Here is a 57,671-nt window from a genome sequence, read left to right on the forward strand (position 1 = left end):
TCATGTCCGGATCCCGACGCGAGTTCCCGTTGATCACTCCTTCGGCCTAAGCACCCATCCGCACCGTGTTGGCCGTTGTCGTACGGTGTGTTGGCCGTTATGGACGGTGTGTTGGCCGAGTGGCGTACCAGTTCGGCCAAGACTGGGTACGACAACGGCCAACACGCCGGCGAGGGGTGGGGTGGTTCAGCCGACTGGGCGGCTGCTGATTCGGAATCCGCCGGCGAGCACTCGCTGTTCCGGTGCGGGCGCCAGGCACTTGGGGAGCTTGTCGGCGTCAACCGGGCCGGTGGTCCAGCCGCGGGCGGGTTCGCCGCCACCGCCGCTGTGCAGGCTGAAGCCGATCCGCTTGCCGCGCCAGTCCGCGATCTGCTGGTGGGTGTCCGACACGATCACCGACACGGTCGCCGACCGGCCGCCCGCGGAGGCGCAGTCCACCTCGCCGAGCGCCCACAGGGTGATGTTCTCCTTGGCGAAGTAGTGCGAGAGCCGCACGGTGCCCCAGGCCCGTTCCGGCTCCGGCTGGCCCAGCACCCGCAGTGCGTGCGCATCCAGCTTGATCCGCACGTCGTCGGCCTTGGTGAAGTACTCCAGCCGGGCGTTCCCGGTCACGCTGACCTCCCGCTTCGGCAGCTCCGGCGACGCGGCCTGCGCCGAACCCGCGGTGAGCGCGAGCGCCGTCACCGCGATCGAGACTCCCAGCACCCGTGTTGACCTGTGCACAACAACCTCCCCAGGCAGGTGGGCCGGTTCGCCCACACCAGGACGATCTCCGGTCCGGCCCGGGGTCGCCTCCCACCCGCGGGGGACCGGTGGCGCCGGGCGGGGGAGCCTGGCTCCACCGCGGGTGGGAGGGCTCAGCCGGGCAGCCGGGTCCAGGCGCAGGCCAGCTCGGGCAGGTACACCACCGACGGGGTGGCCCTGGCCTCGGCGGCCAGCCGGTCGTTGAGCGTGGCCGGGTCGATCTCGCCGGGCGCCAGGATGCCGACCCGTTCGGCGAAGGGGAGCACGCTGATCAGGGTGTCTCCCAACAGGATCGCGGCCTGCTCGGCCGCCTCGGAGGTGGCCGGGACACGCACCGCGACCCGTGGATCGGGCAGCCCGGCCTGACCGAACAGGCTGAACAACTGCTCGCCGATGTCCGGGACGCGGCCCATGGTGCGCAGGCTCTCGATGATCAGCCCGATGCTGCGGTTGAGCAGCGGCAGCGCGGGCACGGACCGGGCGCGGGTGGTGTTGAAGTCCTGGAAGGACACGATCCCGCCCGGCCGCACCAGCGCCGCACTGGCCTTGATCGCGGCGACCGGATCGGGCACGTGCAACAGGATCAGCCGCCCGACCGCGGCGTCAAACCGTTGTGCCAGGCCGAGATCCGGCAGCTCGGCCTGCTGGAAGGCGACATTGGCCAGGCCCAGCGCACCCGCCCGTTCCCGGGCCGCAGCCAGCACGCCAGCGTCCGCGTCCACCCCGGTCACCGAGCCGGTGGGGCCGACGATCCGGGCCAGCTGGAAGGTCACATCGCCCGCGCCGCACCCGACATCGAGCACGTGCATGCCCTCGGCGATCCCGGCCGCGCGCAGCAGCTGATCGGTGAACTCGGCGTAGAAGCGGGCCTGGGTGGCCAGGCGGCGGGTCTCCTCGGCGGAGTGCGCCAGGACGTAGGTCTGCTCGCTCATCGTCATGTCTCCTAGTCCGCGATCCGCAGTGAAACCGGGCCGAGCAGGGTGGTCTGGCAGGCCAGGCGGCAGTCGGCCGATTCGGCCAGGATGTCCAGCACCGCCTGCTCATCGGGTGCGATCGGACTCAGATTCTCGGCCCCGTCCAGGATCTGGACCAGGCAGGCGCCGCATTGTGCCGCGCGGCAACCGAACACCACCGGGGTGTCCTGGCTGTCGCAGAGTTCCTGCATGCTCGTGCCGGGCCGCACCGCGAAGCGGGTCCCGGCGATCTCCACCGCGATCACGGCCGCACCCCGCGACTGGCCGCGGCGGCCGGGCTGTCCGGCACCGCGGCGGCGGCGAGGTCACCGGCCGCGGCCGTGTCCACCACCAGCGCCGCCATCTCGGCCATGAACTGCTCGTAGTTCTTCTCCGCGCTGCCGAACACCCGGCCGGTGGTGGTGCCGCCCTTGATGGCCTGCCCGCCCAGGTGCCGGTGCATCTGGCGGAACAGCCCGAACAGGTCCACACAGGACCGGTATGCCTTGTCCAGCGCGGCATCCCCGGATTCACGCACCCAGGTCTTGAACACCGGCTGGTGGTCGTAGATCATCCGGAAGAACGCCTGCCAGTCCGCGGGCACGAAGCGCAGGTTGTTGGCGCGGGCGGCGATCACGTCCGGATGGCTGAAGTTGACGTGGAAGAGCGCGTCCAGCATGAGCAGGAACGGCAACTGGTAACCCGAGGCCACCCCGGTCACCTCGTCCTCGATCCAGCCGCAGGTGACCTGGATCCGCCGGAACTCGTCCGGATCGATCAGCGGGATCAACCGCTTGGTGACCATGAAGACGTTGCGCAGCGCGGCCTGCACCATGCGCAACGCCTCGGTGGCCCCGGCCCGGTCGTCCACCTTCGCGCACTCCAGCGCGTGACAACCCCAGCCGTAGATCGGCGCCCCGAACGCCTCCACCGCGAAGAACGCCCGGTAGAGGTCCAGTTCGCTCTGGTTGCCGTGGTTGAGCCAGAACGCGGGCCGCATCCGGTCCAGCGCGGTGATGTCCTGGTAGGTCAACGTTTCGCCGCCGGCGACGCCGTCGAGTTCCCAGGCCAGCATGGTCATCACGATCTGGTTGAACCGCGGGATCGTGCCGGCCGTGTTAGAGGTCGAGACCACTAATTCGGCCAGCGGTGCGGGCATCGTGCTCGGGCCGGTGGCGGGTTCGTCCTCGGGACTGCCCTGCCGCCACAGGTGGTTGAGGTAGATCAACGGCACCAGGAGCAGTTCGGCCCGCGCCACGGGCAGTTCGGCCGCCTGGCCCAACAGGGTTTCCGCCGAGGGCAGGGCAGCGGCTTGCGCGCTGAGCCAGTCGCGGAAGGCGGTGGCGTCCCGTCGCTGGTACTCGGCCGCCGCCGTCCGGCACAGTTCCGGGATCGCCTGCAACGGGCCGGGGAACCGGAAATCCGGTGCCCGGTCGGTCAGGAATCCGGTTTGGGTGCAGGCCAGGGCGCCCAGCGATCGCAACGGTCCCAACAGGTGGAAGTCCGCCGGTGGCTGGTTGCTGAAGGTCGAGGCGCGCCGGGTGCCCGGGACGTCGAACAACGGCACAGCGGTAGGTGTAGCCAACATGATCTCCCCCAGAGATTGTCAGAAGCTACCGGTAGATCCGCGCTGCCGGGATCCTGCATGCCGGATGTGCCTGCCGTGGCGTTTGCGCCGAATGGGCGTCCGGCCGTGGCCGAATTGTTGCCTGGGAAAGCGGTGGAACCGTTTGGGTCACCGGTCCGACTACTGGGGGAAGTCCCTTCCACCGCTAAGGAAGCCGGATGACCGCGAACCAGCTCACCGCGACGACCCCCGCGCCGCCCGCGAGTCAGTCGCGCACGCTGCGCCCCCTGTTGCTACGCCTGCACTTCTACGCCGGTGTCCTCATTGGACCCTTCCTGTTGATCGCCGCTTTCACCGGCCTGCTCTACGTGTTCACTCCGCAACTGGAACGCGTTGTGCACAGCCAGGAACTCTTCGTCACCCCCGCCGGAGCCGCACAACCCCTGTCCCAGCAGATCGCCGCAGCCAAAGCGGCCCTGCCGGACGCGACCCTGGTCCGGGTTCGTCCCGGCGCGACCGAGACGGACAGCACCCAGATCATCTTCAGTCGGGCCGGCCTGGCGCCCAGCCACTGGCTCACCGCCTACGTCGACCCCTACACCGCCCAGGTCCGCGGCACCCTGGAAACCTACGGCTCCAGCCAGGCGACCCCGATCCGCACCTGGCTGGACGAGTTGCACCGCAGCCTGCACCTGGGCGATGCCGGCCGCGTGTACAGCGAACTGGCCGCGAGCTGGCTCTGGCTGGTGGTACTGGGCGGCCTGATCCTGTGGTGGCAACGCCAACGAGCCCGCCGTCGGCGCCTGCTGCTGGTGGACCGCAAGCTCCGCGGCCGCCGCGGCCTGCTGTCCTGGCACGCCGTGCTGGGCACCTGGATCGCGCTGCCGCTGCTGTTCCTGTCCGTCACCGGCCTGACCTGGTCCGAGTACGGCGGCGAGAGCATCGCCGACCTCCGCAAAGCCCTGTCCTGGCAAACCCCCACGCTGTCTGCCAGCCTGTCCGAACACTCCGCGCACGGCTCGCACCAGCAACCCACCGGCACCACCGGCCCGGACGCGGGACCGGACCGCATCCTGGCCACCGCCCGCCAGTCCGGCCTGGACGGCCCGGTCGAGATCACCCTGCCCTCGGGGGCCGGAAAGGCATACCTGGTCAAGCAGATCAAGGGCAGCTGGCCGCAGAAACAGGACGCCGTGGCCCTGGACCCCGCCACCGCCCAACCCCTGGAAACCCTGCGCTTCCAGGACTTCCCACTGGGCGCCAAACTCGCCCGCTGGGGCATCGACGGCCACATGGGCGTCCTGTTCGGCCTGCCCAATCAGCTACTGCTCGCCGCGGTCTGCCTGACCCTGATCGCGATGATCCTCTGGGGCTACCGGATGTGGTGGCACCGCCGCCCGACCAGAGATCGTTTCTCGCTGGGCAAGCCGTTCCCACGCGGCGGCTGGCGGGCCGTGCATCCGGTGGCGCTGGCCGGTTTGGCGGTGGCGGCGGTGCTGTTGATGTGGCAGCTGCCGGTGTTCGGGGTCTCGCTGCTGGGATTCCTGGTGGTGGACCTGGTGCTGGCCTGGCGGGCCCGTCGACGGGGCGCGCTGGTTGTGCGGGGTGAGGAACTCCTGCGCAAGTGATGCCGGGTGGCACTGGCCATAGGTCCGGCCGTCGGACCTATGGCCAGGCCGGGGCTGACCCGGCCGCTGTCAGCCGGACTCTTCGGGCCTGATCCCGTTACCCAGCAACAGATACCGCTCGGCGAAGTCCGCGATCTCGCGCAGCAGTGCCTCCCGGTCCGCCGCCACCGGCAGCAACCCGGCGAAGACCTGCCCGAACCGCACCCCTGGCACCACCGCCACCCTGGCCACCAGCTCGTCGAAGTCCTGGGGCAGCACCGCGCCCGCCGGCCGGGGGACCAGTCTGCACAGGTTTTCCAGCGCGTCGCGGGCGGATTCGTGGCCGGTGGTGTGCCAGAGCAGGGTGGCGGCGAGCAGGTGCGCGATGGCGGTGGCGGGTTTGCGGTTGGCGGCGCTCAGGTGGCCGGCCAGGTTGTGGTGGCAGACGGCGATACTGTGCACCTCGGCGCGCTGGTAGACATAGCGCAGCGCGAGTTGTTCCAGGTCGATGGCGCGTTCTGGTCTGCGGCGGGTGCGTTCCAGCTGGGCGCGGGCGCTGAAGACGCGGCCGAGCTGGGTGAGGTCGCCGAAGTCCTGGAAGACCTGCTGGCAGTGCCGGAGCAGGCGTTCGGCCTCCTTGCGGCGGCCCAGCCGGGCCAGCAGGGTGGCCTCGTTGAAGCGGGTGCTGGCCTGTTCGTGCCTGCCCGCGCCGCGTTGCCCTTCGCTGTGCTGGATGCGGCGGTTGAACTCCAGCGCGCCCGCCCAGTCCTCCTGACCGCGGGCGGCCCGGCAGGCGGCGTCCAGGACCAGTTCGAGCACCTGCCAGGGCGGGGCGCCATCCGGTTCGGGTTCGAGGGTGTCCAGGTGGGTCAGGAGGGTGGTGGCGCGGTCCAGGGCCTCCTCGGAACGGCCCAGCAGAGCCAGATTCTGCAGCAGGGTGGCTTCGTGGCTGGCTTCGGTCCAGGATCCGGCGGGGGCGGCGGGCAGGCGGGACTGGGCCAGTTCGACCGCGTCGGTCAGGCGGCCGTGGTCGCGGGCCAGGTCGGCGAGCTTGCCGGCGACGACCGCGGCCATCTCGGACCGGCCCTGGGCGTCGGCCTGGACCAGCACCGCGCGCAGCCGGGTTTCCGCCCCGGCCGGATCGATGGCGGCCAGTGTGATCGCGTGCACCGTCTCGCACAGCAGCCGGTCCGCCGGGTCGAGTTCCTGGGCCAGGCACAGATCCAGGTGGCCGAGCAGCCGCACCGCGGTGCCCGGCGAGCGGTCCCGGCCCAGCACGTGGTGCAGGATCTTGGCCACCTCGCCCCAGCGGGCCAGCCGGACCAGGTAGGGCACCGCGGCCAGGGCGGCGTGCACGACCTCGGTGGTCGAGGTGCCCTGGTTCTCCCGCTCCATCCGGTCCTGGCAGATCGCCCACCACAGCGCGCCGATCAGATCGTCCAATGTGGACTGCTGGGCAGCCGGGACTTCGGACCGGATGGCCTCGGCAACGCCGGGATGCAGGGTGTAGCGGATGATCCGCCGATCCGGGTCCGGGTGCACCAGGGCGGCATCGCGCAGCAGGGCAAGGGGTTCGGCCAGCGGCACGGCCTCGCCGGGTTCCCACAGCCGGGGCCAGAGCGCGGCCACGATCCCGGACTGGCGGTCGTCCTCTTCCAGACAGGCCAGCAACTCCGCCAGCCGCCGGGCCGGCTCGGGCAGGTCGGCCAGGGTGCCGGTGGTCCAGGAGGTCAGCGCGCGCAGGAACTGGCCGGGGTCCAGGTCGCTGGATCCGGTGGCGAAGAAGGAGTCCAGGGGTTCACCGCGGACCGTGGCCGCGGCGTGCGCCATGTCCAGCCGGTCGCGCAGCCGGCCCGGATCGGTCGCGGCGGCATCGGCCAGTTCCAGCAGACCCGGGTGACCCTGCACCACGTTGATCACCTCGCGGACCAGCGTCCGCTGCCCGGAATCCCCGTCCAGCAACGCTTTCAGGTTGGGCAGCTCCCTGGCCAGCAACGCCGATTCGGCCAGCGAGAGCGCGTGCACCGGCAGCACGGCCACCCGCTCGGTGCCCAGCCCGGCCGGGGTGACCCGGCTGGTCAGCACCACTCGGGAGGCGCCGCGGTGCCCGGTGAGCACATCCACCAGGTCCGTCCACTGTGGATCTCGCCAGGAGCCGTTGCGGGACAACAGGGTTTCCAGGTTGTCCAGGACCAGCAACACGACCTCGTCGCGCAGCAGCGCGGCCAGCCGGGGCAGGAACTGCTGGAAGGTCGCGGCACTGCCCAGCGCCTCGGTCATCCGGAACCGGGGGAGTTGCGCTTCCAGGGCGTCGGCGAGCAGCCCCAGCGCCTCGCCCGGTGCGGTCTCCCGCTCCGGCGCCCGCCACCAGGCCAGGCCGCCGAACCCGTTCTCGTGCTGGTAGGCCAGTTCCACCGCGGCCGTGCTCTTGCCCGCCCCGGCCATGCCCAGCAACAGCACCCCGGTCCGGTCGCTACGCGGGGCGAGCGCGGTGCTGGCGTCGATGAGCAACTGGGTTCGTCCGACAAAACGCGTTGGCTCATCAGGGAATCCGGGCATTCGCTGCCGGTACGGATCCAGCTCCGGTTCCCGGTCGGGTGGGTTCAGCCGCAAGCCGATGCCGCCGGAGCCGAACAACGCCGGGGTGCCCACGGACAACGCGGGCCGGTCCGCGCAGACCCGGCCCGCGGCCACCGGCACCGCCAGCCCCAGCGCCCGGTCCACCGGCAGGCCACCGAGCAGCCGCCGGTACAGCTCGCCGGTCAGGGTGATCGCGAACTCGTCCGAGACCGGGTACCGCATGCCCACCGCGGCCACCCCGAACGCCTCCACCAGCCCCACCGCCGGTCCGACCGTGGCCACGCCGTCCCCGGAACGCCGGGAGAACCGCTCGGCCTGTTCGGCCAAGCCCAGGCGCTGCAAGGTTTCCGCCGCGGTGGCCGCGCCGGAGTGACAGGTGCCCAGCACCGCCAGCTTGAGCCGCCGCCGCGCCGGCCGCAGCAGCTCCACCAGATCCGCGGTGTGCACCGGATCAGCGGTGCCGTCGGCATGTTCCAGCAGCACCAGGCCGTGCTCGCCGTGCCCGGCCACGTGCAGCACGTCCCAGCCCGGCGACTCCTCGGCGAAGCCGCGCAACCGTTCCCGGGTGACCCCGTACTGCACCACGCGGATGTGCACCGCCTTGCCGGTCTGCTTGGCCAGCAACCGCACCAGGTGGGCCAGTTCGTGGCGTTCCCGGCGCAGCGCGAGCACGGAGGTCCGCGAGGGCATGGAGAACAGCGCCAGGATCCGCAACTCCGCGCCGACCGGTTCCTTGCGCACCTGGCGTTCCCCCGGCCACCGGTAGACCAGCCGAATGCCGCGCCGGGTCAGGGACTCGCCGTCGACGTGGGCCAGTTCCAAGGGCCGGTCCAGCAGGAACGCGGCCCGCGCGGGCAGGTCCACCAGCACGGTGTCCAGATCGCTGTCCAGGATGGCGTGCCCGATGGCCTGGCCGAGCACCGCGACGCCTAGCCACTCGCCCAGCCAGTCGACGATCTCCGCCTCGGTGGCCACCCGGTCATCGGGCGCGGCGTTGCGCCGCAGGTAGCCGTCGAGGTCGTCGAACGCCTCGTGTTCCGCGCTCGCCGGGTCGAGGTCCACCTCATGGTCGGCGACCAGGTGGCCGTCGGCGTCGGAGAGCAGCCAGCGCCAGCGGAGATGGCTGGAGAGATCGGCGGCGCGCAGCACCCAGGTAGTCACTCCGGGGGTGTCTGTCCTGGGGGCCGGAGCGTTTCGGGTGCGCAGGTCTCAGTTCGGCACACACAGGGTGGTTTTGTGTCCGATCACAACGGAGGCCCGTCAACTCTGGAAAAGTACCCAGCGTGGCCGCCCGGTGTGACCCGCATCATGTGATGTGTTTGTTTCTCCCGGAACCACGGAGGTCTCGATGCGGATGCGTGCCCGAGCGGCGGCGGCCCTGGCGATGACGGCGGCCGCGCTGCTGTCCGGACCGGGCGCGCAGGCGGATGCACCGGAGTACGTGGCGATGGGGGACTCGGCCGCGGCCGGACCGCTGATCCCGCACCAGAACATCAACCTGGCCTGCCTGCGCTCGGACCGGAACTACCCGGCGGTGGCGGCCAAGGCCCTGGGCGCGAGCCTGCGCGACGTGACCTGTTCCGGGGCCACCACGGCCGACTTCGCGGGTCGCCGACTCGGCTTCATCGCCCCGCAGTTCGACGCGCTCAAACCGAGCACCGACCTGGTCTCGGTCACCATCGGCGCCAACGACTCCGGCCTGTTCCAACAGGCCCTGAGCTGCATCAACCTGCTCCCGGAGCCGGTCGGCCTGTCCTGCGCGGACCGGCTGACCGCGGGTGGCCGGGACCAGCTGGCCGCCGCGGTGGACGCCTGGGCGCCCAAGTTCGGCGCGGCCCTGGACGAGATCCGCAAGCGCTCGCCGCAGGCCAGGATCGTGGTGACCGGGTACGGCACCTACATCCGGCCGGAGGGCTGCCACCCGGTCCAGCCGGTGTGGGCGCGGGACGGCCGCTACCTGCAGAGCGTGCTGGACCGGATCAGCGCGGTCGCCCGCGGCCAGGCGCAGCAGCGCGGCGCGCGGTTCGTGGACTTCGCCGCGGTCACCGTCGGGCACGACATCTGCGCCGCGCCCGCCCAGCGTTACCTGGAGGGCCTGATCCCGACCAGCCCGGCGGCCCCGCTGCACCCCAACGCGCAGGGCATGGCCGCCTTCGGCAAGGCGATCGTGGCGGCGGCCCGCGGCTGAGCGGCGGTCAGCGGCGGGTGGCCGCCCGCGCCGCCAGCGCGGCCTTGAGCAGCCCGACGTCCTTGGTGCTGGTGGCATCCAGCCCGGTCAGCTCGGCGATCCGGCGCAGCCGGTAGTCCACCGTGTTCGGGTGCACGTGCAGTTCGGACGCGGCCGCCCGCCGACCGCCCGCGCGCAGGAACACTTCGAGGGTCTGGACCAGTTCTTCGTTGCCGGACAAGGGTTCCAGCACCCCGGCGAGCTGGTCCAGGGCGGGGCTCGGCCGGGACAACTGGTACTCCAGCAGCACATCCCGCAGCCGGTGCACCCCGGGCGGCCGGCCGAACCGCCGGGCCACCGCCAGGACCTCCCCGGCCACCGTGGCGGCCTCGGCCACCCCGGCCGGTTCGGCGGCCACCGCGCCGACGGTGATCTCCGCGCCCGCGGCCCGGCTCAGTCCGGCCACCACCCGGTCCAGCCAGGCCCAGTCCCGCTCGGTCAGCTCGGCCACGGGCGCCGGGCCAGGCAGCAACGCGGTGCCGCCCTCCGCGGTCAGCGTGGAGAGCACCGGATCGCGGATCTGCCGGTCCAGCTCAGCCCGCACCCGGCGCAGCTTGCGCCGCCCGGCGATCACCGGATCCACCCCGTCCCCGGTCTCGTCCGGATGCGCCCCGACCGCGAGCGCCAGCACCAGGTAACACGGCGGCAGCCGCAACCCGGCCTGACCGGCGGCGACCTCGGCCGGGATGCCGCTGAGCAGCGAGGACAGCAGGGTGTGCCGGGCGGAGTGATCGTCGTCGAACATGGTCTGCCGGGCGTCCAGATACCCCGCGCCGACCGCGGGCGCGACCACTTCCAGATAGCGCAGCGCGAGATCGTTGACGGTCATCACGTCCTCGATCTCCTCCGGCCGGGCGTCCGGGCGCAGCGAGTCCCACAGGACCTGGACCCCGATGTGGTACGCGGTGAGCACCACGTCGATCGGCAGCCCCTCCTCGGCCCGGCGCGCCGCCGACTCACGCAGGAACCCCAGTTCGCCGCGGGTGGGCAGGGTCCGGGTGCGCAGGATGTCGATGAAGGAACGCAGGGTCGACTCGATGACCTGGTTGATGTCCCCGGCGAGCGCCTCGGCGGGCAGCTGGCGGTAGGCGGGCACCCGCCGGGTGATCTCCACCAGCACCCGCTCGACCAGCGCGGGCAACTGCCGGGTGAAGCGCTCGTGCAGTGCTTCTCCGCCGACCACCAGGTCCCGCGGTTTGTCATCCGGCACAGCTGGTGGCCCTGCCTTCCACGATCCGACCCAGGTCCGCCGTCGAGTTGGCCCAAGTGGTACGCCCACTTGGCCCAACTATGCGTACCAGTTTGGCCAACTCGGTGTTTGGGTGGTGGGTCAGCCGGGCGAGCGGGTGTCCAGGGCGGCGGCTTCGGCGGGGGTGGGGGCGGTGCCGCCGAGGTGGGCGGGCTGCCACCAGGTCTGGTCCGCGGCCGGGCTGTCCGGGTAGTCGCGCTGGGCCTTGTCCACCAGTTCGGCCATCCGGGCGCGCAGCTCGGCGGTGACCGCGGTGGCGTCCTGTTCGGGGGTGGGGTGCAGGGGCTCGCCGATCAGGATGGTGATCGGCAGGTGCCGGGTGCCCAGGGCGCGCGGGCGGCCCTTGGTCCACATCCGCTGGGTGCCCCACAGTGCCATCGGGATCAGCGGCGCGGCCGCGGCCGCCGCCAGCCGGACCGCGCCGGACTTGATGTCCTTGACCGTGAACGAGCGGCTGATCGTGGCCTCCGGGAACACCCCGATCACCTCGCCGGTGCGCAGCGCGGCCAGGGCCTGCTCGTAGGCGGCCTCGCCGGCCTTGCGGTCCACCGGGATGTGGTGCATGCCGCGCATCAGCGGGCCGGAGATCCGGTTGTCGAAGACCTCCTTCTTGGCCATGAAGCGGGTCAGCCGCTTGGCGGGCAGCGCGCCGAGCCCGGCGAAGATGAAGTCCAGGTAGCTGACGTGGTTGCTGGCTAGCACGGCGCCGCCCTGGCGCGGGATGTGCTCGGCCCCGTCGATCCGGATCCGCATGTCCAGCACCCGGAACATGGTCTTCGCCAGTGCGATGACCGGGGGGTAGACGATCTCAGCCATGGGTGGTTGCCGACCGATCTGCAGCAGGGAAACCGGACATTACCGAAGCTAGGCCGTTCCGGATAACCCGGCAAGGCAACCGCGCCGGAAGCAGTCGATCTCACTCGCGTCCCAGCATCCGGATGATCTCGATCGCCTCGGCCACCCTGGCCGCGTCGGTGCGGTGGCTGAGCACGCACAGCCGGAGCAGGTACTGGCCGTGCAACCGGGTGCTGGACAGGAAAATCCGTTCGGTGGCGTTGATCCGGTCGAGCAGGCGCTGGTTGTCCGCGTCGTCGCCGTGCTTGCGGCGGAACACGTTCACTGTCAGGTCCGGGTGCACTGGAACGTCCACTTCGGACAGTGCGGACAGTTCGCGGTGCACCTCGGCGGCCAGGTCGAGTTTCTCGTCCAGGGCCCGGCGGAACGCGGCCACGCCGTGCAGGTGCAGGGGCAGCCACATCCGCAGGCCGCGGAACTCGCGGGTCAGCTCGGGGCCGAGGTCGCAGAAGTCGGGCGGCCACGGATCCCGGCGCAGGTCCTGGAGATAGCTCGCGTCCACGGTGTGCGCGGCCCGCAGGGTGGCCCGGTCCCGCACCAGCAGCACCCCGGTGCCGTAGGGCAGGAACAGGGTTTTGTGCGGGTCGAAGGTGATCGAGTCGGCCAGTTCGATGCCGCGCAGTTTCGCCCGGCCGCGTTCGGTGAGCTGGAAGCCGCCGCCGTAGGCGCCGTCGACGTGGAACCACAGGCCGTGCCGGGCGGCGATCCCGGCCAGGTCGGTCAGCGGGTCGATGGTGCCGGTGCTGGTGCTGCCCGCCGTGCCGACCAGCAGAAATGGTTCTCTACCGACCGTTCGGTCGGCGGCGATGAGCGCTTCGGCGGCGGCCGGGTCCATTCGGTGCTCGGCGGTCACCGGCACCACCCGCACCTGGTCGGGGCGCAGTCCGGCGATCAGCGCGGCCTTGGCCACGCTGAGGTGGGTGTGCTCGGTGACGTAGAGCGTGCCGCGGTCGTGCCGCGGGCCGAGCCGGTCGTGCCGGGCGGCGACCACCGCGGACAGGGTGGCCAGTGAACCGCCGGTGGTGATCAGCCCGCCCGCGGTGGCGGGTAAGGCGAACTCGCGGCAGAGCCAGTCGAGCACGCTGTCCTCCAGCGCGACCAGGTCCGGCGCGGTGGAGGCGACCCCGGTGAACCGATTGACCACAGTGGACAGGAACTCGCCGATCGAGGCCGAGATCAGCCCACCGGCCGGGAAATAGGCCAGGTAGCCGGGTCCGGCGGTGTCCACCGCGTTGGCCGCCGCCTCCCGGAACACCGCCAGCAGCTCGGCGAACTCACCGGGTTCCTCGGCGGGCGGGTCGAACGGCTTGGCGCCGGTGAGCCGGGAGGCGGGCGCGGCGGGCAGGCCGGCCAGGAAGTCGGCGGTCAGTTCGGTGGTGGCCGTCATCATCGCGGCCAGCTCCGCGCGGCTCGGGTCCAGTGACATGATCGCCACGATAGGAACCGCAGGTCAGCGCGGTCTTGTACGTTATTGCGCCCGCCAGCGCAGGTATCCGCCCGGTGCCACGCCGACCATGCGCCGGAAGTGCCGGGACAGGTGCGCCTGATCGACAAAACCGACCTCGGCGGCGGCCTGCGCCGGGCGGATCCCGCGCTCCAGCAGCTCCCGGGTCCGCTGCACCCGCTCCTGGTTGAGGTAGGCGTGCGGCGGCAGCCCGAACCGCTCCCGGAACCCGCGCAACAGCACGAACCGCCCCAGTCCGACCTCGGCGGCCAGCTCGTCCAGACTCGGCGGCCCGGCCATCCGGGCCAGCAGCAGCTGCCGCGCCAGCTCCAGCCTGCCCGCCCCCGCCCGTACCGGCCGCGGCTCCCGCGCCTGGGTGCCGTGCTGCTGCCAGAGCCGCGCGATCGCCTGGTACAGCAGGGTTTCCGAACTCAGGTGGGCCTGCTGCTCGGCGGCCCGGTGGGCGGCCAGGATCGCCGCCGCCAGCTCCCGGTCATAACTCGGCTCGCCGTGGAAGGCGGGTGTCCCGGCGGGCCCGCCGAGTTCCCGCACCGCCGCCGAGACCAGGTCCAGGCCGGGGTAGAGCACCCGGTAGGCCCAGCCGTCCGCGCCGGTGGCCTGCCCGGTGTGCACCTCGCCCGGGTTGACGCAGGTGATCCCGCCCGCGCCGATCACCCGGGTGTCCGAGCCGACCTGCAGCACCTCGGATCCCTGCTGTACCACGCCGATCGCGTAGGTCTCGTGGCTGTGCCTGCTGAAGGCGTGCCTGCGGAACCGGGCTGTCATCAGGTCCAGTCCGGGCACGCTCGGATGCCGCCAGTACCGCGCGGGTTCGGCCGTCGCCACCCCCACACCGTACGTGTTGGCTCCGGCCAGTCCACTCGATCGGATCATCAAGTCCGCGATCGGCCGGTCGTGCCCAACGCCGCGGTTATGGTCGAGAAGCGTGGCGCCCAAGGAAACCGGAGTGTCCACAAGGGACTGAGAAAGGGCATTCCGTGACTCACCTGGGCACCGCCGCGGCGCTGCGCCTCGGCCTGCGCATCCGCACCGAGTTCGTGCTGGGCCGCCTGCTCGGCGCCTGCGGCGACCAGATCGCCCGGCTGAACTGGCCGCGCTCGCTGGAAGATCCTTACCCGCTCTACGAACGCATTCGCCGCCGGGGCGCGTTGCACAAGCAGCTGAGCGGAGTGTGGGCGACCACGTCTTATACGGTGTCCAGGCAGGTGCTGCGCGACCGCCGGTTCGGCGTGCCGATCGCGCCGGGCAGTCTGCCGGTGACCGCGGTGAACCGGTACTTCCCGCGTTCCATCGTCCAGCTGGACCCACCCGAGCACACCCGGCTGCGGCGAGTGGTCGCCCCCGTGTTCACCCCGTCCCGGATGACCGACTACCGGGCGGGTTTGCAGGCCACGGTGGACGAACTGCTGGACCGGGTGACCGATGCGGACCAGTTCGACCTGATCACCGACCTGGCCATCCCACTCGCGGTGGCCCTGACCGGGGATCTGCTGGGCATCCCGCCGACCGAGCGGTCGGGACTGGCCGAGTACAGCCTGGCGGTCGGATCGAACCTGGGCGGGGTGCGGTCGGTCCGCGACGCGGAGGAACTGCTGACCAGGGGCCAGGAGCTGACCAGCCTGTTCGACCGGTTGCTGGCCGCCTCCCCACCCGCGGCCGAACTGCCCGCCCGGCTCGCGGCGGCCAGGGCGGACGGCACGATGACCACCGCCGAGGCCCAGGCCATCCTGCTGTTGTTGGTGGCCGCGGGAATCGACACCTCGGTCGGCATGATCGGCAACGCCGCGCACGCCCTGCTGCGGCACCCGGACCAGTGGGCGCTGCTGTGCGCCCGACCGGAACTGGCGCCGCGCGCGGTGGAGGAGGCCCTGCGCTACGACCCGGCAGCGCAACTCACCGCGCGCCTGGCCCACGAGGACGTCGAACTCGCCGGCCAGCTGATCAAGGCCGGTCAGGTGGTGTTCGTGCTGATCGCCGCCGCCAACCGGGACCCAGCCGCCTACCCCGACCCGGACCGCTTCGACCTCACCCGCCAGAACGAACCCGACAACCTCGCCTTCGCCAACGGCATCCACTTCTGCCTGGGCGCCAGCCTGGCCCGGCTGGAAGGCGAGGTGCTGTTCCGGGCACTGGCCGAGCGGATGCCGTCACTGCGGCTCGCGGGCAGGCCCCGGCGGCTGATGTCCACCGGGACCCGGGCGTTCGAGGCGTTGCCGGTGACGAATTCCGCCCGTCGCACCGTTGGCGGCCAGTCGGCGGCGGTCGCGGGGCGCGGCCGGTAGGCGAGGGTGACGTACCTGGAGTAACGCACCCGCCTGCGGCCGTGCGGGTGGCGTGCTCCTGCCGGAAGTAGTGCGCGGTTAGCCCGGGTGAGTGGTGTTCACCGGAGCTGTCCGAGGGATGTCCCGACGGAGGACAGACTCGATTCCGTGGACAATCGGCCGGAGGTGCGCAATGTGGCCGGCGGCCCGGGCCCGATCGTGCAAGCCGGGTCCATTGACCACGTCTCGCTTTCCGCCGAACCGCCCGGCAGGCCCCGGATTCCCCGGCAGCTGCCGTTGGCGGTGCGGGACTTCACCGGTCGCGGCGAACACCTGTCCGCCCTCGACGCGCTGCTGACCGGCAGCGCGGACGACGGCCTCGGCGCGGTGATCATCTCCACCGTGGACGGCACGGCAGGCGTCGGCAAGACCGCGTTGGCCGTGCACTGGGCGCACCGCGTCCAGCACCGGTTCCCCGGTGGCACGTTGTACGTGAACCTGCGTGGTTACGACGCCGGGGCGCCCGCCGACCCGCGTGAGGTGCTCGGCGAGTTCCTGAGTGCGCTGGGGGTGCCGCTGGAACAGGTCCCGCCGGGACTGCCTGCGCGGGCCGGGCTGTACCGGTCGGAGCTGGCCGATAGCCGGGTGCTGATCGTGCTGGACAACGCCAACTCCGCCGCGCAGGTGCGGCCGCTGCTGCCCGGCGACCCCGGTTGCCTGGTGGTGGTGACCAGCCGGGCGAGCCTGACCGGACTGGTGGTCGGCGAGGGCGCCAGCCGACTCACGCTGGACCTGCTCACCCCGGAGGAGGCCCAGGGAATGGTGCGGACGATCCTCAGGCCGCGCCGGGCGGAGGCGGAGCCGGACGCGGTGGTCGAGCTGATCGAGACCTGCGCGCGGTTGCCGCTGGCGCTGCGGATCGCCGCCGGGCGGGTGGCGGCACACCCGCACCTCACCCTCGCCGAGCTGGTCGCGGAGTTGCGCAGTGACCTGGGGCGCTGGGACGCGCTGAGCGTGCCCGCCGATGAGCACACCGCGGTGTGGCCGGTGTTCGGCTGGTCCTACCACCTGCTCACCCTCGCCCAGGCCCGGATGTTCCGTCGCCTCGGACTGCACCCCGGCCCGGTGATCAGCCTGTACGCCGCCGCGGCCATAGGCGGGGTCGGGGTGGCCGAGGCCAGGCGGTTGCTCGACGCGCTGGCCGAGGTGCACCTGATCGAGCCGATCGCCCGGGACCGGTATCGCCTGCACGACCTCCTGCGCGCCTATGCCGCCGATCGGGCCGAGCACGACGAGTCCCCGGCAGAGTGTGATCAGGCCCGCCGGACCTACATCGAGTGGTTCGCCCAGCACACCGCCGCCGCCGTGCTGGCGATCGCGCCGATGCTCGCGGAGTGGTACGGCGCCACCGATCCGGCCGCACGGCTCACCCCGGAGATCACCTTCGCGGACGCCGCCGCGGCGTGGGCGTGGGTTGGCTGGGCGGATGCCAACGTGCTCCCGGTGGTCCGCACGGCCGTCCGCCACGGTCTGGACCACTCGACCGTGGCCCTGGCCCGGGTTGCCGCCACGATGCTCTCGCTGCGCGCGTTGTGGGACGAGGCGCTGGAGGTCTGCCGGGCCGGGCTGGCCGCCGCCCGCAGGCTCGGCGACCGCACCGCCGAATGCCGGTTGGCGGAGAACCTGGCTCTGCTGCAGTGGAGTGTCGGCGAGGTGCGGGAGGCCGAGGAGTCCTTGCGGATCGCGCTGACCCTGGCCAGGGAGATCGGCGACCGTTGGCTGATCGCGGAGGTGCTGCACCACCTGGGCTGGCTGCACGTCGACCGGAAGTTGTTCGCCCAGGCCAGGGAGCACCTGCTGGCGGCGCTGCCGCTGTGCCTCGGCGCGCAGGACGGGCGGATGGAATACCTCGTCGAGTGCCATCTCGGTGTGGCCTACGGCGGGCTGGGCGAGCACGACCAGGCCCGCGGGCACCTGGAGCGCAGCCTCGCGCTGCTGGCACGGACCGGTCACGCCGGCGTCGAGTCCTACCTGCTGACCCGGCTGGCCCAGGTTCGGCAGGCCGCGGGCGAACACCGCGAGGCGATCGCCCACTGCGAACAGGCCCTGGCCCGCGAGCAGCGCATCTCCCGGCCACAGGACCACGCCCGCACCCTCGACATCCTGGGCAGTTCGCTGCGGCACCTCGGCGACACCGCCCGCGCGATCGAGTCCTGGCGCGCGGCGCTGGCGATCTTCGAGCGGTTTGGCGACTACCAGGCGGCGGACCTGCGTGCGCGGCTTGGTGATCTGGAGTTGTAGACCGTCCGGCAGGCTGGCCGGAAGCGGCCGGGGACGACGCGATTTTGCTGATCTACTGGCGATCATGGCCAGTCCTGCAACCGATGCCACGGTGTCAGACCTCATCCGGATCCGGGCGGCGGCGTCGCCGGACAAGCTCGCCTACCGGGACGCCACCGAGGCGGTCAGCTACCGCGCACTGGCCGAGCGCACCGCGTGGATCGCCGCGAACCTCGGGGTGGCGCGAGGTGCGCGGGTGGGTGTGGTGCTGGGCAACGGGGTGCCGCAGGTGCTGGTCACCCTGGGCATCACCAGGGCGGCGGCTGTTGGGGTGCCGTTGGATCCGCGGGCTTCGGCCGAGGAGTTGTCGCGCCGGCTGACCGCGTGTGGTGCGACCGTGGTGGTCACGGATCGGGTGAATCGGGCGAAACTGCGGGCTGCGGCGGGGATCTCGGTTGTCGAGGTCGAGGAGTTGTTGCGGCGCAACGATGTGCCGCCGCGGGACGACCTCGGGCTGGACGAGCCCGCGTGGCTGTTTCACACCTCCGGCACCACCGGGGAGCCCGTCGGGGTGGCGTCCAGTCAGCGGTCCTGGCTACTTGTCGCTGATGGCGCGTACCGGGAGGCGCTCGGCTTGTCCGCGGCGGATCACCTGCTGTGGCCGCTGCCGCTGTTCCACGCGTTCGCGCACTCGATGTGCGTGCTCGGGGTGCTCTCGTTGGGGGCGAGCGCGCACCTCATGTCCGCGTTCAGCGTGGCGGAGTGCGCGGAACTGTTGCGGGAACAGGAGTTCACCGTGCTGGGTGGGGTGCCGACCACCTTCCGGCAGCTGCGGGAGGTGGCTGCGCCGATGCCGCCGGTGTGCCTGTCCTCGGGTGCGCCGCTGCCCGCGGAACTGGTTGCCTGGTACCGGAATCGGTTCGGGCGGGTGTTGCGGGACGGGTACGGGAGCACCGAGAACTGCGGGAAGATCGCCATCGACGGGATGCCGATCCCCGGCGTGGCGGTGCGGGTGGTCGAGGGGGAGATCCAGGCCCGGGTGCCCGGCACTGAGCACTGGCAGGCCACTGGTGATCTTGGGCGGCTGGACGACGGGCGGGTGGTGATCACGGGGCGGCGCAAGGAGGTCATCATCCGGGGTGGGCACAACGTGCACCCGGCCGAGGTGGAGCGGGTGCTCGCCGGGTTCCCCGGGGTGCGGGACGCGGCGGTGGCCGGGGTGGCCGATGAGCTGCTCGGCGAGGTGCCGGTGCTCTACGCGGTCGGTGAGGTGGATCTCGACGCCCTGCACGCGCACTGTCGCCGCGAGTTGCCGCCGCACCAGGTGCCCGCCCGGGTGTTGCGGATCCGGGAGGTGCCGCGGACGCCCTCGGGCAAGCCGGTTCGGCGGCGGCTGGCCCACCAGCATGCCCTGGATGTGGTGCGCACCGAGGTCGAGGCGCTGACCGGGCGGTTGCCGGGCCCGGAGGAGACCTTTGCCGAGCAGGGGCTGGACTCGCTGGGCGCAGTGCGGTTGCGGGATCGGGTGGCCGCCGCGCTGGGGGTGGAGCCGGCGCAGACGCTGGTCTTCGACCATCCCACGCCGCGCGCCGTTGCCGACCACTTGGTCGGGAGCGATGTTCGGCCGCGGGTCACCCGGCCGGGGGCGACCGGGCCGATCGCGATCGTGGGCATGGCCTGCCGTTACCCGGGCGGCATCAGCAGCCCGGAGGACCTGTGGCGGGTGCTCGCCGCGGGCATCGACACCACCGGTGACTTCCCGACCGACCGGGGCTGGGACCTCGACGCGCTCTACGACCCCGATCCCGACCGGGTGGGTGGTAGCTACGTCACCCGGGGCGGATTCCTGGCCGACGCGGCCGAGTTCGACGCCGCGTTCTTCCGGATGTCCCCGCGTGAGGCGCTGGCCACCGACCCGCAGCAGCGCCTGTTGCTGGAGACCTCCTGGGAGGCCGTGCAGCGGGCGGGCATCGACCCGGAATCCTTGCGTGGCAGCAAAACCGGGGTGTTCACCGGGGTGATGTACAACGACTACGCCGGCCGTTTCGCCGGGCAGCCGCACGAATTGGAGGCCCAGCTCGCGCTCGGCTCGGCGGGCAGCATCGCCTCCGGCCGGGTCGCCTACACCCTCGACCTGCGTGGCCCCGCGATCACCCTCGACACCGCCTGCTCCTCCTCCCTGGTCGCCCTGCACCTGGCCGCCGAGGCACTGCGCGCCGGGCACTGCGACCTGGCGCTGGCCGGGGGCGCCACGGTGATGGCCACGCCCGCGCCGTTCGTGGCCTTCAGCAGGCAGCGCGGGCTGGCCCCGGACGGCCGGGTGAAACCCTTTGCCGCCAACGCCGACGGCACCGCATGGGCGGAGGGGGCCGGGGTGCTGCTGGTGGAACGCCTCGCCGACGCGGTCCGGCACGGCCACCCGGTGCTCGCGTTGGTCCAGGGCACCGCGACCAACCAGGACGGCGCCTCCAACGGGCTCACCGCGCCCAACGGGCAGGCGCAGCGGGAGGTCATCGAGGCGGCGCTGGCCGATGCCGGGATCACCGGCGCGGAGGTGGACGTGGTCGAGGCGCACGGCACCGGCACCGCGCTCGGCGACCCGATCGAGGCCGCCGCTTTGCTGGCCGCGTATGGGAATGCGCGGGAACAGCCGTTGTTGCTGGGCTCGGTGAAGTCCAATCTGGGGCACACCCAGGCGGCCTCCGGGGTGGCCGGGGTGATCAAGATGGTGCAGGCCATGCGGCACGGCAGCGTGCCGGCCACACTGAACGTCATCGAGCCGACCCCGCACGTGGACTGGTCTTCCGGGGCGCTGCGGTTGGTGACTGAGCACGAGCCGTGGCCGGTGCGGGACCGGCCACGCCGGGCGGCGGTGTCCTCCTACGGCATCTCCGGCACCAACGCGCACGTGGTGCTGGAGTCCTACCCACAGCCCACACTGGTGTTCCTGTTCCCTGGGCAGGGCGCGCAACGGCCGGGCATGGGCCGGGAACTGGCCGCGCGGCACCCGGTGTTCGCCGCCGCCTTCGAGCAGGCGTGCGCGCATCTGGACCCCGAACTGCCCGCCGCGCTGGACACCGAGCTGGTGCACCGCACCGACTTCGCCCAGGCCGCGCTGTTCGCCTTCGAGGTCGCGCTGTACCGGCTCTTCGAGTCCTGGGGCTACTTCCCGGACGCGCTGATCGGCCACTCCGCCGGGGAGATCGCCGCCGCGCACCTGGCCGGGGTGCTCTCGCTCAAGGACGCCGCCCGGCTGGTCACCGCGCGCGGCAGCCTGATGCGCGCGCTGCCCGCGGGCGGCGCGATGGTGGCGATCCGGGCCGCGGAGAGCGAGATCCCGTTGACCCCCAACACTTCCCTGGCCGCGGTGAACGGGCCGCGGTCGGTGGTGGTCTCGGGGGCGGAGGCGGAGGTGCTGGCCATTGCCGCGCGTTTCCCGGACGCCAAGCGTCTGCCGGTCAGCCACGCCTTCCACTCCCCGCTGATGGAACCCATGCTGGCCGAGTTCGCCGAGGTGGTGCGCGGACTGGAGTTCCACCCGCCGCGGCTGCGCGTGGTCGGGGCGCGGCCGGACGATCCCGAGTACTGGGTGCGGCATGTGCGGGAGACCGTGCGGTTCGGCGACAATATCGCGCTGGTGCGCGGCACCCGGCTGGTGGAACTGGGACCCGGCCACACCCTCGCCGCCCTCGACGAGGACATCGTGTCCACAGTGGACCCCGAGCGGGCGGCCGAGATCATCCGGGGCACACATCCGTTCCAGCGCAACCGTTTCTGGCTGGACAACACCGTCGGGCATCCGCTGATCGAGTCGATGGCGGTGCTGCCCGGCTCCGGCGAGGTCCTGTGCACCGCGGTGCTGACCGCGCCGTGGCTGCGCGACCACGTGGTGGGCGGCACGGCGCTGGTGCCGGCGACCGCGTTGGTGGAACTGGTGTTGCAGGCGGGCGCGGAGGCCGGTACGCCGGTCCTGGACGAGCTGGTGCTGCACGCGCCGCTGCCGCTGGCGACCCCGAGCCGGGTGCAGATCGTGGTGCGCCCGGCCGAGGGAGACACCAAGGCGGTCGAGGTGCACGCGGGCGAGGTGCTGCACGCCAGCGGGGTGCTCAGCGACCGCCCCGCACCCGAGTTCGATCTCGGCGACTGGCCGCCGGAAGCCGAGGAGCTGGTGATCGACCACGGCGAGTACGGCCCCGCCTTCCAAGGGCTGAACCGGTTGTGGCGTAAGGGAGACGAGCTGTTCGGCGAGATCCGCGCGGACCTGCCGGAGGCCGGGCGGTACGGCCTGCACCCCGCCCTGTTCGACGCGGCCCTGCACCCGGCCCGGCTGCTCGCCGACGGGATTCCCTTTGCCTGGCGCGGGGTGCACCTGCTCGCCGCGGGCGCCACCGCACTGCGGGTGCGGATCCGGGACGGGGAGATCGCCGTCGCCGACCAGGTGGGCAGGCCGGTCGCACACGTTGCGGCGCTGGAGGTGCGCACCCAGCGCCCTCACCGTGGCGTACTGCACCGCCCGGAGTTCGCGCGCACCGAGATCCAGCCAGCCGGGGAGGTGCTGCAGGTGCCACCGGGCGAACTGCACGAGACCCTGCACCGGGTGCTGGCCGAACTACGCACCCCCCGCGAACACCTGACCGTGCTGACCCAGCCCGGTGACCTGGCCGGGGCCGCGGTCGCCGGACTGGTCCGGGTCGCCCAGGAAGAGCACCCCGGCCGGTACACCCTCGCCCACACCGACGGCGACCGGGTGTTTTCCCTTGCCCCCAAAGTGGAACTGGTGCCGGTGCCGGGCGGGCCCGACTTCCCGTGGCGGGGCACGGTGCTCATCACCGGCGGCGGCGCCCTCGGTGGCGCGGTGGCCGAACACCTGCGCGCCAAGGGAATCCACGTCGTCGTAGCCAGCCGTTCCGGCGAAACCCGCTGTGATGTCACCAATCGCGCCGAACTGGCCGCACTGCTCGACTCGCTCCCCGAGCTACGCGCCGTGGTGCACACCGCCGGGGTGCTCGACGACGGCGTCCTTGATTCGCTCACCCCGGATCGACTCTCCGCCGTGTTGCGCCCCAAGGCCGACGCGGCCTGGCACCTGCACGAACTGACCCTGGACCGGGACCTGGACGCCTTCGTGTTGTTCTCCTCCGCCGCGGGCGTGCTCGGCCACCCCGGCCAGGCGAACTACGCCGCCGCCAACAGCTACCTGGACGAACTCGCCCGCCACCGCAAGACACTGGGCCTGCCCGCGCTGTCCCTGGCCTGGGGACCGTGGACCACCGGCATGATGACCGGCCGCACCGCCGAGGGCTTCCTGCCACTACGCCCGGCAGACGGCCTGGCCCTGCTGGAAGCGGCCCTCACCACCGACGAACCCGTCCTGGTCCCCCTCGCCTTCGACCGCGCCCGCCGCCCAGCCCCGGCCCGCCGCACCCAGCGCACCGCGAACCTGCCCGTGCTCGACCTGGTCCGCGCCGAGATCGCCGCCGTGCTCGGCCACGCCGACATCGACCCGGACACCCCGATCGTCAACCTGGGCTTCGACTCGCTGACCGCCATCGACCTGCGCAACCGCCTGGAACGCGCCACCGGCACCCGCCTCGCCGCCACCGCCGTCTTCGACCACCCCACCCCCAGAGCCCTCGCCCAGCACCTGTCCCCGGCCAAGCCCGGCCCCCTGCGCATCCTCTACCGCGACATCTGCGCGGCAGGCCGGCCCGGCGCGGCCATGCACCTCCTGGTCGCCGCCTCCTGGGCCCTGCCCAGCACCCCGACCCCACAACCCGCCCGCCCCCGGCAGCTGAGCGCGGGCCCCGGCCCCACCGTGGTCTGCTTCCCGAGCCTGGCCTCGGCGCCCGGGGAGTACCGCCGCCTCGCCGAACACCTGCCGAACCTATGGGAACTCCCGCACCCGGGCTACGACGGCGGCCCGGTGCCCGAGGACATCCCCGCCCTCGTCCGCGCCCACGTGGAGTCGATCCGGACTCTGGACGGCCCGGTGGTGCTGCTGGGCCGCTCGACCGGGGGTTTGGTGGCCCAGGCCGTGGCCGCGGAGATCCAGCCAAGGTGTCTAGTGCTGCTAGACACCTTCCCGGTGCTGGACGAAGAGGACCAGCACGAACTGCCCGTGCGCTCGGCACTGGAGATGGACGAGCCTGGCCTGGCGGCACTGGGTGCGTATGTCCGGCTGTTCCTGGGCTGGCAGAACACCCCGGAGGTGCCGACCCTGCACCTGCGACCGGGCCTGGTTCCCGGCGACCACTACTCGATGCTGACCGAACACGCGGACACCACGGCCGCGGCCATTGCCGAGTGGCTTGGCGACGCCGGTGACTGACCGGGTGGGATTCGCTGGGCCGGATCGGGGTTCCGGGGCGCCGATCCGGCCCAGCGAGTGCCGTTTCCGGCCCGCTCGGTGTCGTACCGGGGCGAGGGGGAGACCGAGGGGCGGGTCCGTCCGTGGCTGCGGACGGTGGCGTGCACCTGTCTACCGCGTGCGGGTTGTCTACGGTCGGCGGGCCGGCGCCGCACAAACAACTCGCGCGCACCAATCAACCGGTCGGTCGGCGGACCGACCAGGCTGGAACATCAGAGTATTGCCGCCGTCGCTGCTGCTCCGGGCAGTCCCGCACCGTTCTGATCAGGCCGATTTCCTGATCGCTTTCAGACTGTTGCGGCCCAGGTCCAGGGCACTGGGGCAGGGCGTTGACGGTGTGTGCGGGCGGCGCTGAGCCTCATGTCGAACCCCCTGCGTTTGTGGTTCGGAGAGGACGAAGTTATGGGAAGACTACGTTTGACGGTGGTCGCGCTGACCACCTTGCTCGCGGCGGCCCTGCCCCTGCCCGCCACCGCCGCCCCCGCCCCGCTGGAACCCGCCGTGGTCCAGGCGATGCTGACCGAACGCGCGACCACCACCCCCGCCCTGGCCGCCCAGGGCCGTGCGGCCGAGGTGGATGTGCGGCGGCAAGACGTGACCGGTGGCTGGGTGTTCGGGTCCGCCGTGCTCACCGCGCCCTCGGTCGAGGGCGCGGCGCCGGACTCCTGGCTGTTCCTGGCTCGCCGCACCGCGCGTGGGTGGCTAGTCGCACTAGACACCGGTTCTGGGTTCGCGGGGCTGGCCGCTCGCTCGCCGGAGTCGGTGCTGTCGGCGGGGGAGAAGGCGACCTTCGCGGCCAACGCGCGCAACGCGGCCGCGCCCACCGGGCTCGCGCTGCCGTACCCGGCGGGGGTGGCCTGGACGATGATCGGCGGGCCGCACGGCTGGAGCGGGCAGCCGCGGCCGTGGAGTTCGGTGGACCTCAACGGCGGTGACCGGCGGGTGCTGGCCGGGCAGAGCGGGCGGGCGTACTGGATGTGCCGCAACGGCGGGCACATCCGGATCATCCACGACAACGGCTGGACCACCGAGTACTACCACCTGCTCAACGAGATCAAGCCGGACGGCGCGCCGATCAAACTCGGCGACTACCTCGGGCTGACCAGCACCCGGATCCCGTGCGGCGGGTCGGCTGGCAGCAACCACGTGCACTACGCGGTGAAGAAGGGCACCGCGTGGACCGCGCTGAACGGGCTCACCATCGGCGGCTGGACCTTCCGCGAGGGCACCAGGGCCTACAGCGGATACGCCACCCACCAGACGGTGCGGCGCAACGTCGGTCAGGCACTGAGCAACTACGGTCCGGACGACCCGGGCTGAGTCACCCCGGGCGGCCGCGTCACTCCCATTCCCAGCGGATGCCGTGGCCGCCCGGCCGGGCGTCGGCCTGGGCCAGATGGGTTGCGCCCCAACGGGTCAGCGGCAGTTCGGCGAGATCGGTCCAGGGGGTGCCGATGTCGGGCCGCCAGATCCGGTGGCAGCGTGCGGGCAGCGCGGCCGGGTCGAACTGGATCTGCAACAGGTAGCTGCGGATCGGGAAACGCACCCCCCGGTGATACTCAGTGGCCAGCGGACCGCCCGCGCTGTAGGCCAGTTCGTATTCCAGGACATAGGTTTCGCCTGCCGCCAGCCGCCGCTCGAAGATCAGCTCGACCGCGGTGAGCCCGTTGACCCGGTCCTCCCGCACCCGCCCGATCCGGCACTGCCGGGCCACCCGGATATCAGGCAGCAACGGCGAATCACTGTGGTAGACCGCGACATGCCGGTCCACCCCGTCCCGGCGCGCGGCCAGCACCACCTGCCCCTGGATGGCGCGTTCCTCCCGGTCCGGGCCGAGCACGATCCGGTCATGATGGCTCAACCAGGCCAGGTCCCCGTCCGGCCGGTGCTGGATCCGGTCCAGCAGCGTGGCCACCCCGGCGTGCACCGGGCAGACCCGGTCCAGCGGCAGCGACCCCGGCACGTGATCCAGCCACCGACCGCGCGGTCGGGGCGGACCGAGCAGGGTGAGCAGCGAGTTCCGGGACAGTCCGAGGATGTCCTCCAGGGCCAGCACCGCCCGCAGCGAGACCGGCCGTTCGGGACGGCAGGCCCCGCTCTGCCAATAGCTCAGGGTGGCCACGCTGACCGGGAGGTCGCGGTGGCGCAGGTGGTGCCGCAGCCGTTCCAGGCTCAGGCCGCGCGAGGCGATCGCGGCGCGCAGGGCGTCACTGAAGGCGGACATGCCGGTGTCCTCGGGGTCGGGTGGCCGCCAGCCCAGTGTGCGACAACTCGCCTGCCTACCAACCGGCCGTTCGGGGGAGGCGATGGCGGGTTTGCGTCGATCCCGCGAGCACCCGGCTCCCTCTCATGGGGGAATGTCCTCCCTCATCTGACCGAGGCAGGCGCGCCGGGCCGTGGATATGGTCCTCGTGATCTACCGGGAAATGGGGGAGACCGGGTAGGTCCTGCGACGAATTCGCCTTTCCCAGCGCGGTTTTCCACTGCCCTGGGTCAGTTCGCTGACAAGTCTCCCCGGTGTGCCGACTGGACGCGAGGTCAGAGTGAGTTCGAATCGAAGGTCATCGTTGTTCCGAAGAGCCGTGGTCGTGGTGACCACGGCCGCGTTGAGTCTTTCGGTCGTATCGGTACCGCCGGCCGGCGCGCGGCCGCCCGAGCCCGTCAAGCTGCGCAGTCATGCGGAAATCCCGCGGTTACCCAGCAAGGCGGGCGACGCGGTCACCCCGGTGAACCCGGCCGGGGACTTCTCCCGGCGCGCGGAAGCAGCTCTCCCGACCGCTCGGTCGGCGCCGTTGCCGGCGCCGCCGAAACCGCAGCGCACCGGCTATGTCGAGGGCAAGTCGGAGGTGGTGGAACGCCGTCCGTCCGCGACGATCTACCGGAATCCGGACGGGACCAGGACCGCGAAGGTCTTCCAGGGCGTGGTCAACGCGCCGGAGCAGAACTCCGGGAAACTGGTGCCGGTAGACGCGACCCTGGAGATCAAGAACGGCGTGGTTGCGCCGAAGGTCGCGGCGGTGCCACTGGAACTGCCGGACCGCACCGACCCCGGCGCGGCGATCACCGTGGGCGCGCCCGCGGCCCAGGCCCGCCTGGAGCTGGAGGGCCTGCGGGACCAGGCCGCCGAGGTCAACGGCACCGTGGCCACCTACCGGGAGGTGCAACCCGGCGTCGACCTGCAGCTGGAGACCACCGCCTCGGGGGTGAAGCAGACCTTCGTCCTGCACCGGGCGGTCAAGAGTCCACAGTGGACCTTCCGGCTGCACCTGTCCGCGGGCCAGACGCCCGAGGCGCGGCCGGACGGCAGCGTGCTGATCAAGAACGCCGCCGGTGCGGTGACCTTCACCGTGCCGCACGCGACGATGTGGGACGCCTTGCGGGACAAGGACTCCGGCGAATGGCGCAAGGGGCCGGTGCAGCAGCGGCTCGAACGTGACGGCAAGGGGTGGCGGATCGTGCTCGCCGCCGACGCCGCCTGGGTGAACGCGGCGGAGCGGAAGTTCCCGGTGCACGTGGACCCCGGCACGTTCGACCAGACCTCGCTGGACTCCTATGTGAGCAGCGAGTTCCCGCGCAACAACTACACCGTTGATCACGAGCCGGGCAACGGCTACATCAACAAGGTCGGGTACTGGCCAGGGGCGGGCTGGAACGAGACCTACCTCTGGTTCGACCTCGGCCCGATGCACGGCAAGCAGATCCTGGGCGCCAACCTCGGCGTCTACTGGGTGCATTCCAACCTGCCGACGCCGACGAACTTCCGGGTCCGCCCCATCGACTCCGGCTGGCAGCACAACACCGTCACCTGGAACACCAAGCCGGCACTGGGCCGGCCGGAACTGTGGGCCCAGGGAGTCGGCGGCAGCGGGACGATGGTCGGCGTGACCGACTGGGTGCGCGAGTTCACCGCGGGCCGGTGGGGCTATCACGGGTTCGCCCTGGACGCCCCGGACGGTCAGAACGCGTGGAAGAAGCTGGCGGCCTCGGAGGCCAACCAGCAGGGCGGCGCGCCGGTGCTCTCCATCGACTACAACGACGCACCGCATCAGCCCACGCTGAGCTGGCCCTCGCCCAACGACGGCGCCACCTACCACCAGACCGGGTTCACCTTCGGGGTCGGCGTCGGCGATCCCAACGGAGACGCCCAGCGGGTGGAGTTCTACCTCTCCGAGAGCCAGAACGTCATCGGCAACCCCATTGACGCCGAAGGGATGGACGTGCCCGCCGGTGGCAACCACGCCCATTCCGGGCGGGTCCGGCAACTCCAGTGGAACAAGCAGTACTACTGGCAGACCCGGACCACCGACGGGCATTCGGACTGGGTGAACTCGCCGGTGTGGAGCTTCCGCACGACGAACCAGAAGCCCGGCGTGCCCGGCCTGACCGAACCGGTCGATCGCGCGGTCGTGTCCACCAAACAGCCGGTGCTCAACGCGAATCCGGTCACCGATCCCGATGGTGACGAGGTGCAGTACGAGTTCTCCATCGCCACCGGCGAGGACGGCCGCTCTGGGCTGGTCGCCCTGTCCGGTTGGCTGGGTAGTCCACAGTGGACTGTCCCGGCCGGGGTGCTCAAGGACGGGGTCACCTACACCTGGACCGTGCGTGCCAGGGACGTGGCGTCCAAGGAGGAAACCTTCTACGCCGCCTCGCGCAAGCTGCGGGTGGACATGCGCCTCGGCGCGCAGGCGCCGGTGCCCACGGACAGTTCGGGGCCGGTGACGGTGAACCTGTCCAACGGCAACGTGATCACCAAGCTGACCACGCCGAAGATGAAGACCGTCGGCGGCGACGTCGGCGTGGAGTTCACCTACAACTCCCAGGGCACCGGCGAATCCGGGCTCGTGGGGTCCTACTTCACCGGTGATTCCGTGGACGGGATCAAGGACACCGATGTCCCGGTGCTGGTCCGCACCGACCCCCAGGTGTCCTTCGACTGGGGTTCGGGTTCGCCCTATCCGGCGGTGATCGGCGATGACGGCTACCGGATTCGCTGGCAGGGTTATCTCAAGGTGCCCGACACCGGGAAGTTCTTCCTGGGCGGGGTGCATGACGACGGCATGCGGGTGTGGGTCAACAACCAGCCGCTCTACGACGACTGGAAGAACTGGTATCCGCCGGGCAGCGCGCCCCGGCTCGGCGGGTCCGGGATCCAGCTGGAGGCGGGCAAGTCCTATCCGATCCGGGTGGAGTACCGGGAGTGGAACGGCGGCGCGCACGTGCAGCTGTGGACCCAGCGGGAAGGCGGCCACCTCATCCCGGTGCCCTCCTCCTGGCTGTCCCCGGTGGCACCCGCGCTCCCGCCGGGCTGGTCGATGAGCGCGGACTTCGACGGCGGCGGCAACGGCTACACCAAGGCCGTGCTGACCGAGTCCGGAGTGTCTCTTGTGGACAGTACCGGCGCGTCCCATGCCTACACCAGGCTCTCCGACGGTGGCTACGCGCCGCCCGCCGGTGAGTACGGCACCCTCGCCAGGGACAGCGCGGGCAAGCTCACTCTGCTCGACGGCGATGGCACCACCTACGTCTTCAGCGCCTCGGGCAACCTGGAATCGGTCACCTCGGCCACCGACGCCCGCAAACCGGCCGCGGCCACCATGCAGTGGACCCCGGTCGACGCGGCCAACCCCATCGCGCGGCTGACCAAGATCACCGATCCGGTGTCGAACCGGTCGCTGGGCCTGCACTATTCCGGGGAAGCCGAATGCGCGGACACCCAGGGCTGGGACCCGGTGCCGCCGGGATTCGTCTGCGCGGTCACCTTCCCCGACGGCGGCAAGAGCCGGCTCTACTTCCACAACGGCAAGCTCGCCGGATTTGTCAACCCTGGTGAGGAGTGGATGCACCTGGGCTTCCATGCCGATCACCTGCTGTCCACCGTGCGGACCCCACAGGCGCTGGACTGGATCCGGGCCGACCTGGACAAGCGCAACACCAACGCGGTGGACTACCTGATCGACTACCACCACGACCAGCGGATGGTGAAGGAGGTCCGTTCGCCGGAACCCGGTGGCTTCAACCAGAATCCGCCCCAGCGCACCTCGCGGGGTTACGGCTACTACGGCGCGGACAAGGCCACCGTGGTCTGGCTCAGCGGGCTGCCCGCGGGCCGGTGGAGCCGCCGGGTGACCTATGACAAGGGCGGCCGGATGCTCACCGACACCGACGCCACCGACCGCACCACGCAGTACCAGTGGGGCGAGGATGACAAGGAACTGGCCAAGACCGATCCCGGTGGCCGCCGGACCACCACGATCTATGACGACAAGGGCAACCCGACCCTGAAGTTCGGCCCGGCTCCCGCGCACTGCTACGACGAGAGCCGCTATCCCACCCACCCCGCACCAGCGGGCTGCGACCAGATGCCGTTGCAGGAAACCCATTACGACGGCGGGCACACCGGCCTGTCCAGTGCCTGGTGGGCCAACAGCACGATGACCGGCAAGACGGCCGCCTACTCCACCGCGGCCCCCAACACCGACTGGAGCACCACCCCACCGGCGCCAGGCATCGATCCCAACGGCGCGTTCTCCGGCCGGATGACCGGACTGGTCCGGGTCGCCGACAACGGCCGGTACACCTTCCAGACAACCGAAAACGACGCCACGGACGGCGCCCGGGTCTACATCGACGACAACCTGGTGCTCGATCGTACTTACGCGCCAACGGTGCTGGAGAAGAAGCCGGTCGGCTACTGGCGGCTCGGCGACGGCGACGACATCGCCCGCGACGCCTCCGGCAACGGGCGGGACGGGCGGTATGAGGACAATCCGGGTCGCAACGCCGAGGGCGCGCTGCCGGATGACAGCAACCGCGGGGTCGACTTCACCAACGGCCGGGCGCTCATCGCCGACCACGACGCGCTCGACATCACCGGCCCGCTGACGATCTCGATGTGGGTCAAGCCGTATCGCAATGACGCGGGCGGTGGCTGGCATGAACTGATCAGCAAGTTCCGCGAGAACGACACCACGCCCTACGAACTGGCCATCACTCCGGACGGCAGGCTGCAGTTCCGGCAGGTCGGGATGAGCGGCGGCTGGCAGGCCCGGTTGTCGGACAAGCAGATCGCCAACGAGTCGTGGAATCACGTTGTGGTGACCAGGGATGACCGCAACAAGGTCACCTTCTACCTCAACGGGCAGAAGTCCGGCGAGGCCACCTTCGACCACCCGGCGGCGGCCAACTCGGTGCCACTGGCGATCGGGCGTCGCCCGGTCGGCGGCTCCACCCGGTCCATTGTGGACGAAGTCGCGATCTTCAACACCGCACTGGGCGAGCGCGATATCGCCCGGCAGGTCGGCGCGGCCGGACCGGTGAACGGCGACAAGCGGGCCATTGACCTGTCGCCGGGCCAGCACCGGTTCCGGGTCGACTACCTGCAGCACGCTCTCACCGGCAACCAGACCCGGGCCACCCGCGGGATCAACGTGCGGTGGCAACGGCATGGCGGCGCGCTGGTCGAGGTGCCCGCCGGTGAACTGCGGCCCGACTACGGCCTGGCCACCACGGTGCTGGACTACGAGTCCGACGGCGTTCCCGGCCGGGAAACGCTGACCCACCACGGCGGTGAAGCGGGCGAGATCGACCGGGCCTACGGGCTGGCGCTCGCGAGCACCGCGGATCCCAAGGGGCTCAACCTCGGCACCCGTACCGGGTATGAGAAACCTGGCGAGGGGTTCCTGCGCAAGACCGCCAAGACCATGCCCACCGGGGCGAAAACCACCTACAGCTACTACGGAAACACCGAAACCCGGGACAACCCGTGCACCACGCAGTCCGACCCGGTCAGCCAATCCGGACTGGCCAGGACAACCACCTCGGCCACCCCGGGCACCGGCGAGGCTCGTACCGTCGAAGAGGTCTACGACGTGATGGGCCGGGTCGTCGCGAAGGCGATTTCCGGTGCGTGGCAGTGCTTTTCCTACGACGGTCGGGGCCGGGTCAGTGAACACAAGTTCCCCGCCACCCCGACCGCCGCGGCCCGGACCGTGCGTACCGACCACGCGGTTGGCGGTGACCCGCTGACCACCTCGATCGGCGATGAGTTCGGCGTTATCACCACCACGGTCGACCTGCTGGGCCGGACGGTGGCCTACCTCGATGTGCACGGCATCCGCACCGAGACCGGCTACGACCACGCCGGGCGGGCGGTGTGGGAGAAGGTGATCCCGCCGCACACCGCGGATCCGCCGCAGCTGACCAGCTTCAGCTACGACCACGCCGGTCGGCTGACCGAGTCCAAGCTCGGCGACACCGTCCTGGTCAAGACCGGATTCGACGCGGCGGGCGAGCTGGCCACCGCCACCTACGCCAACGGCACCCAACTCAAGGCCGCGACCAGGGACCGCGGCGGCAGACTCATCGGGCTCACCTGGAAGCTCGCCGACGGCCGGGAGATCGCCGCCACCGTCAAGCGAACCCGCGCGGGCACGGTCATCGACGAGTCACTGGGTGGGGTCGACCCCCGCCCGGACGGCCCGAACTACACCTACGATCCGGCCGGTCGGCTGCAGGAAGCCTGGGTCGCCGGGCACAAGTATCGCTACGACTACACCAGCAGCAGTCACGCCGAATGCCCCACGGGCACCCAGGCCAACGCGGGCCGCAACACCAACCGGATGTGGCTGCACGACCAGACCGGCAGCGGCACCGCGACCACCGCCTACTGCTACGACGCGGCCGATCGCATCACCACCACCATCGGCGCCAACGCCCTGACCGGATTCAGCTACGACAGCCACGGCAACACCACCGGATTCACCAGCGGCCCCGCCACCACCGTGCTCGGCTGGGACGGCGCGGACCGCAACATCTCCGCCCGCACCTCGGGCCCGGACCCGGCGGAGGTCAGCTATGTCCGGGACGCCACCGACCGCATCGTGCAACGCACCGCGGTCAAGGGCGACGAGAACAGCGTTGTCCGCCAAGGCCACACGGCCGACGGGGACACCTCGGAAATCACCCTCGGCCCGGACAAACGACTGATCTCCCGGTCCATCGCGTTGCCAGGGGGTGTGCTGCACACGCTCAAGGGCGGTGCGGCGTCCACCTGGGATCACCCGAGTGTGCGGGGGGATATCGCGCTGACCACCGGGGCGGATGGCAAGCAGGTCGGCGAGTTGCGGACCTACACGCCGTTTGGTGAGCCGGTGAAGGCCGATGGTGTTGTGGCGCCGGACAATGTGCCGGACAACCAGCCGGGGCAGATGGATTATGGCTGGCTTGGGCAGCATCAGCGGCCGTATGAACATGCCGGGGCACTCGCGCTGGTGCAGATGGGCGCGCGGCCGTATCTGCCGGTGCTGGGGCGGTTCCTGTCGGTGGATCCGGTTGAGGGGGGTTCGGCCAACGACTACGACTACACGGCCGCGGACCCGCTCAACAAGCAGGATCTGGACGGGAAGTTCTGGGGGTTCGTCGTCCGGGCGCTGGTCCAGGTGGTGGTGATCGCGGGTCGCATCCTGCGGAAGATCGCCGCCAGCGCGTCCCGGGCGATTGCTCGATACGCGGTGGCCAACTACCTGGCCAAGCATTACGTCCGGGTGTACGCGGTCTACATCTACCGGAGTCTCGTCTACAAGTTCAGCACGGTCGACAAGCAGAAACTGTCCCTGACGGGAGCGAAGAAGCTGTGGGACTACTCCCAGAAACTGTCGAAGTGGTGGGTCTGCGTCAGGACCGGATTGTGCTTGTGATCGGAGTCCAGTAGCCGATGCCGGCCCCGGACACGCGTTGTGTCCGGGGCCAGCAGGTCAGAAGGTCAGCGTGATCTTCCCGTTCCCGCCACCCACCGCGAACCGCTCGTGCGCCGCCCGCACCTCCCGCACCGGGAAGTTCTCCGCCACCCGCAACACCAGCGCCCCCGAGTCGACCAGCCCGCTGAGTTCACGCAACCCAGCGCCGTCCTCGACCACCTGGTTGATCGTCGTGCGCACGCTCCGCGCGGACAGGTCAGGCACCGGCCCCGCCTGACTGGCGATCGAGGCGTACCGACCCCCGTCGACCACCGCATCGGTGACAAACGCGCCAAAGGTGTCGAACACCGCGTCGTAACCGCCGTCAGCCAGGTCAGCCGGATCAGTGGTGGCAAAGTCCGCGCCGAATTCCTTGACCACCGACAGCTGGGCCTCCCGGGAGACCAGCGCGTGCACCTGGGCGCCGCGGGCGCGCGCGAGTTGCACGGCCAGGCCGCCGACCGCGCCCGCCGCGCCCGCGATGAGCAGACGGTCGCCCGCGGAGACGGCCAGCCAGTCCAAGGTTTGCAGGGCGGTCAGACCGGCCAGCGGCAGGGTGGCGGCTTCGGTGAGGCTGACCGTGCTGGGGGCGGGGGCGACCACGTCGGCGGCCAGGACGACCAGGTCGGCCCAGGTGCCGCGGGTGCTGGCCAGCTGGTGGGACATGGCGATGACCCGGTCGCCGGGGCGGAACTCGCTGGTGCCGCCGTCGACGATCACCCCGGCCAGATCCCAGCCCAGGGTGAGGGGCCGGGGTGGGGTGGCGTCGCCGATGGCGCCGGTGCGGGTTTTGTCGTCGACCGGGTTGATGCTGGTGGCAATGGTGCGGATGAGCACCTCGCCGGGTCCGGGGGTCGGCTCGGCGACTTCCTCGACCCGCAGGACCTCGGGTCCGCCGAAGCGGTGGATCCGGACAGCACGCATGAACAGCCCCCTCAGAACGTGATGATCACTGTCCTCTTGCAACAGTGCGGACGGCCCGCTGATTCCCGGAGTGGTCAACCGCAGGGGCGGGGGTTCGCCACGCCGGGCAGGTGCGTTTCGCGTTTGCGGTCGGTCAGCACTCCCCGGGTGGTGGCGCAGACGCGCTGGATCGCCTGCTCGACGTCCAGGTCTAGGAGGTGCACCGCGCCGGAGCCGTCGGCGGTGGCCAGGTGGCGGCCGTCCGGGGTGAAGGCCAGCGCGTAGCCGTCGCCGTTGCCGGTGCTGATCGGTTCGCCCAGCGGGCCCGGGGCCGGGCCGGTGTGCCAGCGCCGGAGGGTGGCGTCGGTGCTGGTGCTGGCCAGGGTGGCGCCGTCGGGGCTGAAGGCGACCGCGGAGACGGATCTGCCGTGCCCGGTCAGGGCCGCGCCGAGCTGTTCGGGGGCGGCGGGGTTGTCGATGCGCCACAGGCGGACGCTCTGGTCGGCGCTGGCGGTGGCCAGGGACCGGCTGTCGGGGCTGAAGGCGACCGCGACCACGGCGCCCTGGTGGCCGGTGATCTTGCCGAGCAGTCGCGGTTCGCGGGGATTGTCGACCTGCCACAGCCGCACCGTGTGATCGCCGCTGGCGGTGGCCAGGATCCGGCCGTCGGGGCTGAACTCGGCGTGCCCGAGGTAGCCCTCGTGACCGGTCAGCCTGGACACCGGGGCCGGGTGCGCGGGATCGCTGATGTCCCACAGCTGCCCGGTTTCCTCGGTGTCGCCGGTGATCAGGGTGCGGCCGTCGGGACTGTAGGCCAGCGCGGCGGTGTGCCGGGTGCCCAGGGTGCGCATCGAGGAGATCGGCCTGGGCCGGGCGGGGTCGGCGACGCCCCACAACTGGAGGATCTTGCCGTGGCTGAGCACCGCCAGGGTGCGGCCGTCGGGGCTGAACCTGGTGTAGGTGCGGCAGGCACTACAGGACTTGAGCACACCGGGCACGGCCGGGATCTCGCCCAGCTGCCGGGGAGTGGCCGGGGTGGCGGTGTCCCACAGGCGGACCGTGTTGTCCTTGGCGCCGGTGGCGGCGAGCCTGCCGTCCCGGCTGAAGGCGACCATGTTGACCGTGGAGCGGTGCCCGATCAGCTGCGCGGCCGGCAGCGACCACAGCCGGACCAGGTGGTCGGAGCTGCCGGTGGCCAGGGTGGCGCCGTCGGGGCTGAAACCGACCGCGAACACATCGCCGCCGCCGGCCAGTGGCGTGCCGAGCGGGGCGGCGGTGCCCGGGTTGGCCACGTTCCACAGCCTGGCCGTGCCGTCGGCGGCGCCGGAGGCCAGGATCGCCGGGTTGACCGGGCTGAACGCGACCGACCAGACCCCGCCGGTGTGCCCGGTCAGCGGTGGGCCCAGCGGGCTGCCGTCGGCGGCGCTCCACAGTCGCACCGTGTTGTCCTGACTGCCGGTGGCCACCGTGCGACTGTCGGGGCTGAACGCCACCGAGTGCACCAGGAAACCGTGCCCGGTCAACGGTTTGCCACGGCGCGCTGGACGGGCCGGATCGCCGATGTCCCACAGCAACGCGGTGGTGTCATCGCCACCGGAGGCCAGCGACCGGCCATCCGGGCTGAACGCCAGTGACCGCACCGGACCGGTGTGCCCGGCCAGTGGCCGCTCCAGCAGCACCGGGCGGGCCGGGTCGGCGACCTGCCACAGCCGGACGGTGCGATTGTCGTTGCCCGCGGCCAGGATCCGGCCGTCCGGGCTGAACGCGACCAGGTAGATCGAGCCTTCGCCGGTGCGCAGCGGCTCGCCCAGCCGGATCGGACGGTCCGGGTTGGCGAGGTCCCACAGCAGCACCGTGCCGTCCTCGCCGGAGCTGGCCAGCACGCGGCCGTCCGGGCTGAACACCGCGGCGCTGAGCCAGCCCTTGTGCCCGCGCAACGGCTGGCCGAGCGGGCGCGGACTGGTCCGGTCCCGCACGTCCCACAGCCGGACCTGGCCGTCCTCGCCCGCGCTGGCCAGCAGCTCGCCGCGGGGACTGAAGGTGGTCAGGTAGACGTTGCCGCCGTGCCCGCTCAGCGCGGTGGCCAGCGCGCTCCGCTGGGTGCCGAGCAGCCGGGTGCGCACCTGTTCCTCGGCCGGGCGCAGCCGGTGCGCGGTCAGCAGCAGCTGCGCGGACAGCGAGGGGTCGCTCTCCCGCAGCCGGTCCGCCTCGGCCACGGTCTGCCGGAACACCGCCTCGTCCCGCTGGGCCAGCGCGGTCGAACGCTGCTGCACGGCCACCACCGCCGCGGTCGCCGCGACCAGCGCGAACCCCACCACCGCGGCCACCAGCCTGCGCAGCCTGCGGTTCTGCCTGCCCGCCCTGGCCGTCTCGTCCTCGTGCACGGCCACGCTGGCGCGCAGGAACCGGGTCTCGCCCTCGGTGAGCATCGGCCGGTGCGCCACGGCGAAATCCCTGGCCAGGGACAGCCGGGTGCCGCGGTAGAGCGCGCCGGGATCGCGCGCCAGGGTCTCCCACTGGGCGGCGGCCTCGGTGAGCTGCCGGTGCAGGCGCAGGCCCTCCCGGTCGGTGGCCAGCCACTCGCGCAGCCGGGGCCAGCAGCGGATCAGCGCCTCGTGGGTGATCTGCACACTGTCGGTGTCCAGCACGATCAGTCGCGCCTCGGCCAGCCGGTCCAGCACCTCGGTCGCGGCCGGATCGGCCAGGTCCAGCTCGGCCCGGCGCACCCGCCGCCCGGTGTCCTCGGCGCCCTCGCCGAGAGCGATCAGCCGCAGGAACAACTGCCGCGCCCACGCCTGCTGCTCCCCGTTGAGTCCGATGTAGACGGTCTCCGCGGTGTGCGCGATGGCATGCGTGATCCCGCCACTGGCCTGGTAACCGGACAGGGTCAGCGCACTGCCCCGCCGTCGCCGCCAGGTCTCCAGCAACGCGTGCGAGACCAGCGGCAGCACCCCCGGCCGCCCGGTCGCCTCGGCGATCACCTGGGACACCAGCGCGGTCTCCGGCACCGCGCCGGCCTCGACCGCGGGCCGGGTGATCACCTCGCGCAGTTCCGCGGTGCTCAGCGGCCCGACCACGAGTTGCGCCGCGCGCAGCACCGGCACCAGCTCCGGATACCGGGTGCAGTGCCCGTAGAAGTCGGCCCGCACGCCCAGCACGATCCGCACCCGGCTGGTCGGCGCCCCGGCCGCGGTGCTCAGCAAGGTCAGGAACCGCGCGCGCTCGGCCTCCTCGGCGCACAGCGTGAACAGCTCCTCGAACTGGTCGGCCACCAGCACGAGTTCGGTCTCCGGCGGCCGGTCCGCGAGCGCCTGTAACACGGTCAGGTGCAGTGTTGCCGGATCCGCGAACTCCCGCAGCAGCTCCGCGGCCGACCGGCCGGTCAGCGCGGCCAGTCGCACCGCGCATTCCTCCACCGGCCGCGGGCCAGGAGTCAGCAACACCGTGGGCAGCCCGGCGGCCCGCACCTGGTGCAGCAGCCCGGCCCGTAACAGCGAGGACTTGCCCGACCCGGACGGCCCGACCACCGCCACGAACCGATGCCGCCGCACCAGCCCGTCCAGTTCCGCGACCAGCTGTGCCCGGCCGAAGAACCGGGCGGCGTCCTCGATCTGGAACGCGCCGAGCCCGAGGTAGGGCTCCGGGCCGGGGGTGGCGGGTGGTGGCGTGTCGGCGAGTTCGGCGGCCACGGCATGCCAGCGTTGTTCCCACCCGGCGACATCACCGGCACAGGCCCGGACGTAGGCCAGGGTGACGACCAGGCTCGGCAGTTTGCGGCCACCGGCGGCCGCGGAGAGCACGGAGGCGGAGACGTGCGCGCGTTTGGCCAGGGTGCGGTAGGGGATGCCGCCCGCTTGTCTGCGTAGTGCGCGCAGGTCGGCGGCGAACCGCGGCAGTGCGCCGTCACCGGACTCCAGCGGCTGCTCCGCGCGTGGCACGGCGCTCCCTCCCGTGCTTGTGGTGACCCTCCGGAGTCAGTTCTACACGCTGTGCCGGTCGCGGTCCGATTCGGCGTTGACAGGTGTGCCACCGTGGATCTCCGTGAATGACGACCACGTCGGCAAACTCCGCGCACTGGCCGGGCTGGCCACCCCGATGGCGCTGCGGGTCGCGGTGACCCTGGGCCTGCCGGACCGCCTGCGCGGCACGCCCGCCACCGCCGAACAGCTGGCCACCGAGCAGCGGCTGTCCCCGATCGCACTCGACCTGCTGCTGGCCCACCTCACCGCCCTCGACGTCCTGGAACGTACCGGCAGCGGCTACCGGACCACCGAGTTCGGCGCGGCCCTGTGCACTGACGCGGACAACGGGCTGGCCAACTTCCTGCACTTCAACCTGGCTGGTGGCCGCGCCGACCTGGCCTTCACCGAACTACTGCACAGCGTCACCACCGGCGAGGCGGCCTACACCCGCAAACACGGGCAGGACTTCTGGGCTGACCTGGCCGAACAACCGCGGCTGCGCGAGTCCTTCGACCGGCAGATGACGCACCGCTTCCGCGAGCAGGTGCCGCGGATCGTGGCCGGTTACGACTGGGGTCGCTTCGACCACCTGGTTGACGTCGGCGGCGGGGTCGGCACCCTGCTCGCCGCGATCCTGACCGCCCATCCTGGCCTGCGTGGCCACCTGGTGGACCTCGAACCCACTGCAGCCGTGGCCGACCGGATCTTCCGCGAGCAAGGGCTCGGCGACCGGGCGGTGGCCAGTGCGGGCAGCTTCTTTGACCCGCTGCCACCTGGGGCGCAGGCGTATTTGCTGTGCGACATTTTGCACGACTGGGACGACGAGCACGCGCACCGCATCCTGGCCCGCTGCGTGGCCGCGGTGCCGGCGGACGGGCGGATCCTGGTCATCGAACCGGTCGGCGGGCGCAAGGCCAACACCGAGTTCGAGCTGGCCATGCTGGTCATCTTCGGCGGCCGGGAGCGCACCCTGGACGAGTTCCGCGCCCTGGGCTCGGCGCACGGGCTGGCGCTGGACGCGGTCACCGACCTGACCGAACAGCGTTGCCTGCTGGAGTTCCGGGTGAACTGACCCTCGCGGTCAAGACCACTTGGGCCAACTGGTACGCCCACTTGGGCCAACTCGGCGTACCAGTTGGGCCAACTCGCCGGACATCGGCTGGGTCCTGTTGGCCAGCCAACACAAATGCACCCGGATCCGCGCTCAGCACGCGCATCCGGTGACAAGACCGCGCCACCCCGTCCGGGCCAGACTGAGCGGGCGACACCAGCCACCCCGGTGGTCACTCCTCCCGGTGACTACCGCACGCGGCGGGCCGGACGGACCCCCAGCCGTTCGGCCGCCACCCGGCCGGTGCGCGGACCTCCCCATCCGGCCCCGGGTCCGCGCACCGGTCGCCGACCTGCGAAGGAGATGGCGGAGCTGTGCGGTTTCGGGTGCTCGGCGCACTGGAGGTACCCCTCGAAGTGCGGCCGGTGCGCGGCGGCAACCAGCGGAGTGTGCTGGCCCTGTTGTTGCTGCGGCACAACTCGGTGGTCGCCACCGGCGAGCTGCTCGGCGCGCTGTGGCCGGGCAACCGCCCGCGCACGGCACGCAAAATGCTGCAGAACGCGGTGTGCGGACTGCGCGGCGCGCTGGCGGCCGAGGTGGCCGGGCCGGATTCGCCGTTGCTGCTGACCCATCCGCCCGGCTACCTGCTCCGGGTGGCCGAGGACGATCTCGACCTGGTCCGGTTCCGCCGCCTGGTTCAGCGCGGCCGGGCGGAACTGGCCGCGGGGGAGGCCCTGACCGCGGCCGGATCGCTGTGGGCGGCGGCCGCGTTGTGGCGCGGACCGGCCCTGGCCGACCTGCCGATGAGCCGGGACTGGCCGGAGGTGGCCGGGTTGCGCCAGGAGTTTCTGTCCACAATGGAGGATTGGGCGGTGGCCGAACTGTGCGCGGGCGGGCACCGGCTGGTGGCCGATGAGCTGGAACCGCTGGTGCGGGCCGAACCGCTGCGGGAACGGTTGTGCGTGTTGCTGATGCGGGCGCTGTACGCGGCCGGACGGCAGGCGGACGCGCTCGCGGCCGGACGACGCAGCCGGATCGTGCTGGCCGACCGGCTGGGCCTGCGCCCGGGACCGGAGTTGCGGGACACCGAACTGGCCATCCTCCGGCACGAACTGCCGCCCCTGTCCGGCCGGTGAGCCGGACAGGGGCGCGCACCACGGCTCAGTCGACCTCGCCGCGCAGCACCACCACCCCGCCGGTGGCGAAGTTGGCCACGTCCTCGGCGGCGGCCAGCCCGGCCGGACTGGCCAGCGCGGCGTCCATCACCTCGGCCGAGTCCGCGGCGATGTCGACCTTGAGGTGGTAGGCGGCCGGGGTGCCGTCCGGCTCGGGCCGGAACCTGGTGATGGTCGCCCCGCGCAGACCGCGATCCAGCACCCGCTGGGCGATGGGGGTGTGCACCCGTGCGAAGTACTCGTCGAAGGCGGCCGGATCGGCCGGCTGACCGTACAGGGCGGTGAGGACGTGCATGAACTACTCCTTGGAACGAGGATTTCCGTTGGGGCACAAAGTAGACAGTCGTCTTTCCCGGGCAAAGGGGTGTTGTTCCACCAGACGGTCATTCGCGCTGGAGGCCGGGTCCGCCGGACCGGTGTACTGGATCACCACAACCGAGACAGGCCAAGGAGATCCGCGGATGCTATTGGTGGAGCGGGACGAACAGCTGGCCCGGCTGGCCGGGTTGCTGGTCGGGTGTGTGCGCGGGCGGGGTGCGGTGGTGCTGCTCGGCGGCCCCGCGACCTGCGGGCGGACCAGCCTGCTGGAGGTCACCACCAGCCGGGCCGCCGACAGCGGATTCCTGGTGCTGAGCGCGAACTGTTCGGCCGCGGAACGCGATTGCGCGCTGGGTGTGGTCAGCCAGTTCGCCCCCGGCGTGCGGGATGCCGACGGGTTGGTGGCGCACGTGCGCGCGGCCGCGGCGGGCCGGCCGGTGCTGCTGCGGATCGACGATGTGCACGAGGCGGACGCGGATTCCTTGCGCTGCCTGCTGTATCTGGTGCGCCGCCTGCGCACCGCACCGGTGCTGGCCGTGTTCACCGAGGTGCCCCGGTCCCGCCCCGACCTGGCCACCTTCCGCACCGAACTCCTGGATCTGCCGCACTGCCACCGGATCCGGCTCGGCCCGCTGAGCCGGGATGGGGTCGAACTGCTGCTGGCGGACCGGCTCGGCCCGATCCGGGCCCGCACCCTGGCGGCAGAGGTCTGGGCGAACACCGGCGGCAACCCGTTGCTGGTGCACGCGGTGGCCGAGGACGACGAGCAGGCGGCCTTCACCCAGGCTGTGCTGCGTTGCGTCCGGCGGGCCGACCGGGCCGCGGTGCGCCTGGCCGGCGTGCTGGCCCTGCTGGGTGCGGAGCTGACCCCGGCCGACCTGTCCGCGTTGACCGGGACCGGAGTGGAGCGGGTGACCGAGGTGCTGACCGCCCTGTCCGCCGCCGGAATCCTGGACGGGCAGCAGTTCCGGCACCCGGCCGCCCGCACCGCGCTGGCCGCCGAACTGTCCATAAAGGACCGTCGCGAACTAGGCGTGCGGGCCGCGCGACTACGTTACGACCAAGGGGCTTCCGCACTGGAGGTGGCCGGGCACCTGCTCGCCGCCGGGCACAGCCGCGGCTCCTGGGGACCGGGGGTGTTGCGCACCGCGGCCGAACAGGCGTTGCTGGACAACAACATCGAGCTGGCCGTGCGCTGCCTGGAACTGGCCCTGCGCTGCTGCCAGGGCGAGCGGGAGCGGCTCGCGATCCAGGTCACCCTGGCCAGGGTGGAGTGGCGGCTCAATCCGGTGGCCGCGGCCCGGCACCTCGATCCGCTGATCACCGCGGCGACCCAGGGCAGGCTCGGTGATCGGGACGGGGTGGAACTGGCCGCGTTGCTGCTCTGGCACGGCAGGCTGGACGCGGCATCCAGGGTGCTGGCGCACAGTCAGGCGCCCGCGGGTGAACTCGGCGCGGAATGGCTGGCCCGGCTGTGCCCGCCACTGGCCGGGGAACTGCACGGCAGCACCCGCCGGGAGTCGGTGACCGAACCGTGGCTGCGCTGGTCGGCCTCGCTGCCGGACGAACTGGGTCGCGGCGGCCGGGACGTCGCGGTGGCGCAGGCCGAACAGATCCTGCGCGGGATCCGGTTGCGGCACACCACCTCCTTCGGCCTGGAACCCCTGCTGCTGGCCCTGCTCACGCTGATCTACGCCGACCGGAACGATCTCGCCCGGCCCTGGTGCGAACGGATGCTGGTCGAGGCCGCGGGCTGGCACTCCCCGACCTGGCTGGCGCTGCTGACCAGCGTGCAGGCTGAAATCGCGCTGCGCCAAGGAGAACTGCTCACCGCCCAGGAACTGGCCGCCTCCGCACTGGACCAGCTCGGCCCCGAGGGCTGGGGTGTGGTGGCCGGATTCCCGCGTAGCTGCCTGGTGCAGGCGGCCACCCAGGCCGGCGACTACGACCTGGCCGCGGAATGCCTGGCCCAGCCGGTGCCGGAGACCATGTTCCAGACCGTGCCCGGCCTGCACTACCTGTACGCGCGTGGCGGCCTGCACCTGGCGATGGGCCGCTGGACAGCGGCGCTGGCCGATTTCCTGGCCTGTGGCGACCGGATGGCTGCCTGGCGGCTGGACCTGCCCGGGGTGCTGCCCTGGCGGGCCGGGGCCGCGCAGGCCCTGCACCACCAGGGCCAGACCGGGGAAGCGGACCGGCTGATCGAGGAACAACTCGCCCTGACCGACGGCGAACACACGAGGAGTCATGCCATGGGACTGCGCCTGCGGGCCCTGCACCTGCCCTTCGCCCAACGACCCCGGCTGCTCACCGAGGCGGTGGCCATCCAGGAGGACCGCGGCGACCGGATCGAACTGGCCCGCACCCTGCTCGACCTGGCCTGCGCCTTCGAGGCCCTCGGCGACACCCGCCGGGCCGCCGGGGTGCGCAGGCAGGCCGGTCAGGTGGCCCGCCAATGCGGCGCGGTGCCGCTCTACCAAGACGATCCAGCGGTCGCCGAGCTGGCCGCGGACCGGCTGCGCGGGCTCAGCGAGGCCGAACGCCGGGTGGCCGCCCTGGCCGTGCTGGGCTACACCAACCAGCAGATCGCGGCCCGGCTGGTGGTCACCAGCAGCACGGTCGAGCAGCACCTGACCCGGGTCTACCGCAAACTGCGGGTACGGAACCGGGCGGCGCTGCCCGCCGTGCTGGTGGGCGTGCCCGCGACCGGGGCACGCCGCCATCGTCAGCTCGGCGGCGGGAAATAGCCGGCGCGCACGAAGAACTCCACGTAGATGCTGAACAACTCCTTGTCGACGCGCGGACAGCGCAGCTCGGGCAGTGCGCTGTCGGTCTCGCCGATGTCGAAGGCGGGCAACGGCGGCCCGCCCGCGCTGGTGCGCGCGTTGAAGACTTCCAGCAGGGGCAGCGCCGCGTTGCCCCGGCTGGCGCGTACGGCCGCCTGCCAGTCCGCTCTGGGCACCGGGTCCAGCCGGTGGCCGAGTGCACGCAGTGCGTCCGCGATCCAGGTCAGGCGGACCGGTTCCGGGTTGTGCAGGTGGAAGGTGCGGCCGAGGGAGTCGGGTCGCCGGGACAGCGCCACGATCGCGGCGCTGACGTAGTCGACCGGGGTGAGGGTGAACTCGGCCTCGGCGTCCTCCGGCAGCATCCCCGCCTGGAGGCAGCCCTTGAGGCTGAGCCAGAGGAAGTCGTTGGGCTGGCAGGCACCCGCGTGCTGGTCGCCGGAGATCACGTCCGGCCGGTACACCACCACCGGCAGCCCGCGCTCGATCGCTTGCCGCACCAGCTGTTCGGCCGCCTGCTTGCTTTGCTGGTACCCACTGGACAGCGCGGCGAGCGGCCCGGTCGGATCCGCCGGCCGCAGTGGGTCAGCGCCCGCTGGTGGTTGGGCGAAGACGCCGAGGGAGGACACGTGGTGCACCGGCACGGTGCGGTGCCGGGCGGCCAGCCGCAACACCTCCTCGGTGCCATTCACGTTGGCGGGGGCCAGTTCGCGGTAGGGGTGCAGCCAGTTCACCGCCGAACCCGCGTGGTAGATCACCTCGATCTGCCGGGCCAGCTGGTCGAATCGGCGGGCGCTGAGGCCCAGCCTGGGGTCGGCCAGGTCGCCGAGCACGATCCGGACCCGGGTCAGGTCGACCTCGGCCAGCAGGCCGTACCACTTGAGCTGGGCCCGCAGCCGTTCGGTCGCGGCGGTCACGTCCCGGCCGCGCACCAGGCAGTGCACGGTCGCCCGGGTTTCCCGGAGCAGATCGCGGAGCAGGAACGCGCCGAGGAAGCCGGTGGCGCCGGTGAGCAGGATCTGGCTGGGTGGCTCGCTCATCGCGATTCGTTCTGTTGCTGGGAGGATGTCCTCGGCCAGCTTCACTTCGACTGGCAGCTGACTGTCCGAAGTAGACTCCTCGCCGCTGAGTCTGCGGTCCAGGTAGTCGGCGAGTTGTTGTGGGGTGGGGTGTTCGGCGACCAGGGAGCCGGGCAGAGTCAGGCCGGTGGCGGCGGCGAGGTGGGTGCGTAGTTCGGCTGCGGTGAGCGAGTCCAGGCCGAGTTCCTTGAAGCTGGTGAGCAGGTTGGGGTCCTCGGTGTGGCCGAGCACGGTGCGGACGGTAGCGCGGACCAGGTCGAGCATGTTGGCCGCGGCCGGGGAGGCAGCACTTGCCACTCGCCGCTGGGGTCTGGTCGGCGCTGGGCGGGGTGTGCGTGGTGGGGGCGGGAGGGTGCCGGGGATGACCAGGTCGGCGGTGAGCACCGGCTGGTCGGCGGGGCAGGTCGCGATGAGCGCGTAGCCGTTTCCGGTGGGGGTCAGGTGGACCCGGAGCGTGGTCGCGGATACCGCGTGCAGGCGGAGGCCGTGCCAGGCGACCGGGGTGCCGATCGCGCGCAGGGCTGCGTTGATCAGGTCGGGGTGCAGGTCGTAGCCCGCGCTGTCCGGCATCGTGACCTCGGTGCAGTCTCCGATTGTTGGCCAGGGGCCGGAGTGGTCGTCCTTGACCAGGATGCCGGTAGCGCAACGGATCCAGTCCGAGTCCGCGGTGCGGATGGACACCGTCACCGGCCATTTGTCCACTTCGGACGGTCCCAGGAGCAGTCGCAGTTCGACTGGTTCGGGTGGCAGCTCGGTCTCGATGGTCAGCTGCTCCACCAGGTCGCAGCCTGCTTCCGCGCCCGCGCGCAGCACCAGTTCGACCAGTGCGGTGGTGGAGGTCCCGGCCGGGAGTGAACCGGTGAGCAGGTGGCCGCCGGGCTGGTCGATTACCGCGTTGAGCAGCGGATGGCCCGCTGCCCGGCCGTCGCCGTGGGTGGGGGCGTCGAGCCAGTAACGCTTGTGCTGGAAGGGATAGGTCGGCAGGTCGGCCCGCGCGACGCCGGGGTGGCTGGGCCAGCGCACCGGCAGGCCGTGCACGTGCAGGGTGGCCAGGGACAGCAGGAATCGTTCCCGGCCGCCCTGGTCGCGGCGCAGCGTGCCGGTGACCACAGCAGGGACAGTGTCCTGAATGGACACGGTCAGCACCGGATGCGGGCTGATCTCGACGAACACCCCGTGCCCCGATTCGGCGAGTGCGCGGGTGGCCTGTTCGAAGCGGACCGGCAGGCGCAGGTTGCGGTACCAGTACTCGGCGGTGAGCGCGGTCCCGTCCACCCAGTCGGCCGCCGCGGTGGAGAAGAACGGCACCCTGGCTGGTTGCGGGGCGGGCCCGCCGAGCTGGTCGAGCACCTGTTCGTGCAGTTCTTCGACGTAGTGACAGTGCGAGGCGACCCCGGCGGCGATCCGGCGCACCTGGATCTCCTCGGCAGCGCAGATCGCGGCGAACTCGGTGAGCGCGTCATCGGCGCCCGCGACCACCACCGATCGCGGCCCGTTCACCGCGGCCACCGCCAGCTCCTTCGCCCAGGGCGCGAGCCGGTCCTGGACCTCGGTCTCGGGCAGGGCCACCGACAGGATGCCGCCGCGACCGACCAGGCTGGTCAGCAACCTGCTGCGGCGCACCACGATCCGGGCCGCGTCGGCCAGGGTGAGCGCACCCGCGATGTGCGCGGCGGCGATCTCACCCTGGGAGTGCCCGACCACGGCATCGGGTCGCACACCGTGCGTCTGCCAGAGCCGGGCCAACGCGACCATGATCGCGAACAGCACTGGTTGCACGACCTCGATCCGGTCCAGCTCACCGCTGCGGAGCACGTCCAGCAGTCGCCAGTCCACGTGCGCCTCGATCGCCTGCGCGCACTCGCCGAGGGCCTCGGCGAACACCGGTTCGGTATCCAGGAGGTCCAGGGCCATGCCCGGCCATTGGGAGCCCTGGCCCGGGAAGACGAACACCACCTTGCCGGGGTTGGTGGCGGTGCCGGTGACCAGGTTGGGTGCGCTGTCGCCAGTGGACACAGTGGACAGTCCGGCGCGCAGCTCGTCCTGGTCGGCGGCGATGAGGACGGCACGGTGCTCGAAGCCGGCGCGGCCCTCGGCCAGGGTGGTGGACAGGGCGGGCAGGTCTGGACTGGGGTGCGCGAGCAGACGTTCGGCCTGGGCGCGCAGGGCTTCCGGGGTGCGTGCGGAGAGCAGGATGGGGACCGGGCCGGGTGAGGGTTCCGCTGCTGGCGCTGGGAGTTCGGGGTGTTCGAGGATGAGGTGTGCGTTGGTGCCGCTGACGCCGAAGGAGGACACCGCGGCCCGGCGGGCGCGGCCGTGTGCGGGCCACGGGGTGGCCGAGGTGAGCAGTTCGACCGCGCCGGAATCCCAGTCCACGTGCGGGCTGGCCTCGTTGATGTGCAGGCTGCGCGGCAGTATCCCGTTTCGCATAGCCATGATCATTTTGATTGTGCCGCCGACACCGGCGGCGGCCTGGGTGTGGCCGAGGTTGGACTTGAGTGAGCCGAGGTACAGGGGTGACTCGCGGTCCTGGCCGTAGGTGGCCAGCAGGGCCTGTGCCTCAATGGGATCGCCGAGCCTCGTGCCGGTGCCGTGTGCTTCGACGGCGTCCACTTCGGACGGTGTGAGCCCGGCGTTGGTCAGAGCCTGGCGGATCACGCGTTGCTGGGCCGGTCCGTTGGGTGCGGTCAGCCCGTTGGAGGCGCCGTCCTGGTTGACCGCTGAGCCGCGGATGATCGCCAGGATCGGGTGCCCGGCGCGCTGGGCGTCGGAGAGGCGGGCCAGCAGCAGCACCCCGACGCCCTCGGCCCAGCCGGTGCCATCGGCGTTGGCGGCGAAGGGTTTGCAGCGGCCGTCCGGGGCGAGTGCGCGCTGTCGGCTGAACTCGACGAAGGTGCCCGGCGTGGCCATCACGGTCACCCCACCAGCCAGTGCCAGCTCGCATTCGCCCTGCCGGAGTGCCTGCGCGGCAAGGTGAATGGCGACCAGTGAGGACGAACACGCGGTGTCCACGGTGATCGCCGGGCCGGTGAGGCCGAGGGTGTAGGCGATCCGGCCGGAGGCGACGCTGCCGGCGCTGCCGGTGCCCAGATAGCCTTCCACCTCTTCGGGAATCCGGCGGTACAGCCGGGAGGCGTAGTCGTTGTACATCACCCCGGTGAACACGCCGATCTGCCGGTCCCGCAAGGTGATCGGGTCGATGCCCGCGCGTTCCACCGCCTCCCAAGAGGTCTCCAGCAGCAGCCGTTGCTGCGGGTCGACGGCCAGGGCCTCGCGCGGGGAGATGCCGAAGAAGCCCGCGTCGAACTCGGCGGCCTCGTGCAGGAACCCGCCCTCGCGGACGTAGCAGGTGCCCGGCCGGGTGGGATCCGGGTCGTAGAGCCGGTCCAGGTCCCAGCCGCGGTCCACCGGGAAGCCGCCGATGGCGTCGGTGCCGGCGGCGACCAGGTCCCACAGGTCTTCGGGGGTGCGGATGCCGCCGGGGAAGCGGCAGCCGATACCGAGCACCGCGATCGGGTCGGTGCTGCGCGCGGTGAGCGACTCGTTCTCCAGCCGCAGCCGCTGGTTCTCCTTGGCTGCCACGCGCAGGGCGGTGACGAGCTGTTCGGGTGTGGTGGTCATGCCGTGTGCACTCCAGTTGTGGTGGCGCCCAGCACGTGCTGGACCAGCCGGTCGGCGTCCATGGCGTCGAAGAGGTCGGGCAGGTCGGGTTCCGGTTCGCTGGGCGCGAGTTCGGCGCGCAGCAGTTCGGCCAGCGCACCGGGGGAGGGGTGGTCGAAGATCACCGTGGCGGGCAGCCGGAGCCCGGTGGCGGTGGTCAGCCGGTTGCGCAGTTCGACCGCGGTGAGGGAGTCGAAGCCGAGGTCTTTGAACGCCCGCCCGGCCACCAGCGCGGCCGGACCGGTGTGCCCGAGCACCTCGGCGATCTCCCGCTGCACCAGGGCCAGCAGCTTCTCCCGCTGGTCGGCGAGCGGCAGTGCGCGCAGCTGGTCGGACCAGGACGCCTCGGCGGCCTCGGTCGCCGCGACCGGCAGGCGGCGACGCACCAGTCCGCGCAACAGCGGCGGAGTTTCGCCACGCAGGTCGGCGGTGGCCAGCCGGAGCGGCACCAGGTGCGCGTCCTCCCCGCGCAGGGCGGCGTCGAAGCAGGCCAGGGCGGTCTCGGTGCTCATCGGCAGGGTGCCGCCGCGGGCCAGCCTGCCGCGGTCGGCGGCGCTGATGTGACCGGTGAGTCCGCTGGCCTCCGCCCACAGTCCCCAGGACAGCGACAGCGCGGGCAGTCCTTCCGCCTGTCGCTGCCGGGCCAGGGCGTCCAGGACCGAGTTGGCGGCGGCGTAGTTGGCCTGGCCGGGGCCGCCGAGCACGCCGGAGGCCGAGGAGAACAGCACAAACGCGGCCAGGTCGAGGTTTTTGGTCAGCTCGTGCAGGTGCTGGGCGGCCGCGGCCTTGGGGCGCAACACGGTGTCCAGGCGGTCCGGGGTGAGCGCGGAGAGCACACCGTCATCCAGGGCGCCCGCCAGGTGCAGCACCGCGGTGAGTGGGTGGATCAGCCCGGAGAAGAGTGCGGCCAGGGCAGCACGGTCGGCGGTGTCGCAGGCGGCCACGGTCACCTCAGCGCCGAGTGTGGTCAGTTCGGCCTGTAGTTCCGCCGCGCCGGGGGCGGCCGGGCCGCGTCTGCTGGTCAGCAGCAGGCGGCGGACGCCGTGCCGGGTGACCAGGTGCCGGGCCAGCAGTCCGCCGAGCACGCCGGTGCCGCCGGTGATCAGCACAGTGCCGTCGGGATCCCAGGTCCGACCGGCCGTTGATGGCCGCACCCGGATCAGCCGGGGCACCCGCAGCTGGCCCGCGTGCAGGGCGAGCTGGGGTTCGTCGGTGGCGAGGGCGGTGGTGAGCAGATCGGGGGTGAGGTCCTCATCGTGGTCCAGCAGCACGAAGCGGCCCGGGTTCTCCGACTGCGCGGACCGGAGCAGGCCCCACACGGCCGCGCTCGCCGGATCGGTGTCCGCGTCGCGGGTGGTGAGCACGAGCTTGCTGGTGCCGTACCGCGGATCCAGCCAGCGCTGGGCCAGGTCGAGGGCCTGGCAGGCAGCCTCCCGGACCTCGCCTGTTGGTGCGGGCAGCACCACGGCTTCGGGCAACGCAGCCCCGGTGGTCAGTGCGGTGGTGAACGCGGTCAGGTCGGGGTACTGGGCGATGGGGATTGTGGTTGTGGGCACCGGGGTTTCGGACCAGGTGATCCGGTAGAGCGATTCCGGTGTGGTGCTGAGCTGATCAGGTGCGATCGGGCGCAGCAGCAAGGAGTCCACCGAGGCGACCGGTGTGCCCGTGGCGTCGGCCAGCAGCAGGGAGATCGCGTCCTGGCCCAGTGGGGTCAGCCGGGCGCGCAGTACGGTGGCTCCGCTCGCGGCGAGGGTGACTCCGTTCCAGGAGAACGGCAATCGGTCGCGTGGGCCGGCGCCGAGTGGGATGGCGTGCAGCACCGAATCGAGCAACGCGGGGTGCAGGCCGAAGCCGTCGGACTCGGTGTCCAGGCGCACCTCGGCGTAGATGTCGGAGTCGTGCCGCCATGCCTGGTGCAGGCCCTGGAAGGGTGGTTCGTACTGGTAGCCGGACTCGGCCAGCTCCGCGTACAGGCCGCCGATCGGCAGCTCCGTGGCGCCGGGTGGCGGCCAGTCTTCCAGACCTGGCAATGGTTTCCCGGTGGTGGGTGCGAGCACACCGGTGGCGTGGCGGATCCAGTCCGGATCGTCATCGCGTTGGGAGTGCACGCTGATCGCTCGCCTGCCCGCGTCGTCCGGCGGGTGCACCCGGACCTGGAGGACACGCGCGCCCTCGGGTGGCAGCAGGAGTGGGGTGGCGATGGTCAGTTCCTCCACCATCGCGCAGCCGGTCTCGGCGGCGGCATGCAGGGCGAGTTCGAGGAAACCTGTGCCCGGCAACAACACCGCGTCCCGCACCGCGTGCCCGGCCAGCCAGGGGTGGGTGGCCAGGGACACCCGGCTGGTGAACAGCACACCGTCGTCCTCGGCCAGCCGGGTCGCCGGGCCGAGCAGCGGATGGCCCTCGATCACGGCCGTGCGCGGGACCTCCAGCCAGTACCGCTGACGCTGGAAAGGGTAGGTGGGCAACGGAATCCGGCGCGCGGGAAGGCCGTCGAACCAGCGCGGCCAGTCCACCGGAGCACCGCAGACGTAAGCCTCGGCCAGTGAGTGCAGGAACCGGTCCCGGCCGCCGTCGGCACGGCGCAGGGTGCTCGCGGTCCGGACGTCCTCGATCCCGGGGACCAGCACCGGATGTGAGCTGACCTCGACGAAGAGGTCCAGGCCAGCCTCGGTCAGCGCCTGTACGGCCCGGTCGAAGCGGACTGGTTCGCGCAGGTTCCGGTACCAGTAGTGGGCATCCAGCCCGAGTGGGTCGAACCGTTCGCCGGTGGTGGCCGAGTAGTAGTCGATGGTCGCCGCCCGGGGCCGGATGTCGGCCAGCGCGGTCAGCAGTTCGTCCCGGATCGCCTCGACGTGGTTGGTGTGCGAGGCGTAGTCCACCGGCAGCAGGGTGGTCCGGATGTCCGCGCTGGCACAGGTTTCGGCGAATTCCCACAGCGCGTGACCGTCCCCGGCGACCACGGTCGCGTCCGGCCCGTTGACCACCGCGACCGCCAGCAGCTCGTGCCACGGCTCGATCAGCTGCTCCACCTCGGCGGCGGGCCGGCGGACCGCGAGCATGCCGCCCCGGCCGGAGAGGGCGCGCAACGCCTTGCTGCGCAGGGTGATCACCTTCGCCGCGTCCGCCAGGGACAGCGCACCGGCGATGTGCGCGGCGGCGATCTCACCCTGCGAGTGCCCGACCACCGCCTCCGGCTGCACGCCGTGTGCCTGCCAGAGCCGGGCCAGCGCGACCATGACCGCGAACAGGGCGGGCTGCACCACGTCCACCCGATCCAGCGTGGGCGCCCGCAGCACGTCCAGCAGCCGCCAGTCCACGTGCGCCTCGATCGCCTCCGCGCAGTCGGTCAGCGCCTGGGCGAACACCGGGGTGCTGTCGAGCAGTTCCAAGGCCATGCCGGGCCACTGCGCGCCCTGGCCAGGGAAGACGAACACGGTGCGCGCTGGCTCGGTGGCGTTGCCGCGCACCAGGTTCTCGGCCAGTAGCACTGCCCGATCCGGGAGTCTGGCGTCGGTGGTGGCCAGGGTGTAGGCGAGATCAAGCCGGTTGGCCTCGGGCAACGCGGCAACACGGGCGTCGAGTGCGGTGGAACCGCGGGCGCTGAGCACGAGTGGCAGCGGGCCGGGATCGAGTTCCGGCCGGGGTTCGGTGGGCAGCGCGGGCGGGGATTCGATGATGAGGTGCGCGTTGGTGCCGCTCATGCCAAAGGCGGAGATCCCGGCCCGGCGTGGGCGGTTGTTCTCCGGCCACGGGGTGGACTCGGTGAGCAGTTCGACCGCGCCGGATTCCCAGTCCACGTGCGGACTCGGCTGGTCGACGTGCAAGCTCCGGGGCAGCATCCCGTGCTGCATAGCCATGATCATCTTGATCGCTCCGCCGACACCCGCGGCGGCCTGGGTGTGGCCGAGGTTGGACTTGAGCGAGCCCAGGTACAGCGGCCGGTCCCGGTGCTGCCCGTAGGTTTTCAGCAGGGCGTGTGCCTCGATCGGATCACCGAGGGTGGTGCCGGTGCCGTGTGCCTCGACGGCGTCCACTTCGGACGGTGTGAGTCCGGCGCTGTCCAGGGCCTGGCGGATCACCCGTTGCTGGGCCGGGCCGTTCGGGGCGGTGAGGCCGTTGGAGGCGCCATCCTGGTTGACCGCCGAGCCGCGGATGATCGCCAGGATCGGGTGCCCGTGGCGTTGCGCGTCGGAGAGTCGTTCCAGCAGCAGTATGCCCGCGCCCTCGGCCCAGCCGGTGCCGTCCGCGCCGGCGGCGAAGGGTTTGCAGCGGCCGTCCGAGGCGAGTGCGCGCTGCCTGCTGAACTCGATGAAGGTGGCCGGGGTGGCCAGCACGGTCGCGCCCCCGGCCAGCGCCAGGGTGCATTCGCCACGTCGGAGTGCTTGGGCGGCAAGGTGAATGGCCACCAGCGAGGAGGAGCAGGCGGTGTCCACGGTCAGCGCGGGGCCGGTGAGCCCGAGGGTGTAGGCGATCCGGCCAGAGGCGACACTGGCCGCGCTGCCGATGCTGAGGTAGCCCTCCACCTCGGCTGGGATCCGATGGTAGAGCCGGGCGCCGTGGTCATGGTGGGCGACCCCGGTGAACACGCTGACCGGTTCACCACGCAGTGCGCCGGGGTTGAGGCCCGCGCGTTCCACTGCCTCCCAAGCGGTTTCCAGCAGCAGCCGTTGCTGCGGGTCCATGGCCAGGGCCTCGCGCGGCGAGATCCCGAAGAAGGCGGCGTCGAAGTCCAGTGCGCCGGTGAGGAAACCGCCGTGCCGCACATAGCTCCGGCCGATGGCCGCCGGGTCGGGGTCGAACAGCTCGTCCAGAGGCCAGCCCCGGTCGGTCGGCAACCCGGTGATCGCGTCCACGCCGGACTCGACCAGGCGCCACAGGTCTTCCGGTGTGGTCACCCCGCCGGGATAGCGGCAACCCATGGCCACCACCGCGATCGGCTCCTCAGTCGCGGTTCGGCTGGTGGACTCGCCGGGGGTGCCGGAGCCGGTCAGCAGCGTGTGCAGGTGCTCGGCCAGGGCGCGTGCGTTGGGGTGGTCGAACGCCACCGCACCGGGCAGGGTGAGGCCGGTGGCGGCGGTCAGCCGGTTGCGCAACCGCACGGCGGCCAGGGAGTCGAAACCCAGTTCCTGGAACGCCAGATCGGGGGCCACCGCACTGACCTCGGTGTGGCCGAGCACGGCCGCGGCTGCTGTCCGCACCAGGTCCAGCAGGTCGGACCGGCGTGGCGCGGCGTCCGGCTCGCTGACTGGCTCCACCCGTTCCGGACCAGAGCTGTCGAGCCAGAACCGTTGCCGCTCAAAGGGATAGGTCGGCAGCGCGGCTGGTAGCCCGGCTGGGAAGAGCACCGACCAGTCGACCGGCGCGCCGTGCACGTGCAGGGCAGCCAGTGCCGCAAGGAATGATTCGGCCTCATCCTCCCCGGCGACCAGGGCGGGTGTCGCGACCGCCGTGGGCAGTGAGTCCTGGGCCATCGCGGTGAGTAGCGCGTCCGGCCCCAGCTCCAGGAACGCAGTGGCCCCCAGCCCACCCAGAGCCCGCACGCCGTCGGCAAACCGGACCGGCTCGCGCACGTGTGCCACCCAGTACCCGGGATCGCCCAGCCGGTCGGTGATCAGCTCACCGGTCAGGTTGGACACCACCGGCAACCGGGCCGGGTGGTAGGTCAGCCCGGCGGCGATGTGGCCGAACTCGGCCAGCATCGGCTCCATCCGGGCAGAGTGGAAGGCGTGGCTCACCTGAAGTCGCTTGACCCGGCGTCCCGCCTCCCGCCAACGTTCCGCGACCGCCAGCACCACCTCGGCTTCGCCGGAGATCACCACCGACCGTGGCCCGTTGACCGCGGCTAGGGACACCTCAGGTCCGGGCAGCGAGTCCAGCACCTCCGCCTCGGTGGCCTCGATCGCGGCCATCGCGCCGCCTTCGGGCAGCGCCTGCATCAGCCTGCCGCGCGCGGCCACCAGGGTCGCGGCATCCGCCAGGGACAGCACCCCGGCCAGGTGTGCCGCGGTCAGTTCGCCGACCGAATGCCCGGCCAGCGCCACCGGGTGCACCCCGAAGTGCCCGGCCAGCCGGAACAGCGCCACTTCCAGGGCGAACAACGCGGGCTGGGCGTACTCGGTGCGGTGGATCAGCTCGCTGTCCAGCACATCCCGCAACGGCCACGGCAGCAACGGATCCAGTGTCGTGACCACCTCGTCGAACGCCTCGGCGAAGACCGGGAACCGCGCCCGCAACCCCTGTCCCATGTCCGGCCGCTGACTACCCTGCCCGGTGCACAGGAACGCGACCCGTGGTGTGCCGTGCGCGCTGCCTTCGACGACCGCGGGGGAGGGGCGCCCCGCCGCGAGCGCAGCCAGCCCGTCCCGGTCACCGCCGAGCACCACCGCCCGGTGCCGGAAATGCACGCGCCCGGTGGCGAGCGTGTGGGCCATTCCAGGAGTGTCCACAGTGGACACCAGTTGTGCGGCGCTGGTGCGTAAGGCTTCTGGGGTTCGGGCAGAAATAAGCCACGGTCCCGGAGTATCGGCCACCGGGAGGTCGGCGGGTGCCTGTTCGAGTACCACGTGGGCGTTGGTGCCGCTGATCCCGAACGCGGACACCCCGGCCCGGCGCGGCCGGTCCACCTCGGGCCACGGCCGGGTCTCGGCGAGCAGCTCCACCGCGCCGGAATCCCAGTCCACGTGCGGACTCGGCCGGCCCAGGTGCAAGGTCCTGGGCAGCACCCCGTGCCGCAGGGCCGCGATCATCTTGATCACCCCCGCGATACCCGCCGCTGCCTGGGTGTGGCCGAGGTTGGACTTGACCGAACCCAGCAACAGCGGCTGCTCCCGATCCTGCCCGTAGGTGGCCAGCAATGCCTGTGCCTCAATGGGATCGCCCAGCCGGGTGCCGGTGCCGTGCGCCTCCACCGCGTCCACTTCGGACGGTGTCAGCCCGGCGTTGGCCAGTGCCTGCCGGACCAGTCGCTGCTGAGCCGGTCCGTTGGGTGCGGTCAGCCCGTTGGAGGCGCCATCCTGGTTCACCGCCGAACCCCGGATGATCGCCAGTACCGGATGCCCGTTGCGGCGCGCGTCGGACAGCCGTTCCAGCAACAGCATGCCCGCACCCTCGGACCACCCGGTGCCGTCGGCGCCGGCCGCGAACGGTTTGCAGCGCCCGTCCGGCGCGAGGGCACGCTGTCGGCTGAACTCCACGAAGTTCGCCGGGGTGGCCAGCACGGTGGCGCCTCCGGCCAGCGCCATCGAGCACTCACCCTGCCGAAGTGCTTGCACCGCAAGGTGAATGGTCACCAGTGAGGAGGAGCAGGCGGTGTCCACGGTGAGCGCGGGGCCGGTGAGTCCGAGGGTGTAGGCGATCCGCCCGGACGCCACGCTGCCCGCCGTGCCCAGCCCGGCGTAACCCTCCAGATCGGCGGGCACCCGGCCGCCGTAGTCCGCCGACATCAGCCCGGCGAACACCCCGACCGGCTGCTCCCGCAACGAGGTCGCGCTGATCCCGGCCCGTTCCACCGCCTCCCACGCGGTTTCCAGCAGCAGCCGCTGCTGCGGGTCCATGGCCAGGGCCTCGCGCGGGGAGATACCGAAGAAGGCCGCGTCGAACCCGGCCGCGTCCGCCAGGAAACCGCCCTGGTCGACGTAGCTGGTGCCCGGCTGGTCCGGATCTGGGTGGAACAACCGGTCGAGATCCCAGCCCCGGTCAGTGGGGAACTCGCCCACCACATCGGTTTCCGCGATCAGCAACCGCCACAGGTCCTCGGGCGAGGCGATCCCGCCGGGGAACCGGCAGCCCATGCCCACCACCGCGATCGGCTCGCCGGTGACCCCGGTCGCCGTCACCACGGCCCGCTCGCCAGAGCGCAACGCGGCCAGTTCCCGGGCCAGTGCCAAGGGATCCGGGTGGTCGAAGGCGATGGTGGCGGGCAGGGTGAGTCCGGTGGCCGCGGCCAGCCGGTCGCGGAGCTGGACCGCGTGCGCCGAGGTGAAACCGAGGTCCTTGAACGGCCGGTCCGGCTCCGGCAGTTCGCCCTCGGGCAGCCCGCCCACCGCCGCGGCCGCGGCCAGCACCAGCTTAAGCAGCCCGCCGTCCCAGCCGTCGAGCACCGGAGCCTCGGCCACTGGGGCACGCTGGGCCACCACCGCGGGCCGGTTCACGGTGAGCGCGGCATCGAACATCGGCAACCAGTCCGGCACTTCAACCCCAAGGAGCACCGCAGGCTGCCCCGCCGCCCGCCGCTGCTTGGCCAGCAGCTCAAACCCCGCCGACAACTCGTCGGTCAGCAGCACAAACGCCGACAGTTCACCCGTCACCCGGTGCAGCACCTCCGCGCCCGCCAGGTCGCCGGTGTGCACCACCCCGCCCACCTGCCGGACCAGTGCGGCGACCGCCTGCTCATCAGCGAGATCGCAGGTGGCCAGGGTGACCGTGGCGCCCAGCTCAGCTAGTCCGTGCTCGTCGATCGACGCCGTGCCCGCCGCACTGGACCCGATCAGCAGCAGCCTGCGCACCCCATGCGCGCCGACCAGGTGCCGGGCTACTGCCGCGCCGAGTTCGCCGTCCGCGCCGGTGACCAGCACGGTCCGCTCGGGGTCGAAGACCATCGGCGGTGCGCTGGTCCGCGTGGGCACCCGGGTCAGCCGGTCGGCCTCGAACAGCGACTCGTAGTGCGGCGTGCCCACCGCCACCAGCCGCGCGGGCTGGGTCACCAGCTCATGCCGCCGCACCTTGCCCGAGGCCGTCCGCGGGATCTCGCGGACCGTGTACACCTGCTCCGGCACCTTGAAGTAGGACAACCGCTCCCGCGCCGCCGCGAACAACGCCGCCGGCTCCGCCGCCCCCACCACATAGG

Annotated in this window: 25 protein-coding genes (1 of these 25 only partly in view); 10 read left to right on the forward strand and 15 right to left on the reverse strand. The window is 71.8% G+C overall.

Features of this window, described 5'->3' with window-relative positions:
• Positions 1-186: 186 nt before the first annotated feature.
• From MZC64_RS43885 to MZC64_RS43900, 4 genes are all read right to left on the reverse strand, one after another.
• On the reverse strand, positions 187-723 hold the full coding sequence (locus tag MZC64_RS43885) for a hypothetical protein (protein WP_247765446.1): 537 nt from the start codon (positions 721-723) through the stop codon (positions 187-189).
• Positions 724-857: 134 nt separating this feature from the next.
• The gene (locus MZC64_RS43890) at positions 858-1,676 is read right to left on the reverse strand and encodes a class I SAM-dependent methyltransferase (RefSeq protein WP_247765447.1); all 819 of its coding nucleotides are present in this window, start codon (positions 1,674-1,676) and stop codon (positions 858-860) included.
• Positions 1,677-1,687: 11 nt separating this feature from the next.
• Complete coding sequence (locus tag MZC64_RS43895; RefSeq protein ID WP_247765448.1) at positions 1,688-1,963, reverse strand: 2Fe-2S iron-sulfur cluster-binding protein; 276 nt, start codon at positions 1,961-1,963, stop codon at positions 1,688-1,690.
• Positions 1,960-3,264: a hypothetical protein gene (locus tag MZC64_RS43900; protein WP_247765449.1), complete on the reverse strand. Its 1,305-nt coding sequence runs from the start codon at positions 3,262-3,264 to the stop codon at positions 1,960-1,962. Before MZC64_RS43900 ends, MZC64_RS43895 begins: the two co-directional genes overlap by 4 nt.
• A gap of 218 nt (positions 3,265-3,482) precedes the next feature.
• Between MZC64_RS43900 and MZC64_RS43905 the strand changes: the two genes are divergently transcribed.
• Positions 3,483-4,892, forward strand: a complete 1,410-nt coding sequence (locus MZC64_RS43905) for a PepSY domain-containing protein (RefSeq protein ID WP_247765450.1) — start codon at positions 3,483-3,485, stop codon at positions 4,890-4,892.
• Between the two features lie 69 nt (positions 4,893-4,961).
• Here the strand turns inward: MZC64_RS43905 and MZC64_RS48415 are convergent, their stop codons facing one another.
• Positions 4,962-8,612: a CHAT domain-containing protein gene (locus MZC64_RS48415; protein ID WP_308301137.1), complete on the reverse strand. Its 3,651-nt coding sequence runs from the start codon at positions 8,610-8,612 to the stop codon at positions 4,962-4,964.
• Positions 8,613-8,799: 187 nt separating this feature from the next.
• On the opposite strand from MZC64_RS48415, the gene MZC64_RS43920 reads away from it, so the two are divergent.
• The gene (locus MZC64_RS43920) at positions 8,800-9,639 is read left to right on the forward strand and encodes an SGNH/GDSL hydrolase family protein (protein ID WP_247765451.1); all 840 of its coding nucleotides are present in this window, start codon (positions 8,800-8,802) and stop codon (positions 9,637-9,639) included.
• 7 nt (positions 9,640-9,646) lie between these two features.
• Here MZC64_RS43920 and MZC64_RS43925 read toward each other — a convergent pair whose 3' ends face one another.
• The 4 genes from MZC64_RS43925 to MZC64_RS43940 all read right to left on the reverse strand — a co-directional run bounded on the left by MZC64_RS43925 (position 9,647) and on the right by MZC64_RS43940 (position 14,072).
• Positions 9,647-10,888, reverse strand: a complete 1,242-nt coding sequence (locus MZC64_RS43925; protein WP_247765452.1) for a helix-turn-helix domain-containing protein — start codon at positions 10,886-10,888, stop codon at positions 9,647-9,649.
• 120 nt (positions 10,889-11,008) lie between these two features.
• On the reverse strand, positions 11,009-11,743 hold the full coding sequence (locus MZC64_RS43930; protein ID WP_247765453.1) for a 1-acyl-sn-glycerol-3-phosphate acyltransferase: 735 nt from the start codon (positions 11,741-11,743) through the stop codon (positions 11,009-11,011).
• A 100-nt stretch (positions 11,744-11,843) separates the two neighbouring features.
• On the reverse strand, positions 11,844-13,208 hold the full coding sequence (locus MZC64_RS43935; protein ID WP_247765454.1) for an aminotransferase class V-fold PLP-dependent enzyme: 1,365 nt from the start codon (positions 13,206-13,208) through the stop codon (positions 11,844-11,846).
• Positions 13,209-13,250: 42 nt separating this feature from the next.
• Positions 13,251-14,072, reverse strand: coding sequence for an AraC family transcriptional regulator (locus MZC64_RS43940; RefSeq protein ID WP_247765455.1), 822 nt, complete (start codon positions 14,070-14,072; stop codon positions 13,251-13,253).
• Between the two features lie 152 nt (positions 14,073-14,224).
• On the opposite strand from MZC64_RS43940, the gene MZC64_RS43945 reads away from it, so the two are divergent.
• The 4 genes from MZC64_RS43945 (at position 14,225) to MZC64_RS43960 (ending at position 25,475) form a co-directional block, all read left to right on the forward strand.
• Positions 14,225-15,529 (forward strand): cytochrome P450, encoded by a 1,305-nt coding sequence (locus MZC64_RS43945; RefSeq protein WP_247765457.1) that lies wholly within the window; start codon positions 14,225-14,227, stop codon positions 15,527-15,529.
• A gap of 147 nt (positions 15,530-15,676) precedes the next feature.
• The gene (locus MZC64_RS43950) at positions 15,677-17,809 is read left to right on the forward strand and encodes a tetratricopeptide repeat protein (RefSeq protein WP_247765458.1); all 2,133 of its coding nucleotides are present in this window, start codon (positions 15,677-15,679) and stop codon (positions 17,807-17,809) included.
• Between the two features lie 64 nt (positions 17,810-17,873).
• The gene (locus tag MZC64_RS43955) at positions 17,874-24,116 is read left to right on the forward strand and encodes a type I polyketide synthase (protein ID WP_247765460.1); all 6,243 of its coding nucleotides are present in this window, start codon (positions 17,874-17,876) and stop codon (positions 24,114-24,116) included.
• Positions 24,117-24,557: 441 nt separating this feature from the next.
• Positions 24,558-25,475, forward strand: coding sequence for a M23 family metallopeptidase (locus MZC64_RS43960; protein WP_247765463.1), 918 nt, complete (start codon positions 24,558-24,560; stop codon positions 25,473-25,475).
• A gap of 19 nt (positions 25,476-25,494) precedes the next feature.
• Here the strand turns inward: MZC64_RS43960 and MZC64_RS43965 are convergent, their stop codons facing one another.
• The gene (locus tag MZC64_RS43965; RefSeq protein ID WP_247765464.1) at positions 25,495-26,379 is read right to left on the reverse strand and encodes a hypothetical protein; all 885 of its coding nucleotides are present in this window, start codon (positions 26,377-26,379) and stop codon (positions 25,495-25,497) included.
• A 343-nt stretch (positions 26,380-26,722) separates the two neighbouring features.
• Between MZC64_RS43965 and MZC64_RS43970 the strand changes: the two genes are divergently transcribed.
• Positions 26,723-33,853, forward strand: a complete 7,131-nt coding sequence (locus tag MZC64_RS43970; RefSeq protein WP_247765466.1) for a PA14 domain-containing protein — start codon at positions 26,723-26,725, stop codon at positions 33,851-33,853.
• A gap of 57 nt (positions 33,854-33,910) precedes the next feature.
• Here the strand turns inward: MZC64_RS43970 and MZC64_RS43975 are convergent, their stop codons facing one another.
• Positions 33,911-34,816 (reverse strand): NADP-dependent oxidoreductase, encoded by a 906-nt coding sequence (locus MZC64_RS43975; RefSeq protein WP_282106863.1) that lies wholly within the window; start codon positions 34,814-34,816, stop codon positions 33,911-33,913.
• A gap of 74 nt (positions 34,817-34,890) precedes the next feature.
• The gene (locus MZC64_RS43985) at positions 34,891-38,733 is read right to left on the reverse strand and encodes a hypothetical protein (protein ID WP_247765469.1); all 3,843 of its coding nucleotides are present in this window, start codon (positions 38,731-38,733) and stop codon (positions 34,891-34,893) included.
• Between the two features lie 103 nt (positions 38,734-38,836).
• Here MZC64_RS43985 and MZC64_RS43990 point away from each other — a divergent pair, with 103 nt between their 5' ends.
• Positions 38,837-39,829 (forward strand): methyltransferase, encoded by a 993-nt coding sequence (locus MZC64_RS43990; protein ID WP_374205878.1) that lies wholly within the window; start codon positions 38,837-38,839, stop codon positions 39,827-39,829.
• A 353-nt stretch (positions 39,830-40,182) separates the two neighbouring features.
• Positions 40,183-40,944 (forward strand): AfsR/SARP family transcriptional regulator, encoded by a 762-nt coding sequence (locus MZC64_RS43995; RefSeq protein ID WP_247765471.1) that lies wholly within the window; start codon positions 40,183-40,185, stop codon positions 40,942-40,944.
• 25 nt (positions 40,945-40,969) lie between these two features.
• On the opposite strand, the gene MZC64_RS44000 is transcribed toward MZC64_RS43995, so the two are convergent.
• Positions 40,970-41,278: an EthD family reductase gene (locus MZC64_RS44000; RefSeq protein WP_247765473.1), complete on the reverse strand. Its 309-nt coding sequence runs from the start codon at positions 41,276-41,278 to the stop codon at positions 40,970-40,972.
• 166 nt (positions 41,279-41,444) lie between these two features.
• Between MZC64_RS44000 and MZC64_RS44005 the strand changes: the two genes are divergently transcribed.
• Positions 41,445-44,048: a LuxR C-terminal-related transcriptional regulator gene (locus MZC64_RS44005; protein WP_247765474.1), complete on the forward strand. Its 2,604-nt coding sequence runs from the start codon at positions 41,445-41,447 to the stop codon at positions 44,046-44,048.
• Here the strand turns inward: MZC64_RS44005 and MZC64_RS44010 are convergent.
• Positions 44,027-48,784, reverse strand: a complete 4,758-nt coding sequence (locus MZC64_RS44010) for a type I polyketide synthase (protein WP_247765476.1) — start codon at positions 48,782-48,784, stop codon at positions 44,027-44,029. The two genes, MZC64_RS44005 and MZC64_RS44010, sit on opposite strands and share 22 nt — an antisense overlap.
• On the reverse strand, positions 48,781-57,671 hold the 3' portion of the coding sequence (locus tag MZC64_RS44015) for a type I polyketide synthase (RefSeq protein ID WP_247765477.1). It continues 1,309 nt past the right edge of the window; 8,891 of the gene's 10,200 nt are visible here — the last part of the coding sequence; its start codon lies beyond the right edge, outside the window — the gene reads right to left on this strand; it ends in the stop codon at positions 48,781-48,783. Before MZC64_RS44015 ends, MZC64_RS44010 begins: the two co-directional genes overlap by 4 nt.

Origin of the sequence: Crossiella sp. S99.2 (genome assembly GCF_023094165.1) — a bacterium.
Classification (GTDB): domain Bacteria; phylum Actinomycetota; class Actinomycetes; order Mycobacteriales; family Pseudonocardiaceae; genus Crossiella.

Coding starts and splice junctions, on each gene's coding strand:
- MZC64_RS43890 (WP_247765447.1), bottom strand. CDS start 1,676: ATGAGCGAGCAGACCTACGTCCTGGCGCACTCCGCCGAGGAGACCCGC.
- MZC64_RS43905 (WP_247765450.1), top strand. CDS start 3,483: ATGACCGCGAACCAGCTCACCGCGACGACCCCCGCGCCGCCCGCGAGT.
- MZC64_RS43920 (WP_247765451.1), top strand. CDS start 8,800: ATGCGGATGCGTGCCCGAGCGGCGGCGGCCCTGGCGATGACGGCGGCC.
- MZC64_RS43930 (WP_247765453.1), bottom strand. CDS start 11,743: ATGGCTGAGATCGTCTACCCCCCGGTCATCGCACTGGCGAAGACCATG.
- MZC64_RS43935 (WP_247765454.1), bottom strand. CDS start 13,208: ATGTCACTGGACCCGAGCCGCGCGGAGCTGGCCGCGATGATGACGGCC.
- MZC64_RS43955 (WP_247765460.1), top strand. CDS start 17,874: ATGGCCAGTCCTGCAACCGATGCCACGGTGTCAGACCTCATCCGGATC.
- MZC64_RS43960 (WP_247765463.1), top strand. CDS start 24,558: ATGGGAAGACTACGTTTGACGGTGGTCGCGCTGACCACCTTGCTCGCG.
- MZC64_RS43965 (WP_247765464.1), bottom strand. CDS start 26,379: ATGTCCGCCTTCAGTGACGCCCTGCGCGCCGCGATCGCCTCGCGCGGC.
- MZC64_RS43975 (WP_282106863.1), bottom strand. CDS start 34,816: ATGCGTGCTGTCCGGATCCACCGCTTCGGCGGACCCGAGGTCCTGCGG.
- MZC64_RS44000 (WP_247765473.1), bottom strand. CDS start 41,278: ATGCACGTCCTCACCGCCCTGTACGGTCAGCCGGCCGATCCGGCCGCC.
- MZC64_RS44005 (WP_247765474.1), top strand. CDS start 41,445: ATGCTATTGGTGGAGCGGGACGAACAGCTGGCCCGGCTGGCCGGGTTG.
- MZC64_RS44010 (WP_247765476.1), bottom strand. CDS start 48,784: ATGACCACCACACCCGAACAGCTCGTCACCGCCCTGCGCGTGGCAGCC.